34 protein-coding genes are annotated in these 40,642 nt (G+C 48.1%); 29 read left to right on the top strand and 5 right to left on the bottom strand.

All coding sequences use genetic code 11. The features are described 5' to 3' along the window. Positions 1-212 (top strand): hypothetical protein (locus tag GPL15_RS24015; protein WP_215701215.1); only part of this gene is annotated, 212 nt, incomplete at its 5' end. 283 nt (positions 213-495) lie between these two features. Here the strand turns inward: GPL15_RS24015 and GPL15_RS24010 are convergent. Continuing rightward, the gene (locus GPL15_RS24010) at positions 496-1,983 is read right to left on the bottom strand and encodes a hypothetical protein (protein WP_215701214.1); all 1,488 of its coding nucleotides are present in this window, start codon (positions 1,981-1,983) and stop codon (positions 496-498) included. 413 nt (positions 1,984-2,396) lie between these two features. Between GPL15_RS24010 and GPL15_RS24005 the strand changes: the two genes are divergently transcribed. The 7 genes from GPL15_RS24005 (at position 2,397) to GPL15_RS23975 (ending at position 8,690) form a co-directional block, all read left to right on the top strand. After that, positions 2,397-3,200, top strand: a complete 804-nt coding sequence (locus tag GPL15_RS24005; protein WP_215701213.1) for an electron transfer flavoprotein subunit beta/FixA family protein — start codon at positions 2,397-2,399, stop codon at positions 3,198-3,200. Further along, entirely contained in the window at positions 3,197-4,399 is a 1,203-nt protein-coding gene (locus GPL15_RS24000) for an electron transfer flavoprotein subunit alpha (RefSeq protein WP_215701212.1), read from the top strand. Before GPL15_RS24005 ends, GPL15_RS24000 begins: the two co-directional genes overlap by 4 nt. 4 nt (positions 4,400-4,403) lie before the next feature. Then, positions 4,404-5,822 carry an FAD-binding oxidoreductase gene (locus GPL15_RS23995; protein ID WP_215701211.1) on the top strand — a complete coding sequence of 473 codons (1,419 nt, stop codon included), beginning with the start codon at positions 4,404-4,406 and terminating at the stop codon, positions 5,820-5,822. A gap of 21 nt (positions 5,823-5,843) precedes the next feature. Continuing rightward, positions 5,844-6,107, top strand: a complete 264-nt coding sequence (locus GPL15_RS23990) for a hypothetical protein (RefSeq protein WP_215701210.1) — start codon at positions 5,844-5,846, stop codon at positions 6,105-6,107. 85 nt (positions 6,108-6,192) lie between these two features. Beyond that, positions 6,193-7,062 (top strand): transporter substrate-binding domain-containing protein, encoded by an 870-nt coding sequence (locus GPL15_RS23985; RefSeq protein ID WP_215701209.1) that lies wholly within the window; start codon positions 6,193-6,195, stop codon positions 7,060-7,062. A 75-nt stretch (positions 7,063-7,137) separates the two neighbouring features. Next, positions 7,138-7,947 (top strand): amino acid ABC transporter permease, encoded by an 810-nt coding sequence (locus GPL15_RS23980; protein ID WP_346345033.1) that lies wholly within the window; start codon positions 7,138-7,140, stop codon positions 7,945-7,947. Beyond that, entirely contained in the window at positions 7,947-8,690 is a 744-nt protein-coding gene (locus GPL15_RS23975; RefSeq protein ID WP_215701225.1) for an amino acid ABC transporter ATP-binding protein, read from the top strand. The genes GPL15_RS23980 and GPL15_RS23975 overlap by 1 nt, the downstream gene beginning before the upstream one ends. On the opposite strand, the gene GPL15_RS23970 is transcribed toward GPL15_RS23975, so the two are convergent. Beyond that, a complete protein-coding gene (locus GPL15_RS23970) occupies positions 8,691-9,929 on the bottom strand; it encodes an ATP-binding protein (RefSeq protein WP_215701208.1) in 1,239 nt (412 codons plus the stop codon). Continuing rightward, a complete protein-coding gene (locus GPL15_RS23965) occupies positions 9,922-10,599 on the bottom strand; it encodes a response regulator transcription factor (RefSeq protein WP_215701207.1) in 678 nt (225 codons plus the stop codon). The genes GPL15_RS23970 and GPL15_RS23965 overlap by 8 nt, the downstream gene beginning before the upstream one ends. A 158-nt stretch (positions 10,600-10,757) precedes the next feature. Between GPL15_RS23965 and GPL15_RS23960 the strand changes: the two genes are divergently transcribed. The 4 genes from GPL15_RS23960 to GPL15_RS23945 all read left to right on the top strand — a co-directional run bounded on the left by GPL15_RS23960 (position 10,758) and on the right by GPL15_RS23945 (position 15,102). Then, complete coding sequence (locus GPL15_RS23960) at positions 10,758-11,477, top strand: polyphosphate polymerase domain-containing protein (RefSeq protein WP_215701206.1); 720 nt, start codon at positions 10,758-10,760, stop codon at positions 11,475-11,477. After that, a complete protein-coding gene (locus tag GPL15_RS23955) occupies positions 11,470-12,144 on the top strand; it encodes a DUF4956 domain-containing protein (protein WP_215701205.1) in 675 nt (224 codons plus the stop codon). The genes GPL15_RS23960 and GPL15_RS23955 overlap by 8 nt, the downstream gene beginning before the upstream one ends. After that, positions 12,141-13,784, top strand: coding sequence for a carbohydrate-binding domain-containing protein (locus GPL15_RS23950; RefSeq protein ID WP_215701204.1), 1,644 nt, complete (start codon positions 12,141-12,143; stop codon positions 13,782-13,784). Before GPL15_RS23955 ends, GPL15_RS23950 begins: the two co-directional genes overlap by 4 nt. Before the next feature lie 373 nt (positions 13,785-14,157). After that, positions 14,158-15,102, top strand: a complete 945-nt coding sequence (locus GPL15_RS23945; RefSeq protein ID WP_215701203.1) for an Rpn family recombination-promoting nuclease/putative transposase — start codon at positions 14,158-14,160, stop codon at positions 15,100-15,102. Between the two features lie 96 nt (positions 15,103-15,198). On the opposite strand, the gene GPL15_RS23940 is transcribed toward GPL15_RS23945, so the two are convergent. Beyond that, positions 15,199-16,599 carry an MATE family efflux transporter gene (locus GPL15_RS23940; protein ID WP_215701202.1) on the bottom strand — a complete coding sequence of 467 codons (1,401 nt, stop codon included), beginning with the start codon at positions 16,597-16,599 and terminating at the stop codon, positions 15,199-15,201. Positions 16,600-16,850: 251 nt separating this feature from the next. Here GPL15_RS23940 and GPL15_RS23935 point away from each other — a divergent pair, with 251 nt between their 5' ends. After that, positions 16,851-17,357, top strand: a complete 507-nt coding sequence (locus tag GPL15_RS23935) for a DMP19 family protein (RefSeq protein WP_215701201.1) — start codon at positions 16,851-16,853, stop codon at positions 17,355-17,357. A 22-nt stretch (positions 17,358-17,379) separates the two neighbouring features. Then, positions 17,380-17,898 (top strand): GNAT family N-acetyltransferase, encoded by a 519-nt coding sequence (locus GPL15_RS23930; RefSeq protein ID WP_215701200.1) that lies wholly within the window; start codon positions 17,380-17,382, stop codon positions 17,896-17,898. 105 nt (positions 17,899-18,003) lie between these two features. Here GPL15_RS23930 and GPL15_RS23925 read toward each other — a convergent pair whose 3' ends face one another. Then, positions 18,004-18,441 (bottom strand): hypothetical protein, encoded by a 438-nt coding sequence (locus GPL15_RS23925; protein ID WP_215701199.1) that lies wholly within the window; start codon positions 18,439-18,441, stop codon positions 18,004-18,006. 368 nt (positions 18,442-18,809) lie between these two features. Between GPL15_RS23925 and GPL15_RS23920 the strand changes: the two genes are divergently transcribed. The 15 genes from GPL15_RS23920 to GPL15_RS23850 all read left to right on the top strand — a co-directional run bounded on the left by GPL15_RS23920 (position 18,810) and on the right by GPL15_RS23850 (position 40,479). Continuing rightward, positions 18,810-19,577 carry a hypothetical protein gene (locus GPL15_RS23920; RefSeq protein ID WP_215701198.1) on the top strand — a complete coding sequence of 256 codons (768 nt, stop codon included), beginning with the start codon at positions 18,810-18,812 and terminating at the stop codon, positions 19,575-19,577. Positions 19,578-19,701: 124 nt separating this feature from the next. Further along, positions 19,702-19,833, top strand: a complete 132-nt coding sequence (locus tag GPL15_RS23915) for a DUF1963 domain-containing protein (protein WP_215701197.1) — start codon at positions 19,702-19,704, stop codon at positions 19,831-19,833. Between the two features lie 47 nt (positions 19,834-19,880). Continuing rightward, a complete protein-coding gene (locus tag GPL15_RS23910) occupies positions 19,881-20,366 on the top strand; it encodes a hypothetical protein (RefSeq protein WP_215701196.1) in 486 nt (161 codons plus the stop codon). 5 nt (positions 20,367-20,371) lie between these two features. Further along, positions 20,372-20,689, top strand: coding sequence for a hypothetical protein (locus GPL15_RS23905; protein ID WP_215701195.1), 318 nt, complete (start codon positions 20,372-20,374; stop codon positions 20,687-20,689). Positions 20,690-21,039: 350 nt separating this feature from the next. Next, complete coding sequence (locus GPL15_RS23900; RefSeq protein WP_215701194.1) at positions 21,040-21,450, top strand: DUF6678 family protein; 411 nt, start codon at positions 21,040-21,042, stop codon at positions 21,448-21,450. Positions 21,451-22,020: 570 nt separating this feature from the next. Further along, positions 22,021-25,461: a helicase-exonuclease AddAB subunit AddB gene (gene addB, locus GPL15_RS23895; RefSeq protein WP_215701193.1), complete on the top strand. Its 3,441-nt coding sequence runs from the start codon at positions 22,021-22,023 to the stop codon at positions 25,459-25,461. Next, on the top strand, positions 25,452-29,126 hold the full coding sequence (gene addA / locus GPL15_RS23890) for a helicase-exonuclease AddAB subunit AddA (protein ID WP_215701192.1): 3,675 nt from the start codon (positions 25,452-25,454) through the stop codon (positions 29,124-29,126). The genes addB and addA overlap by 10 nt, the downstream gene beginning before the upstream one ends. Continuing rightward, positions 29,113-30,045, top strand: coding sequence for a ketopantoate reductase family protein (locus tag GPL15_RS23885; RefSeq protein WP_215701191.1), 933 nt, complete (start codon positions 29,113-29,115; stop codon positions 30,043-30,045). The genes addA and GPL15_RS23885 overlap by 14 nt, the downstream gene beginning before the upstream one ends. 400 nt (positions 30,046-30,445) lie before the next feature. Beyond that, entirely contained in the window at positions 30,446-30,964 is a 519-nt protein-coding gene (locus GPL15_RS23880; RefSeq protein ID WP_215701190.1) for an NAD(P)H-dependent oxidoreductase subunit E, read from the top strand. 3 nt (positions 30,965-30,967) lie between these two features. Further along, positions 30,968-34,048 carry an NADH-quinone oxidoreductase subunit NuoF gene (nuoF, locus tag GPL15_RS23875; protein ID WP_215701189.1) on the top strand — a complete coding sequence of 1,027 codons (3,081 nt, stop codon included), beginning with the start codon at positions 30,968-30,970 and terminating at the stop codon, positions 34,046-34,048. 14 nt (positions 34,049-34,062) lie between these two features. Then, a complete protein-coding gene (locus GPL15_RS23870) occupies positions 34,063-35,847 on the top strand; it encodes an NADH-dependent [FeFe] hydrogenase, group A6 (RefSeq protein ID WP_215701188.1) in 1,785 nt (594 codons plus the stop codon). A 368-nt stretch (positions 35,848-36,215) separates the two neighbouring features. Beyond that, entirely contained in the window at positions 36,216-37,277 is a 1,062-nt protein-coding gene (gene selD / locus GPL15_RS23865) for a selenide, water dikinase SelD (protein WP_215701187.1), read from the top strand. Further along, positions 37,274-38,410, top strand: coding sequence for an aminotransferase class V-fold PLP-dependent enzyme (locus tag GPL15_RS23860; RefSeq protein WP_215701186.1), 1,137 nt, complete (start codon positions 37,274-37,276; stop codon positions 38,408-38,410). The genes selD and GPL15_RS23860 overlap by 4 nt, the downstream gene beginning before the upstream one ends. A gap of 12 nt (positions 38,411-38,422) precedes the next feature. Then, positions 38,423-39,328 (top strand): selenium metabolism-associated LysR family transcriptional regulator, encoded by a 906-nt coding sequence (locus tag GPL15_RS23855; RefSeq protein ID WP_215701185.1) that lies wholly within the window; start codon positions 38,423-38,425, stop codon positions 39,326-39,328. 578 nt (positions 39,329-39,906) lie between these two features. Beyond that, a complete protein-coding gene (locus tag GPL15_RS23850; protein WP_215701184.1) occupies positions 39,907-40,479 on the top strand; it encodes a histidine phosphatase family protein in 573 nt (190 codons plus the stop codon). The last annotated feature ends 163 nt before the right edge of the window (positions 40,480-40,642 follow it).

The following is a 40,642-nucleotide window of genomic DNA, read 5'->3' as shown; positions in this document are numbered from 1 at the left end:
AAATGGTGTGGGGATTTACATTAAAGGGTGAAGCCATTTTCGAAAATGCCTTCGCCCTTTATGTTAAATTTGCTTTTAATAACTTTAGCCAGAGAAAACCAGCAGGAAATCGGGAGGAGGGGGCGGACAGACGGCCGGATTTTTGGAAGGGGCCAGGCCGAGGGGCATCCGTCGGGGATGAAAGCCATCTGGAAACCGTTAGCGAAACTTAGGCTCCAGGGATGAAAAAAGACGGGCAGAAACTGAAAACCAAATCAGTTTCTGAGATGCCCACTGAACGGTAAAGTCCATAAAGAGTTTACCGTGAATGGGCATCGCACCGTCTTTTTTTATCCCTGGAGTCTTAGTTTCTCTTACGGTTGGAAGCTGGTTTTCATCCCCGACGGATGCCCCTCGGCCTGGCCCCTTCCAAAAATCCGGCCGTCTGTCCGCCCCCTTCTCCCGCTTTTCTGCGTAACTTTCACTAATTAAATCCCAATTCATCCAAAAAAATCTTTACAGGACATACCCCAAAACCCCGAACAAAACCGTTGCAACCGCAATGTATATGGCCACCATCCCTGCCCCATATTTTAAAACAAGGGGCTGGGAATCAATCCATTCATTTCCGATCAGCATTGGGGACCAGGCGCCGGCGCTCATGGTCAGCATGCCCAGCATGGCTGATATCGTGATGGCGCATCCCAGTACGGATGGATTGATTCCGGCATCCATATAGTTAACTACAAAGGGGGCTATGATCGTAATGATAACGACGCCAGTGGACAGATTGGACATCAGGTTGGTGATGATGGAAGTCAGGGCCACGGCAAAGAGCATGAAAATAAACCAATGCATCTGGCCGAATAATGGATTTAGAAGCGCATTGATTCCGGCTTTGATCCCACAGGCGTCGGAAGTAATGGCTCCGCCGATTACGACGAAGGCGCCGGTACAGAGAACTGCGCCCCACATCACGCCCTTTGACAGAGATTCACCGATGTTGAATACCGGTTTCCCATCCAATTTGATCCAGGCCAGGAAAGTCAATATCAGGGCGAACCAGCCGTATAAGGTGATGGTTCCCATCCAGACGCCCAAAGCGCTTTCCTTTGGCACAAAACTGCTGACAATGCTGAAGCCGATACCGATCAGGAACGCAAACAACAGAATGAGCTGCTGTTTGTTAAAATGAAGGGTTGAAGTGTCAATGCCCATTTCATCAGGATCCAGGTCTGCAAGACGGGACATGTCGGCCCGGAAAATATAACGGATGGACAGGCCTTCCGCAACGGCAACAGCGCTTCCCACAATCAGCCCGCAGATGATATAGGTTGCAGTATCCAGTTCAATCCCATACACTGCCATGGTGGAATTAAAACTGGCAACCATGGCTAACTGCAGACCGGCGATGGGAAGGGAACAGTAGCCCAGCCATGCGGCCATGAATGTGCCGATAATCATTAAGATTGGAAGTTTTTCACGTTTTTGGTATCCTGTAACCTTAAATACATTGTCCAGCACTTCCCACGCTAAAAAGAAAGAAGCGTAACTGAGAAAGATTGAAGCGATAAAGAATGCCCAAAGAAATACGCAGCAGAATAAAACAGGATGGCCTTTCAGGCATTTCCGGGTGATAAACCATCCGGCAATCACTTTTCCGGCTCCGCTTTGACGGATTGCGAAACAGAGGGCCATCAGTAAAATCATTTGAAAAACAGTGGTATTTCCCAGCATGGAAGTGATAAAATCCGCAGTTTTAATATAGCCGGTAAATACCAGGGCCGGAATAGCCAAAAGCGGAGGCCATGTCATTTCAAACCAGGATAAAAACCAGATGACACCGATAAAAATACCAATTACCTGAACACCCAGTCTTGTCACGGTGGCAAAAGGAGGGATTACATATCCGAACCCGAACATGAAAAATAGTCCCACCAATAATTTCATCAGATAAACGGCTTGTGAATCCTGCTTCTTGGCAGGCATGTTAGCAGCAGCCATATCGTTCGCCTCTTTTCTTTTAAATGATCTTGAATATTTTGGGATTTACATTGTCTTTTCTGGTTTAATTGTAGCGTACCGGATTCTGCCAAACAATTCCAATAAAGATAATATATTTCGATTTTGGAAATTTACTTCTGTGGCAGGCGAATCTGTACCCATCTTTGGAAGCGTCTCCATTTCATGGTCTGGAACATGGCCTGGAATATACCTTGGAATATAGCTTGTAACGTGGCTTGTAACATTGTCTGAATCGAAAACTGCCAGTATCTCCTGCTGTAGCACCGCCGTAACGATTCCGTTTAAATTGTGTATAAACAGTTGATAAAATCCGCACAATATGTTAAAATTCAGCAAGACAATACTTTAAACTGTTAAAGTTTAAACAAATACTGTAAGAGAGGGCTTTAAGCATGAGAATTGTAGTTTGTATTAAACAGGTACCGGCCTCCAATAAAGTTAAAGTGGACCCGGATACGGGAGTGATCATCAGAAATGGGGCGCAGTCCAAAACCAACCCCTATGACTTATATGCGGTAGAAACCGCATTGAGGATAAAAGAACAGGTGGGAGGGACTGTTACAGCCATATCCATGGGGCCGTCCCAGGCAGAAGAGATGATGCGGGATGTATTTAACATGGGTGTGGACGAAGGAGTGCTGGTATCGGACCGGGCTTTTGCGGGAAGTGATGTTTTGGCAACTTCTTATACGCTGTCGGAGGCGGTTAAAGAGATCGGCGGCTGTGATTTGATTATCTGCGGAAAGCAGACCACGGACGGGGATACCGCGCAGATCGGGCCCGCTCTGGCGGAACATCTGTCCATCCCCCATATTTCCTGGGTGTCCGGTATTCTGGATGTGAATGATAAAAGCATCAGCGTGAGCAGGGAATCCGAAGAGATCGTGCAGTCCGCCAGAATGGAATTTCCATGCCTGATTACGGTGGAGAGCGGGATATTTGTTCCCAGACTTCCTTCCTATAAGAGAAAGAAAGCGGCGGCGGGAAAAACGGTGAGAATGCTTACTCTGCGGGATTTTGCGGATCAGAACAAAGAAAATTATGGGTTAAGCGGTTCCCCCACCAATGTGGAAAAGATCTTTACGCCGGAGGCTGAGATCCGCCAGGTTTATCTGGAAGGCCAGACGGAGGAGAAGATGAAGCAGTTGGTGGAAATCCTTCAAAAGAAAAAATTGGTGGAGGGCAGAAGAGCATGAAACAGTTAACCATAGATGCCGGCCTGTGCAATGGCTGCGGTGTGTGCAAGGAAGCCTGTGCATTTCAGGCGGTTGAGATTACAAAAGACAGGGCAGAAATCAATGCGGCCTGCAGGATGTGCGGCGCCTGCGTGAAGGCCTGTCCCCAGAATGCGGTACACATTGAAGAAACACCGGATCAAAAGGTGGATAAATCCCAGTGGAAGGATATTTATGTATTTATGGAACAGGCCAACGGGAAGATTCATCCATGTGTCTATGAACTGATTGGCGAGGCGCTTAAACTGGCAGATCCGGTTGGATTCGGCGTATGCGTGATCGCGGCAGGCGGGAACGGCACCGCGGAAAATGCGGAAAAACTGCTGAAATACGGCGTGAAAAAAGTTTTTGTCTACGAAGCGGAAGAATTGGCTGATTTCCGGGTGGATACCTATACCAATGTGATGGAAGATGTGATAAGCAGCCATAAGCCGTCGGTGGTGCTGATCGGAGCCACCAGCGTGGGACGTTCTCTGGCGCCTCGGATTTCAGCTCGTTTCCACACCGGCCTGACGGCAGACTGTACCTGTTTGAAAATGCGGGAAAATACGGACCTGGTACAGATCCGCCCGGCATTTGGCGGCAACATTATGGCCCAAATCCTGATTCAGAACCACCGTCCCCAGTTTGCTACAGTCAGATATAAAGTGATGGACCGGGCCCAAAAGGTGGAAAACCCTGACGGCCAGCTGGTTATGTGCAGTGTGACGGAAGAAATGTTAAAGTCGGGCATTGAAATTCTGGAAACCAGGATTCCCCAGCAGAAAGAAGGAATTGAGGACGCGGAAGTGCTGGTGGCTGCCGGCAGAGGCGTTAAGAGCCAGAACGGCATGAAACTGGTAAAAGAACTGGCGAATCAGCTGGGCGGCAGAGTGGCCTATACAAGGCCTATGGTGGAAGCCGGATACGGTTTGGCAGCGGAACAGATCGGCCTTTCCGGGCGGACGGTGAAACCGAAACTGATCATCACCTGCGGCGTGTCGGGCGCCATTCAGTTTACCAGCGCCATGAACCAGGCGGAATGCATTGTGGCCATTAACCAGGACCCGGATGCGCCAATTTTTAAAACAGCCCATTATTGTATTGTGGATGACTTGAATCAGGCAGTACCTGCTCTGATCGAACAGTTAAAATTAATAGCAGAAAATGAGGAGGTATAACAGGATGCCTTATCCATATACTAAGATCAATGAAGAACATATCGAATATTTAAAGTCTGTGACCGATCCGTCCAGAGTTTATGAAAAGGAGCGGATTCAGGAAGAGTATTATCACGATGAGATGCCGGAATACGGCATTTTTCCGCCGGATGTGCTGGTGGAAGCCGTTTCCCGGGAAGAGGTGTCCGCAGTCATGCGGTTCGCTTATGAAAATAATATCCCGGTTACGGCCCGTGGGGCAGGGACAGGATTGGCAGGAGGCGCTACGGCCAAATACGGCGGAATCCTGCTCTCTCTGATGAAGATGAATAAAATAGTGAAAATCGATATGGAGAACCTTTCCATCACGGTTCAGCCGGGAGCGCTTTTATCAGAAGTGGCTGCGGCTGCAGCGGAAAATGGCTTGTTTTATCCGCCTGATCCCGGCGAGAGGACCGCTTCTATCGGAGGAACGGTAATCACCAACGCGGGCGGAATGAGGGCCGTGCGGTATGGAGTCACAAGGGATTATGTGCGGTCCATAGAGGCGGTGCTGCCTGACGGTGAAATCGTCAATTTCAGCAGCAACGTGGTGAAAAATACCACAGGCTTTGATATCAAGGACCTGATTATCGGTTCCGAAGGAATTTTATGTGTGCTGACGGAAGTCACCCTGAAACTGATTCCAGCCCCCAAATGTACCCGGACCCTGGTAATTCCCTTTGATACCATTGAGACCTGTGTGGAAACCGTACCTAAGATTCTTCAGTCCCATCTGGTTCCTACGGCCATTGAGCTCATGGAGGCCGACCTTTTGGAGATTGTGGAAAGAACGCTGGGGAAACATTTTCCCGACAACAGCGGCAATGCGTATTTGATTGTGATGTTTGACGCCAATTCCCAGGAAGAGATCGAACGCGACTGTGATGACGCGGCCGAGATCTGCATGGCGTCAGGAGCGCTGGACGTGCTGTTCTGCGACACGGAAGAGCGGATCGGCTCGGTTTGGAGCGTAAGAGGGGCCGTATTAGAGGGGATGAAGGCGGATACCACTTCAGAAGAAGAATGTGATGTTGTGGTTCCGAGAAATAAAATCGCCGAATTTGTGAAGGCTGCCAAAGTAATCGCTTCCAGACACCGGGTACGGATTATCACCGTAGGCCATGCGGGGGACGGCAATATCCATACGGAAATTCTCCGCGACCAGCTTACAGAAGAGGAGTGGAACACGGCTACAAAAGAGATATTGAGAGAACTCTATGCAAAGAGCAAAGAACTGGGCGGACAGATGTCCGGCGAACACGGAATCGGAAACGGCCGTCTGGAGTATCTGGAAGATTTTGTGGGAACCAGGATGTATAATCTGTACCGTTCCATTAAACTGGCATTTGATGAGAAGAACATATTAAATCCGGGCAAAATGATAAAATTTGACAATATGTGACGGGCAAAGGGAGAGAGAACGATGGTCAACAACTGGATGGTTTACAGCGAGGAAAATACAATCGCCCACAAACGGGTGGAGGCGGAGAACCAGAAAATCAATCTGCTGATTACCGCAGACGATGATTCGGCTTTTTACCTTGCCATTGAGGCGGGTATGGATTCCATCTCCGTAAATCTGAAAAGCAGGGATATGGAAAGCGCCTGTAAAGAGGCCGATGTCTTTGCAAAGTCATATTTTGGCGATAAAGCACGTTTGTTTGAAGAAATTGCCGATCGAATCTAGGTTTTCCCTTGACAACCGGGAAACGAATCCATTATAATGTTTCTATTTATTACATTAGACAAGTGTTGGAATGACGGAGGAGATTATGAAAAAGAATTTGAAGAAAGCGATGGCGGCATTTTTCGCTGTTTCCATGGCGGTGTCGTTGGCCGCATGCGGCGGAAAAAGCGAAAAAAAGGATGAGACAGCGGCAGCTAATGATGGCGCGAAAACCCTAAAAGTGGCTATGGAATGCGGATACGCCCCTTATAACTGGACGCAGCCGGATGATTCCAACGGTGCGGTTCCGATCTCGGGAAGCCCGGATTTTGCATATGGCTATGACGTTATGATGGCTAAGAAGATCGCTGACGAACTGGGCTATGAACTGGAAATTGTCAAGTTAGACTGGGATGCCCTTGTACCGGCCGTACAGTCGGGAACAGTGGACTGTGTAATTGCGGGCCAGTCCATCACGTCGGAACGTATGGAATCCGTGGATTTTACAGAACCTTATTATTATGCGTCCATCATCACTCTTGTGAAGAATGACAGCGCCTATGCGGATGCCAAGAGTGTGGCGGATTTAAAAGGCGCGGTCTGCACTTCCCAGCAGAATACCATTTGGTATAATGTTTGCCTTCCTCAGATTCCGGATGCCAAGGTTCTTCCGGCCCAGGAATCGGCTCCGGCTATGCTGGTAGCGCTGAATTCCGGCAAATGTGATCTGGTCGTGACCGATATGCCTACCGGAATGGCCGCATGCGTGGCATATCCCGATTTCAAGCTTCTGGATTTTTCTGAAACGGAAGGGGCATTTGAGGTTTCCGAAGAAGAGATCAATATCGGCATCTCTTTGAAGAAAGGCAATACGGAATTAAAAGATGCGATTAACGGCGTTTTAGGAAAGATGACAGCAGACGATTATACCAAGATGATGGATGATGCGATTGCGGTTCAGCCTCTTTCCCAATAGGACAGGCGTTAACACAGTACAGGCACGGGAAGGCGGATGCAGCCCCGTGCCATTTTAAAAGTGAGGAGTAAAATTATGTCTTCTTTGCCTTCAGATTTTTTTGGAAGAATTGTGTATATTCTCCAGCGGAACAGCGCCTCTTTTTTGAGAGGGGCGGGAGTTACTATGGTCATCGCCCTTGTGGGCACGCTGATCGGATGCATTATCGGGTTTGCAGTAGGAATTGTCCAGACAATTCCGGTGGAAAAGCATGATAATGTGGTGAAAAAGGTGTTTTTATGGATTGTAAAAGCCCTTCTAAATATCTATGTGGAAGTGTTCAGAGGAACCCCTATGATGGCTCAGGCCATGTTCATTTACTTTGGTTCCGCTGCGGTATTCAATATTAACATGTCCATGTGGTTTGCGGCATTCTTCATTGTTTCCATCAATACGGGGGCGTATATGGCGGAGACGGTCCGCGGCGGAATCCTGTCCATCGATCCGGGGCAGACAGAGGGAGCCAAGGCCATTGGAATGAACCATTTCCAGACCATGACCAGCGTGATCCTTCCTCAGGCACTGCGCAATATCATGCCTCAGATCGGCAATAACCTGATCATCAATATTAAGGATACCTGCGTACTGTCCATCATCGGGACGGTAGAATTGTTCTATGCGACCAAGAGCGTTGCAGGAGCCCTGTATACTTATTTTGAAGCCTTTGCCATCGCAATGGTGATCTATTTCATCCTGACCTTTACCTGTTCCAGAATCCTGCGTTTCTGGGAGAAAAAGATGGACGGGCCGGACAATTATGACCTGGCCACGACGGATACACTGGCCCATACCAGCGGCATGTACCGTTATCCGGACGACAAGAACAAGAAAAAGGAGGAAGCATGATGGCGGACAACTGCGTATTACAGATCAGGCATTTGAGCAAAACATTCGGCACCAATGTCGTGCTTAGGGATATTGATTTCACGGTCAGTCCGGGGGATGTCACCTGTATCATCGGAGCTTCCGGTTCGGGTAAGTCCACCCTGCTGCGCTGTATCAACTTGTTGGAAACCCCTACCACAGGGGAAATCCTGTATCATGATACGGATATTACGGATTCCAAAGTGAACCCCTCCGGTTTCCGTGCCAAAGTGGGAATGGTATTTCAGAGCTTTAACCTGTTTAACAATATGACAGTTTTGGAAAACTGTATGGTTGGGCAGATCAAAGTATTGAAAAAGTCAAAAGAAGACGCCCAGAGGAATGCCATGATGTATCTGGAAAAGGTGGGCATGGCGCCCTATATCAATGCAAAACCGCGTCAGCTTTCCGGCGGACAGAAACAGCGTGTGGCAATCGCCAGAGCTTTAGCCATGGAGCCGGAGGTTCTGCTGTTTGACGAGCCCACGTCGGCTTTGGATCCGCAGATGGTGGGAGAAGTTTTAGAGGTTATGAGAACCCTGGCGGATGAAGGGCTTACGATGATTATCGTGACCCATGAGATGGCATTCGCCCGCGATGTGTCGAACCATGTGGTGTTTATGGCGGGCGGTGTGATTGTGGAAGAAGGAGAACCCCAGGAATTGTTCAGCAATCCCAAAAACCATCAGACCAAGGAGTTTTTAAGCCGCTTTATGCGGGGATAATCAGAAGGTCACAACAAAAGTAGTCCCGTGAGCCGGATCGCTGCTGGCCGCTATCTTTCCGTGGTGGCTTTCGGCAATTGATTTGGCGATGGAAAGCCCCAGGCCGTATCCGCCGGCTTTCCGCACCCTGGACTTATCGGCCCGGTAGAAGCGTTCAAACAGATGGCCGATATCTTCCGGGGAAATGGGATCGCCGCTGTTATTAACAGAGAGCAGGATTTTATCCTGTTCTTTTTTTAATGTCAAATTGACGGTTCCGCCTTTTCCGGCGTATTTACAGCCGTTGTCCAGGAGAATTGTCAGCAGTTGTTTGATCTGGCTTTCATTGCCGGTCAGATGGATTCCGGGGGCAATATGGCTGGTTAACGTCAGATTCTGTTCAAATGCCAGGGATTCAAAGAGAAGGACGCGTTCCCATGCCAGATTGCTGAAATCCAGATCCGCCATGATAGTCTGGGTGGCCTGGGCATCGGATTTGGCCAGGAACAGGAGGTCTTCCACCAGTTGTTTCATCCGGTTTGCCTCTTCCTGGGTGTTGTCAAGCCATTTTTCCTGGCTTTGAACGGTGTCCGTTTTATGGGCCGCCAGAATCTTTAAGTTGGCTAAGATCACGGTCAGGGGCGTCCTCAGCTCATGGGAAGCGTCAGCCACGAACCGGCTTTGCTGCTCCCAGGCCCGCTCCACCGGCGTAAGGGCCCATTTGGAAAGAAAGAGGCTGAGGATAAAAAAGGCGGCGCTTCCGGCGGTGAAAATGGCCAGGTAATTGAAAAGCAGCATTCTCATATTGGATTTAAAGAGGGTCAGGTCGGCAAAGACGATATTCATTCCCTCCGGCGTGTCCTGTTTCAGGTAAAGAAGGCCATAATCGTTGATTCTGCCTTCCGGAGAGGGGAGGGAAAGCGCCGCATCCACCAGCGCCTGAAGCTGATACTTTTCAAATTTTACATTCTGGGTTTCTGTGCTGACGATTTGCTGTTCCTTGTCCAGAGTTACCAATAATATGGGCATCAGGTTCCTGAGCTGACGCTGATCCGGCTTAGGCTCCGGCAGGCGTCTGATCTCAAATTTGTGATCCTGGGGCCGGTTATTGAACTGGATCACCTGTTTCATGATCATCCGCAGTTCCCTGTTCGAGCGCTGGTAGTTGGTATAATAGAGAGTTCCCAGCACCACGGTTAAAATGCTGGCTACAAAGATCATGTTGATCAGGATAAATTTTCTGCGAAGTTTTTTAATCATGGTCTGCCTCCAGGCGGTAGCCTACTTTCCGTACAACGCCGATACTCACGGTTGACCCCAGGAAAAAGAACTTTTTGCGCAGAAATGAGATATAGGCCTCCACATTATTGTCTTCTGCGTCGGAATCGCTTCCCCATACTTTTGAAATCAACTGTTCTTTGGAAATAATGGATTTGGGATTGCTCATGAGGATTTTAAGGATTTCAAACTCCTTAAAGCTCAAATGGATGGATTTAGGGCCGCACCACAAATCATTGGAAGAGAACTTGAGCAGCAGATCCCCAAAGGCCAGTTCCTCGATTACCACATCTCCCTGACGTCTGGAAAGCGCGCGGATCCGCGCCAGAAGCTCTTCCGGCACAAATGGTTTGGTCATATAGTCATCGGCTCCCCTGTCAAGCCCTGCAATCTTATCCCTCACGTCATCCCTGGCGGTCAGCATGATCACCGGGGTTTTTATTTTATTTCTTCTCAGCTCCTGAACGATCTGAAAACCGTCCTTTCCGGGCAGCATGACATCTAAAACAATGACGTCATATCCGCCTGAAAGGGCCAGGGAAAGGCCGTCGTCTCCGTCATTGGAGATATCAGCCTGATATTTCTGTTCTGCCATGATCTGTCCCAGCGCCTCTGCCAGACGGATTTCATCTTCTACAATCAATATGTTCATGGCTCAGCCCTCCTGACTTTGTTTAGTTGTTTAAGTCCTATTATATATGGAAAAGTATAGTTCCTCAAACTGAAATTAAGCTGAAAAGCTGTTTTAAGGTAAATTTCAGGTAAAACCGGTAAGATACCCCCATCATCAAACAAAAAGGAGGTAATCCAATGGCACAGGAAGTATTTAAACGCTATGAAAAAAAATATATACTGACCCGGTCCCAGTTCCAACGGCTGATGGCTTATTTCAGCGGGCGGATGACCATGGACCACTATGGAAAACATAAAATCTGCAATATTTATTATGATACTCTGGATTATGAGTTAATCAGAACTTCTCTGGAAAAACCGGAATATAAGGAAAAGGTGCGTTTAAGAAGTTACGGCATCCCATCAGGCGGAGATACGGTATTTTTAGAACTGAAAAAGAAGTTTGGCGGCGTGGTGTATAAAAGAAGGGCGGCTATGAATTTAAACGAGGCGGAGGATTATTTGAAAGAACATTGTAAACCGCGGCAGGACAGCCAGATCCTTCGTGAGCTGGACTATACAATCCGCAGATATCATCTGATACCGGCGGTATATCTGTCGTATGACAGAACCGCTTATTATGGAAATGAGAATTCTGAACTGCGGGTGACTTTTGACACTGATATTACAGGAAGATCCTACGCTCTTGATTTAGAGAGGGGAAGTTTTGGTGTAAATGTGCTGGATCAGGACCTGGTTTTAATGGAGGTGAAAATTCCGGAGGCCATGCCGGTATGGATGGGCGCCTTATTTTCCGAGCTGGGCATTTTCCCGGTGTCATTTTCCAAATACGGGACTTACTATAAAAATTATATTTTGAAACATAGAAATGAAACAGGAGGGAGTGTCTGTGCTTAACAGTATTTTATTAACAACCCAAACAAATCTTTCGCTGATGGAATTTTTACTCTGTACAGGAGTGTCGATTCTATCGGGACTGGTGCTGGCTGCAGTCCATACCTATAAAAACCACTGTTCCAGAAATTTTATGATGACGCTGGTAATCCTTCCGGCCATCATTCAGACAGTGATCATGCTGGTTAACGGGAATTTGGGAACCGGGGTCGCGGTCATGGGGGCGTTCAGCCTGATCAGGTTCCGCTCTCTTCCGGGCAATTCCAGGGAAATACAGAGCGTATTTCTGGCAATGGCCATCGGTCTGGCCACAGGAATGGGATATCTTGGGCTGGCGGCGGTTTTGCTGATGATTGCTGGGGGAATGACGGTTCTTTTAATTTTAATTCCTGGCGGCAATACGGATTTCAGCAGGCGTGAACTGAAGATAACCATTCCTGAAAACCTGGATTATTACGGCGTATTTGACGATGTATTTGAAAAGTACCTGAAAAAATCAGAGCTTTTAAAGGTGAAAACCGTTAACATGGGAAGCCTTTTTGAATTACAGTATCAAATTGATCTGAAACATGAGAATCAGGAAAAGGCTTTTATTGACGATCTGCGGTGCCGCAATGGAAATCTTCCTATCATATGCGGCAGGTTCGCAGCGGAAAGGGAGGAATTATGATGCGGTATTTGAGAGAGAATAAAAAATATAAGATGGTGATGCGGTGGATGGGAAAGCTGTTTTTAACCGTTATTCTGGTATCCACAACAACAGGGTGCCAGCCGGGGAAAGCGGCGGGCGGTTCGGTACAGGAAATGGAACTTTTGAATGAGGAATCCAAAACGGAACCAGTAACAGAATCCAAAGCGGAATCAGAAAAGGAAGCTTCTGCAAATGGGGAAACGGAAAAATCTGCCGGGGATCAGACCGATATCATCTGCAGTCAGAAAACGGTGACCATTGAAGGCGGAGGCGCAACGGAGGAAGCGGGAATTATCACCATTTCAAAGGGAGGGACTTACCGGCTTTCTGGAACCCTGACGGACGGCAGAATTGTGGTGGACGCGTCCAAAGATGATGTGGTCATACTGGAACTTAACGGATTTGAAATCAGCAGCAGCGGGCTGTCCGCCGTCTTGGGGATAAAGAGCGGAGAAATAAGGCTGAAATTAGTGGACGGAACTGTGAATAAAGTTGCAGACAGCGCAGAATATGTGCTGGAGGAGGGGGAAGATGAGCCGGATGCGGCAATTTTTACCAAAAGCGATTTGTTTATAGAAGGCAGCGGCAGGCTGGAAGTGACGGGAAATTACAGTGATGGGATCAGAAGTAAGGACAGCCTTTACCTATTATCCGGTGAAATCGACATTTCGGCCAAAGAAGATGGGATAAAGGGCAAAGATTCTTTGGTGGTGGATGGAGGCAGTGTCACAGTTCAAGCCGGCGATGATGGAATTAAGTCCAAGGGTTCAGTGGTTATCAACGATGGAATTATCCAGGTGGCGGAAAGCTATGAGGGAATTGAAGCCCTAACGATTGACATTAATGGCGGAAGTGTGGATATAAAATCTACGGATGACGGGCTTAACGCAGTGGAGGATACGGATAGCAAAACTTCGGGAAATATAATTATGGGAGATATAACTTCTGGAGGTATAACTACGGGAGATATAACTTCGGGCAATAAAACTATGGGCGGCGGAAGGAAAAATGGCAGTTTCGAGGTTTCGGAGAATGCGTATATCAGAATTGCAGGCGGTATTGTCACGATAGATGCATCGGCTGACGGAATTGATTCCAACGGTCATTTTTATGTGGATGGCGGAGAACTCTACATCAGTGGGCCGTCCGGCAATGGAGACGGGGCGCTGGATTATAATGGGGAGGGAATTATCACCGGCGGCGTGGTGATGGCGGCCGGAAGTTCGGGAATGGTGCAGGGATTTTCGGAGAGTTCTGAGCAGCACAGCATTATCGTCTATTTCGAAAATACTCAGGCAGCGGGAACGGAAATCAGGGTTGAACATGGTTCCGGCTCGGCAATCGTCTCATATAAGCCGGTTAAAGAGTATTCCAGTGTTGTGATAAGCGCTCCTGAATTGAAGGCGGATGGAACCTATAAGATTATGGTTGGAGAGGATACTAAGGAAGTTACCATTACCGGAATGATTACCACGGTGGGAACCAGGGCAGCGGGAAATATGCCGGGCGGGCCCGGGGGCCAGGGCGGACGCGGAATGGGTGGAAGACCGGGAATGAACCAGGGAGAAAATGGGATGGGGTTCCCGGGGACGGAAGGTGGACCGGAACGTAAACAGTAAGGACAATTTAGGGGGGAATAATTCTGGGAAAAACAGTTCACGAGTGTTTAGGCCAATAATATCATATTCGTAACAGTTTAAATGGCTCATCTTCTTGAATGAAAAAAACGGTTCAGAAGCATCGGATGGCCATCCGAAGTGAAAATTGATAAGGAAAGCTCCTTACAAACGAGTTTGTCTCTGCTTTCTTTATCAATTTTCCCCATCTGAACTGCTACTCACATTCTGGTTTTCTATGCGGTCTCTCTTGTAATAAAAGCAAATTTATGTTAAAGTAAAAGGACTTATCTCAGAAGTTTCTGCTTCTGAATTAATCTGGCAAATCTGCCAGCGATCCCATTTTAATAAATTAGCGCATGAGGAGAAATTGTGTATGGAAGAGAGCAAGAACAAAGAATTTTTAACTGGAAATTTAGTGGATAGGAATGAAAAGGAAAAGTTCATTCGTGAGCTGGCAGAAAGTGAGTGTAAGCTCAATATCCGATTGATCAATGACTTTGCATTTAAAAAGACATTTCATAATAAGAAGGCGTTGACCGGGCTGTTAAGCGCGCTTTTGGATATGCCTGCCGGAAAGATAGAAGAGCTGGAATTTCCGGATACATTTTTAGACGGTGAATATGAGGACGGGCGGGAAGGAATACTGGATGTAAGGGTTCATTTGAACAACCAGCGCAGGATTAATATCGAAATACAAGTGTTGGAATACCCGTATTGGGAGGAACGTTCCCTGTTTTATCTGAGTAAGATGTTCGTAGATGGTTTTTCAAAAGGAGAGAATTATTCCAAACTGGAGGAAAGCATACAGATCAGCATTTTAGGATTTGACCTGCCTCATGCAGACCATTATTATTCCGTGATCAGGCTGATGGACGAGAAAACCCATACCATATATAGTGACAAACTGAGTCTGCGCATGTTATACTTAAAGCAGTTAGACAATGTCTCCGAAGAAGAATTGGGAGAAGAAGTTTACAAATGGGCAAAGCTGATATCGGCAAAAGATTGGAAGGTGTTGATAAAAATGGCTGAGAATAATGAGTATATGAGAGCTGCGGTGGAAGAGATGGAGAAGATCAATTCGGATAAAGAACTGCGGTACAGATATTTGAAAAAAGAGATGGAATTATCGGATGAGACAACGATTAGGGAGTACTATCTTAGTAAGGGATGGGAAAAAGGAAAAGCGTCGGGCGAACAGTTTATGCTGGGGCTGATTAAAGCAATGATGAAGGACGGTATGGGCCAGGAAGAGATCGAACGTCTGGAAACGGATGATTCATTTAAAGATGAGATGGTGAAAAAATATATTCAGTGAATTTTGTAACCGGTTTATATTTGTTATCTGAAAGGTTCACGGTATAAAAGGAATAGGAACCGCCGCGGATTATGGCCCTGGCGGTTCCTATTCTTATTAATGTCTCAAAAATGATCTGCGAAACCTCAGTTTCCTGGTTTTCAAGCGGCTGAAAAAGTTAAAGTAGATCACAAACAAAATTGTTGTAGTAATCCATGTGAGCGGATAACTGAATACGATCATCTTAATGGTTCTGTGGAATGGAACAGCGGCTACGATCCACAGGATTCTCAGGACACAGACGCCTAAGCAGGTGATCAGCATGGGCAGCCAGCAGTCCCCGACGCCTCTTAAAGCGCCGGAATAGATCTCAATGGCCACATAAGTGATAAAGGTAGGAACCAGGAAATGCAGAATGTCCATACCGATGGAAATAACCGCCGCATCCGAGGTGAACAGGCGGAAAAACGCGTGCCCGATCAGGTACAGGCCGGCAGACAGGAAAACAGAAGCAGCCATGCTCATGGCCATGCATACCCGTATCCCCTTTCGAACCCTGTCGTGCTTGCCGGCTCCAAAATTCTGCCCTGTAAACGTGGTGACGGAGATGCCGAATGCGCTGATAATCATCCAGAACACGCTGTCAATTTTACTGTATGCGGTCCAGGCGGCTATGGTATCCGTACCCAGGGAATTGACGCTTGCCTGGATCACGATGTTGGAAAAACTGTACATAACCGACTGGAGCCCGGCAGGAAGACCGATGCGGATTACCCGTTTCAGCATTCTCCTGTCTAAACGGACCTGGCTGGGGATCAGCCGGTACACATCGGCAGTGCGCATTAAAACGACAATTACCAGGACGGCGCTGACCGCCTGGGACAAAATGGTAGCCAGCGCGGCTCCTGCAACCCCCATATTCAGAATGGCTACAAACAGGATATCCAGTACGATATTGGTAAAACATCCGGCAATTAAAAAATACAGGGGCCGTTTGGAATCACCGACGGCTCTCAGAATGCCCGACCCCATATTATAGATCAGGTTGGGGATGATTCCGGACAGATAGATACGGATATACAGGGAGGCATAGGATAAAATATCGTCCGGAGTATCCATGATTTTCAAAATGGATGGGGCCAGGCCAATGCCGCCAGCCATCATGACCACACCTCCGGCAATGCAGAAGGCGATGGAAGTATGTACCGCATATCCAACCTTATCGGCCCGCTTGGCTCCGTAATACTGGGAGATAATGACCGTGGCGCCTGAAGAAAGGCCTACGAAAAATCCAACCAGAAGCTGGATTAAAGTCCCTGTGGTGCCGCCCACGGCAGCCAGCGCTTCTTTTCCCACGAACTGTCCGACGATGATAGCGTCTACCGTATTATAAAGCTGCTGAAAGAACGTACCGAATAAAATGGGAAAGAAAAACAGAAGAAGCTGTTTCCAGATCACTCCTTCCGTTATTTGATTGTGCTCCATTGCACCGGATGCCTGCATTTCTGACTTTTTCATATTCCTGCTTTGACCTCACATTTAATAGAATCGTTATGTATCGCCTTTTGATACAGGTAAATTGTATATCATTATAGCGGGTGCAAAGAAAAAAGGCAATAGATGTTGGGAGAGTTTTGAAGTTTTAATGTCCGGTTTTGTAACAGTTCAGACAGGTCTGAACTGTTACCCGGTTTTATTCCGATTGAAACGGGCCGGAAGCTGTGATAAACTACAGGCATACATTAATTTGCGTAAGGAGAGAAAGACAGATGACGGTTCAGGATACGGAGATTATCATTGATGATGAAAAGATCGATTCCGGAGATGTTCAGGATATTATCGGGCCATTGTGGTGGCAGGTCAGCATTTACGATGGGGAAGAGGTTTATGAAGCGGACTTGAAGCCGTTTGCCATGGAACAGAGATATGTATTTGCATTGCAGTGGTATCTGGCGGAAGTCTATAATGGCGGGCATGACCAGTTTTACAGCAATTCTACAGGAATCGTATGGGAAGATGCAATGAATGGGGCCAAGGCAGCAGGGCTTGACGGCCTGCATGAAATTATAAAGAAATCTGCGGAGAGAATGGGCGGTTATCCGGATAAGGAGAGAGAAAACCGCTGGAAGCAGATGGAAGAACTGGAGCCGGATTTTGAAGATCTGGACGACGAGCTTTATCACATGGAAGGAATCGACGAGGCGGTTGCCGAATATGTAAAAAATCACAGGAAAGCTTTTTATTTCAAAGGGATTGTAGGCATTCCCACCTATTAAAAGGGCAGCAGGAGGTATGGATATGTTATTCAGAAATGCACAGGAGAAGGATATTTCGCGGATGATGGAGATGGTGAACCAGTCCAAAGCTTCTATGAAGGCCAGGGGAATTGACCAGTGGCAGCAGGGATACCCCAATGAAACGGTGCTGAGAGAGGATCTGGAAAAAGGGATCAGCTATGTGCTGGAAGACCAAGGGCAGGTTGTGGGAATGATTACCGTGGCTTCAGGGGATGAGGAGGCTTACCGGAAAATTGATGGGAGCTGGCTGAACCAGGAACCTTACGTTTCCTATCACCGGGTATGCGTGGAAGAGGACAGGAAAGGACAGGGGCTGGCCGGAATACTGTTTGAAGAGGGAGAAAAGCTCTGCAGAGAATGGGGATTTAAAAATATCCGCAATGACACTCACCCGGACAACCATTCCATGCAGAGAGCGGTGGAAAAGTTTGGATTTAAACGGTGTGGGATTATCTATATTGTGGGTACAGAAGAAGACGGAAGTCCCAGGGCAGCTTATCAGAAGGTCTTAAATGATTAGGAAATGAATAAAAGACAGACGCGTGCGAAAAACGTATCTGTCTTTTTCATTTTCCCGCTGAACCAATCCGCTGCAAGAGACAATACTCAGATGCAGTGATTGGAATCACTTCGTTTTTGCCTTATTGAGGGCGGTTTCGATGGCATTTAACAGTGCCGTGGAGGTGTATCTTGTTTCGCTGGAATAAGAGAGGTTTTCCAGTGACTGTGTGTTGCAGATCTGCTCAGCCAGATCGGTAAGGGTGGGCTGCATGAGAGGATACATGGTCGTAACGGAATCGCTTAACGGTCTCATCGTGATGGTGTTTATATGATCAGCATCCACGGTTACCTCTACATTGACCTCCTGATTCCCTAATGTCAGCGAAGCCGTATAAACGCCTGGTATGTAAGAAGCCTGGCCGGAAGATGCGGTCTCGGTATCTTTTTTCGGATGGAACATGATCAGAAAAAGAGAAATAAGCAGAATTCCAAGGCCGATGAAAATGGCAGTATATATAATTTCCTTCATACGTAAGACTACAATTTTGGTTTTGGAGCTCATAATGGGGAACCTCCGTATGTGTTTGTTATAATCTATTTAATATGTGGCCGTTTTATGCAAAAATTAAAAAGGATGTTGTAAAATTGATTTTTAATTGCAGAAAATCACCCATAAAAATGGGACGCGGCGGCGGGAGGGCCGGACTTTAGGAACCAGTCTGACCTGGTCACGGGCCCCGCACCCCAGTGGGGGAGAAGCGGGAGCCGGATGGACGGAATTGACGAATTATGGTAGAATGGAAACAATACTGTACCCGGCTGCTGATCAAGATAGATCATTTGAAAATGGGGCTAATTCCCAGTGGCCGCACCACAAATTGTACAGAGCGGGAAATGGATTTGTCAGAAAGGGTATTTTGGAGGACGTCTATGAGTTATGATTTAATGGTATTTAATCATTTAAAGGTTCCCTATGAATTGGGGCCCCTGCGTCAGTGGTTTCGCACCCATATGGAATATGATGTGCTGCCGGATACGCCGCCGGCCATCTTCCGTGCATTTTTAGAAAATTTACAAAAGGTTTTTCCATCCATGAATCACTGTGCCGAAGAACGATGGGAATATGCCTGTGAATATGAGGTGCACGAAGATTTTGTCTATCTGTGTTTTGGATATTCGGTTGCCGAAGAAGCCCATGATATTGTAAAACGTCAGTCAAAGATAGAAAACCTGGCTTTTTGGGATGTCAGCCAGACCTTTGACCGTGCATTTCCCATTACGCTCCCTGCGGATCAATGGCCGATGGTGCTGGAAGCCAAGTGGATCAAATACGGAAAGCATTTTGTATACAGCTATGAGCAGATCCGAAAGGTTCTTGTGCAAATGAAAACAATAGAACGAAGCAGTGTCTGTCTGACGGACCGCTATGGAAATTATATCCAGGCCGGTGGATTTAACGATGCTTTTATCGTTGAAGTGCGTAAATATATAGATGCTGTAACATATCAGCATATGCGTGCAGATCTGAAACAGGAAAGTCTGGCTGCAGATGCATTTGTATCAATCAATGATTTCCGTGTCAGAGTTCCTGAATCACAAATTCTTACGAAAAAGCAAGTCTGTTCTCTCTTCCAGGAGTTTACAGACGGGAATCCGCCGGAGGACTGGAACTTTTTTTGGAAAAGAATTGAGATTTAGCAGACGATAAATTGATACAGTGGGCAGAACGTTTGGGGGATTTTCCAGAAGAGGCTTCGGATATGGAGTTTGAATGGGAAGAATATGATCAATGCCGTGAGGAATGCGGCTATTCAACTGATGAATGGGAACCATTGAAAGCGACGATATGGAATATATGTTCGGAGACTGCGGACATATCTATTTCTGGATACGGAAACAGGATCTGAAAGATCAGATGTTTGATAATATATGGCTGATTTTGCAGTGCAGTTAGAGCGCTTAGCAGATAGAAAAGATCAGAATTTGAGGGAGGAAAAAATAATGGCAGAAGAAAAGGGAAAATTCGAAGAATTCCTATCGGCAGTTGCGCCGGAACACCGGGCATTTGTGGAGAAACTAAATAATAAACTCATTGAACTGGGCTGTAATCTTGTTACCAAGGAAGCGAAGAGCGGATATACTGCGTCATATCAATTTGAAAAGAAAACAGTAATGAACTGGGTGTTTCGAAAGGCGGGTATTCTGGCACGGATTTACGGTGACAATGCGGGCAGCTATGAGGAGATAATCGCTTCTCTGCCCGTTGATATGCAAAAGAAAATGACGGCTTCCCGCGACTGCAAGAGACTTATAGACCCTAATGCCTGCAGTGATACCTGTGTGAAAGGTTTTGTTTATTCCCTCAATGGCAATATACATAAAAAATGCCGTAATGACGGAATGTTCTTCCTGCTGACAACTGAAACAGCAGAGCACATAGCTGATTTGGTCTGTGCCGAGGTTACAGTACGTAAGGCGGCTTCATAGCGGCAGTGCAGTCAAGCCGCATTACTTCCGGGATTACGGTAAGCCAGGCAGAATTATTATTTGAACGCGCAAGCGTCTATCCGCAGTCACAGGAGGCAGTGCGCAGACAGCTCACAAGAATCCTTGATTTATTGATTGAACACGGTGCTGATTATACAGCCTGGGCAAACAGAGGCCATTATCCTGAACCATATCCGGGCCCCAGCAATAAGAGCATGTATATCGATGATTTTGTACCGGCAGATGGGACGGACATCGACGGGAATAAGGAACTGAGAGCATTTATGCAGGAGTATTTCAAAAACAGAAAGTTACATGTTTGATTGGAACAACGATGCATTTTCATCATATAAAAGAGGAGGGATTTTATGAAACGCTTCGTATTACTTGCATTTATAAAAACACTTGTCATTACTGTAGGAAGTAGTTTGATCTATATTCTATATGGTCTAATATCCAACAATCCTTTTAAAATAACCTTAGAATTTGAAATAATATTTTTCTTGGCAATATTCTTTACCAGCTTAATCGAGTATGTATGGGTGAATCGAAAGAAATAACGTTATATCTTGATCTATAGCTGTAATATTTTAGACTGATGAATTGAAACGCGGTTTCCTATGTTTGGTGCTTCGTAGTATTAGACAGATGGAAGATTGTAAATGGTGATGGTATGCAGCATAATCTCAGAGAAAAAGTATCACGAATTATAAAAGAGCGAAAATTGTGTAGTTTTATGAATAATACAAAATGGAATGAACTGATATCCGCAATAACAGAAGAAATGCCGTTTCCTCCCCCATTTGATATTAAATATCTGACCGGGAAAGATTGTTTTTCAAACGAACTTCTTAATGGAGATGTCTATCATTTGGGCGACTGGAAGGGAGAAAATTTTCCGCCTGAAGAATACTACTTCAATATCGAATGGATTAAAGTACGTCCCCGCCATTTAAAGCATCGCGTAAAGCTGATCAAACCAGAAATCATTGACGAAAGCAGACTATTTGAGACAATCTTGAATCGATATCATATTCACTATGAAGAAAGAAACGGATCATATTATATTTACGGATACCATTAACTTCCCGTTTATTGGAAAGGCAACAAAAACAGTTTGGATAAGCTAAGGGTCAGGATGAACGTATAAAAGAATTGCCGCGTACAGATTCTTTTCGATTACTAGCTGTGTTCCTTTGGTTCTATTAACTATATGCAATTTTATAGTAAGCAGGTGGCTTTCAATAGGATCAAATTTTTATTTACCCCTTATTCAGCCAGTACCCAGCCGAGAATCCTGGAAACGGGGGCGGGCCTGCGCGTTCGGGGGCCGTCTGGAAACCGTTAGTGGTTCTTGGCCTGCAAGGGCGGACAGAGGCGGGCAGAAACTGAAAACCGAATCAGTTTCTGAGGTGCCCGCTGAGAGGTGAAGTCCACACAGAGTTCACCTCGAATGGGCACCGCACCGCCTATGTCCGCTCTTGGAGACCTAGAACCACTTACGGTTGGAAGCCGGTTTCCGAACGCGCAGGCCCGCCCCCGTTTCCAGGATTCATGGCGTTACCTCCACAATTAACAAAAAAAATGGCCCCCCCATCAAGTTTATGGTATACTGAAAAGCAAAGTCATGCCATTACGGCGGATAGGAGGTAATATGTCCTTACAGTTTATTCTAGGCGGTTCGGGCAGCGGGAAAACAAGGGTTTTGTATGAATGGCTGATCAGAGAATCCATTTCGAATCCCGGACAGCAGTATATTGCGGTGGTTCCGGAACAGTTTACCATGCAGACCCAGAAAGAGATTGTGACCCTGCATCCCAATCACGGAACAATGAACATAGATATCGTAAGCTTTCAAAGGCTTGCGTACAGAATATTTGAAGAACTGGCAATTGAAAATCCCATGGTTTTAGACGATATGGGGAAATCCATGGTTCTTAGAAAAGTTGCGTCGGAAAAGAGAAACAGCCTGGGGTATTTTAAGGGGAACCTGAATAAACCCGGGTTCATCAACTGTTTGAAATCCATGATTTCAGAGCTGCTTCAATATGGTATTACAGATGAAATGCTGAAAGAAATGGTTCCTCAGGCCGGGAGCGACGTGCTGAGCCATAAATTAAAGGACCTCACGGTTTTGTACCAGGGGTTTCAAGAGGGCAAGGAGAATTGCTTTATAACGGCAGAGGAGATTTTATCCGTGTTGTGCGATCATTTGGCTGATTCGGAAATCATCAAAAACAGTGTGGTCACTTTGGACGGATATACGGGATTCACTCCGGTTCAGTACCGGCTCCTGGAACTCATGATCCGTTACTGCAAAAAGGTGGTTGTGTCGGTCACAGTGGATCCGTCGGATCATCCTTATCAAAGGACGGATTACCAGGATCTGTTTTATATGAGCAAATTGATTGTATCCAAGTTAAACCAGATAGCAGAGGAAAATTTTATATACCGGGAACCGGACATCCGTTTGGACCGCCATCCCTATGTCCGGTTCGGGGACAGGGCGGAGCTGGACTTTTTGGAACAGAATATCTTCCGGTACGGCGCCGCTCCATATGACGGGGAATGGAAGGACGGGGAGAATTCTCCTCTTTCCCTGTACCAGGCGGCATCCCCTCAGGATGAGGTGGCCTTTGTGGCTGCCGGAATCCATAAGATGGTGCAGGAAAATGGCCTGCGTTACAGGGATATTGCGGTGATCACAGGAGATCTTGTCGGTTACCGGCCCCAGATCATCCAGCAGTTTGTTAAAAATGAAATCCCCTATTTTATGGATGATAAGAAGAGCATATTGGAAAATCCCATGGTGGAACTGATCAGAGCCGCTTTGGAAGTGCTGCAGAAAGATTTCGCCTATGAGAGCGTGTTCCGCTATATTAAGACCGGGCTGGTTTGGGATGACATGGAACAGGCGGACCGGATGGAAAATTATGTGATTGCCCTTGGAATCAGGGGATTTAAGAGGTGGAACAGCATTTGGGAATGGGAATATAAAGGCAGCCATGATTTGAATCTGCTGGAATTAAACTATTGTAAGAACCAGATTCTGGAACCTCTCTGCCATTTGAGGGAGGCTTTCCGGGAAGAGGGGATTACGGTCAGGGGAATGGCCGCGGCCCTGGTGTCATTTCTGGAAGAATGCCAGGTGGAAAAGAAAATGCAGGAGTTCCAGACGTATTTTGAAAGCCGGGGACAACTGGTGCTGGCGAAGGAGTACAGCCAGGTCTATCAACTGGTTATGGATCTGTTTGACCGTCTGGTTGGGCTCTTAGGCGGGGAAAAAGTCAGCAGGAAAGAGTTTGGCGAGATTTTGGACGCGGGGTTTGAAGAGATCAAAGTCGGTGTGATCCCGGCTACGGTTGACCGTGTTGTGGTGGGGGATCTGACAAGAACCCGACTCGACCACATCAAGGTGCTGTTTTTTGTAGGGGTCAACGACGGAATTGTGCCGTCGAAAAAGACGGCGGGAAATCTTTTAACCGATAAAGAGAGGGAATTTTTAGGCTCACATAACATAGAACTGGCCCCCACCTCTACGGAGGATGGGTTTATGCAGCGTTTTTATCTCTATCTGATGCTGACAAAGCCGTCCCAAAAGCTGATTTTGTCCTATACGGCACTCAATTCCCAGGGAAAGAGCCAGAGGCCGTCCCACATCATCAATGAGATCAAAGCCCTGTTTCCGAAACTGGAGGTCAGGGAGTGTGAGGCGGAGGATGGAATGATCCATTCCATTCAGGAAGGGAAAAGGCAGTTGACCCAGGGGCTGCGCAGATTCCGGGAAAAGCCGGATGATCCCCGTTTTATGGAGCTTTACCGCTGGTTTTTCAATTCGCCTGAGTATAAGGAACAGCTCAGGCCGCTTGTTGAGGCGGCCAGTTTTGTGTACCGGGAGAGAGGGATCGGAAAGGCTGCGGCCCAGGCCCTCTATGGAACTGTGCTGAATGGCAGCGTGACCCGGCTGGAACAGTATGCAGCCTGCGCCTATGCCCATTTTCTGAAATACGGGCTGGAACTGACAGAACGGCAGGAATATAAACTGGAGGCCGTAGATTTGGGAAATCTGTTCCATAATTCCATTGACCGATGTTTTAAAACGATACAAGAACAGCAGAAGAGTTTTCGGGATATGGGAGAAGAAGAGAGAAAACAACTGGTTAAAACCTGTGTGGAAGAGGTGACCGGAGAATACGGAAATACCATACTGCAGAGTTCGGCCAGAAATGCCTATCTGGCGGCCAGAGTGGAGAAAATTACGGACAGGACGATCTGGGCCCTTGCGGAGCAGTTGAAAAAAGGCGATTTTGAACCGGCAGGCTTTGAGGTGTCCTTTTCATCTCTCGATAATTTGGCGGCTATGAAGATCCCGCTCTCAATTGATGAATCCCTTCATTTGAAGGGAAGGATCGACCGTCTGGACACCTGTGCGGACGAGGGACATGTCTATGTGAAAATCATCGATTACAAATCAGGGAGCACCAGTTTCGATCTGCTTTCCCTGTATTACGGGCTTCAGCTTCAGTTAGTGGTCTATATGGATGCGGTGGTGGAACTGGAAGAGAGAAAACATCCGGATAAAGAAGTGGTTCCTGCCGGAATCTTTTATTATAATATCAAAGATCCTATGGTGGAAAAAGAAGCCGGGACTGATCTGACGGAAGAAACCATTGAACAGCAGATTTTAAAACAATTGAGAATGAACGGTTTAGTCAACAGTGAGCTGGAAGTGATCAAACACCTGGATCATGAAATTGAAAAGGAATCCGATGTGATTCCTGTGGCAATGAAAGACGGGGTGATCCAGGAAGCCAGATCATCCGTCGCTAACCGTGAGCGGTTTGAAGCTTTAAAAGGATATGTCAGGGAGAGGGTGAAAAAGGCCGGAAGGGAAATTCTGGACGGGCAGATTCCGGTCAATCCGTATCAGCAGGGTACGAAAACGGCCTGCGATTACTGTCCCTATCACTCTGTCTGCGGATTTGACAAGAAGACGGATGGATACCAGTACCGGAAATTCCGGTCCATGAAGCCGGAAGAAATATGGGGCGAGATAGAAGAGACGCCGGGAAAGGAGAAACCGCCATGTCAGTAAACTGGACCAGAGAACAGCAGCAGGTTATTGATAGCAGAAACAGGAACCTCCTGGTGTCGGCCGCTGCGGGAAGCGGCAAAACCGCAGTTTTAGTGGAGCGGATCATTCAGATGATTACGGATAAAGAGAATCCGGTGGACATTGACCGGCTGCTGGTCATGACATTTACCAGCGCGGCGGCTGCGGAGATGCGAGAGAGGATTGGAGCGGCCATTGAAGAGAAACTGGCTAAGAATCCCCATGACCGCCATCTCCAGCGCCAGGCCACCCTGGTTCATTTCGCCCAGATCACCACCATTGACAGCTTTTGCCTGCAGGTGATCCGGGAACATTTTAATAAACTGGATATTGATCCGGCCTTCAGGATCGGGGATGAGGGAGAACTGATGCTGATCAGGGCCGATGTGATGAAGGAAATGCTGGAGGATTACTACGAGAGCGGAGACGAAGGGTTCGAGCGCTTTGTGGACACTTATGCGGTGGGAAAAGCCGACGGCGGCATAGAGGACTATATCATGCAGGTCTACACCTTTTCCCAAAGCAATCCATGGCCCGGACAGTGGCTGAAGGAATGCAGGGACGAGCTTTCAGGCAGCGATATGGAACAACTGATGGAAATGCCCTGGATGCAGTTTTTGATGAGCGACGCCATAGCCCAGCTCAGGGAATTTATGAGCCAGCTTGAAGAAGCCCTGGAAATTTCCATGGGGGATGAGATTTTATCCGCTTACGAGCCCATGTTAAAAAATGATGTGGCAATGATGAAACGGCTGGCGGATTCTGCGGATTATGGGCAGCTCAACGAAGCGTTAAAAGGCGTGGCGTGGGACCGGATGGCCACAATCCGGAAAAAGGATGTGGACGGGGAAAAGAAGGAGTTTATTACCTCCACCAGAAACCGGGTTAAAAAAGCGGTGACAAAACTGCGGGATGATTACTGTTTTGATACGGTGGAAGATGTGATCGCCGACATCCAGGCAGCCGGTGATACGGTGCTGACCCTGTTAAAGCTGGCCCAGGATTTTTCGGACCGGTACCAAAAAGAGAAAAAAGAAAAGAATATAGTGGATTTTAACGATCTGGAACATTTTGCCCTGAACATCCTGATCGATATGCAGGAAGGCCAGGAGCGGCCGACGGCGGTGGCGGACGAACTGAGCAGCCAATATTATGAGATTCTGGTGGATGAATACCAGGACAGCAACTATGTCCAGGAAGCGCTGATCCGCAGCCTTTCGGGAGAGCGGTTCGGACGTCCCAATGTGTTCATGGTGGGGGATGTGAAGCAGAGCATTTATAAATTCCGTCTGGCCCGGCCGGAGCTGTTTATGGAGAAATACGAGACGTATACGGTGGAGGACAGCAAAAGCCAGAAGATCGAACTGCACCAGAATTTCCGAAGCAGGGAATCGGTTCTGACCAGCATCAATGACATTTTTTATAGGATTATGATTAAGGATTTGGGCAATATCCAGTATACGAAGGATACGGCCCTCCATCCGGGAGCTACGTTTGAGCCATGGGAGGGCAGGGCGGGGACGCCAACGGAACTGCTGCTCCTGGACAGGAAGGAGGAGACCGGGGAGTATACGGGGCAGGAAGCGGAAGCCCGGATGATCGCCGGTAAGCTGAGACAGCTGATGGACCCTGAAAACGGACTTTATGTGTGGGATAAGAAAAAGAAGGAATACCGCATTGTAAAGTACCGGGATGTGGTGATCCTGCTTCGGAGCACCAGCGGCTGGGTGGAGACATTTTTAGAGGTGCTGACAAGTGAAGGGATTCCCGCTTATGCGGAATCCAGAACCGGATATTTTTCCGCCATTGAGGTGGAAACGGTGTTGAGCCTTCTGGCGGTAATTGACAATCCGATCCAGGACATCCCTCTTGCGGCGGTGCTGAAATCCCCGGTTGTGGGCATGACGGATGAAGAACTGGTGGTGATGATGTACCTCTATAAGAGGAAGATCGAAAAGGGCCAGGACAGGGGAATCTATGGGGCTCTAAGGCATATGCTGGCTGTGGACACAGCGGGAAATCTGCCGGAAGAAGAGCGGTTTATCGCGGAAAAACTGCGCAGATTTGAAGACATGAGAAATGACCTGCGGCGAAAGAGCGCCTATATGCCGATTCACGAGCTTCTCTATGATATCTACAGCGTGACCGGTTATTATGATTATATATCGGCCATGCCTGCGGGAGAGGTGAGAAAGGCCAATCTGGATATGCTGGTGGAAAAGGCTGTTTCCTACGAAAAAACCAGCTATAAAGGCCTGTTTCAGTTCATCCGCTATATCGAAAAGATCAAACGGTATGACGCCGATTTCGGAGAGGCATCGGTGATCGGTGAACATGACGATACGGTGCGGATTATGAGCATCCACAAGAGCAAAGGCCTGGAATTTCCGGTGGTATTTTTGGCCGGGATGGGCAAGAACTTCAATAAACAGGATGTGAGGGGGAAGATTTTAATCGATCCCCGGCTTGGAATCGGAACGGATTATGTGGATTTGGAAAGAAGGGTGAAGTCCACAACCCTGAAAAAGAATGTGATGAAGCGGAGAATTGATCTGGAAAACCTGGGAGAAGAGCTGAGAATCCTGTATGTTGCCATGACCAGGGCAAAGGAAAAGCTGATCATGACGGCAACTGACCGGAATCTGGGCGGTAAGATGGAGAAATGGCGTCAGGTTCCATTTGTAAACGGGGCCGTTCCCTATACGGTGTTATCCACTGCCGGTTCTTATCTGGACTGGGTTTTGATGAGCATGTCCCGGCCGGTTCCCTCCATTGAGGTGGAGGAGGTGGAATTGGAGGAGCTGGTGGGAGCGGAAGTAAAACGCCAGGTCTCCAAGGAACTTTCCAGGGAGGAACTGATTCATTTTAACGGGGAAAAGGTCTATGATGAGGAGTATGCCGGGCGGCTGAAGGAAACCTTATCTTTTAAATATCCCCATGAGCCGGATATCCATCTCCATACCAAGATGTCCGTATCGGAACTGAAAAAACAGGGACAGATGGAGGACGAGGAAGAAACGGAGCTGTTACCCGTTATCCCGGCATTTTTAAAGGAGGAAGAGGCCCAAAAGACCGGGGGAGCGACCAGGGGAACCGCTTACCACCGGATTCTGGAGCTTTTGGACTTCGCGGCAATATCGGACCGGAAATCGCTGGAAGAGGCGGCTGCGGTCCTGAAAAAATCCAGGAAAATGACGGAAAGCAGCATTGCTCTGGTGGATACCGGGCGGCTGTGGCGGTTTTTTGATTCGCCTTTAGGCAGGCGGATGAGGGAAGCTGCGGCAGCAGGAAGGCTTCATAAGGAGCAGCAGTTTGTGATCGGGATACCGGCCGGACAGATGGAAGTCTGTGATTCGGACGAACTGGTGCTGATCCAGGGTATTATAGATGCCTATCTGGAAGAAGAGGACGGCCTGGTTTTAGTGGATTATAAAACGGACCGGGTGCAGGCGGGACAGGAACAGGTTCTGGCGGACAGGTACCGGGAACAGCTGGACTATTATCAGAGGGCGTTGGAACAGATGACAGGGAAATGCGTCCGGGAAAAGATCATTTATTCCCTGACACTTCATAAAGAGATCAATCTCAAACATTGGGCGGCCGCAGAAGGCGGCGGAAAGGAAGGAGAAAGGCATGAGAACAATTAAAACGGCGGCATTAATCGGGCTTGGGGCGATCGGAAGCTACCTGGCAGGAAACTTATCAAAGGTGATGGGAGACGATCTGAGGATTATCGCGGGAGGAAGCAGGAAAGAACGGATTGAGCGGGACGGGATTGTCATCAATGGAGAACCTTACCATTTCCATGTGGTTTCGCCGGAAGAGGAGACGGGATATGCGGATCTGGCCATTGTCATCACCAAATTTACGGGCATCAGGGAAGCCTTGAAAGATATGAAAAACCAGATCGGCCCGGATACGGTGATCATGGCTCCGCTCAACGGGGTGGAGAGCGAAGAAGCGGCTGCAGAGGAATATGGATGGGACCGGGTGATCTATTCCCTGGCAAGAGTCAGCGTTGTGATGAAGGGCAATCAGGTGAGCTACAACCCTAAAGTTGCCCATATGGAGTTTGGAGAGAAGACCAACCAGACCATTTCGGAGAGAGTCCAGGCTGTGAAGGATTTATTTGAAAGCGCCGGAATTGAATCCTGGATTCCGGAAGATATGGAACGGGCCATCTGGATGAAATACATGTGCAATGTGAGTGAAAACCAGACGGCAGCAGTTCTGGGCATTCCGTTTGGCGCCTGGAGCGGTGTCAGCGACCACGCGACCGCGGTCCGGGAGATGGTGATGCGGGAAGTTGTGGCTGTGGCGCAGAAAAAGGGCATCGATCTGTCGGAAGAGGATATCCGGAAGCAGAAAGAAGTGCTGAAGAAGATGCCGTATCAGAACAAACCCTCCACCCTTCAGGACATTGAATCAGGCAGAAAAACAGAAGTGGATATGTTTGCGGGTACCATGGTGCGGCTCGGAAAAGAGCTGGGAGTGCCCACGCCGCTGAATTCCTTTTTATATCACGCGATCCATGTTTTGGAAGAAAAGAATGAGGGAATTATATAAACGTAACAGTTCGGACGGCGGGAAAATTGATAAAGAAAGCTGCTTACAAGCGAGCTTGACGCTGCTTTCTTTATCAATTTTCCCGCCGTCTGGAATGTTTCGTATAAAATATACTAAAAATTTTTCATCTTGACAGATGTGTTGTGACATGTTACCATGAAAATGTAAATGTACAAAAATTTTTAGTATATCTAAAAAATATTTGTGAAATCTTTTACAGAGTTTTGATAACTGAATTTTATGTGGAGGAATCGCAAAATGACGCTAAACTGCTATGTTCGGGGGCGAAAACGGCGACAATTTCATAAAGATTATTTTTTGAGAGCAGTCCATTTGGGCTGCTCTCTTTTTAACTTTGTATAATTTTTCACAAATAACAAGCTTAAAAGGAGGTAATGGTATGAAGGAAGAGACGAAAACTGTGTGCTGCTGTGGATGTGACAACAGCCAGGAAGGGCTTTTAAAGCTGATTGGTGAACGGGCCGCCGAGTATCGGGGGAAAGAAGGCAGTTTGATCCAGGTGCTTCATATGGCCCAGGGGATTTACGGATATCTGCCGTTGGAGGTGCAGCAGGTTGTGGCGGAGGCGCTGGATGTGCCGCTGTCAGAGGTTTCCGGGGTGGTTACTTTTTATTCTTTCTTTTCAACCCAGCCCAGAGGGGAGCACACCATACGGGTATGCCTTGGCACCGCCTGCTATGTAAGAGGCGGAAAAAAGATTGTGGAGCGTTTGAAAAAGCTGTTGGATGTGGAGATCGGGGATACGACAAAAGACAGGAAATTTACCTTTGAAGTGGCCCGCTGCATCGGCGCCTGCGGCCTGGCGCCGGCCATGTCCATTGACGACCAGGTGTTTAAACAGGTAAATCCTGATAAGCTGGAACAGATTTTAGCAAGATATTATGACGGGGAGGAATAAAACATGGATTTATTGAGGGTCAAAGAGGAATACATAGAAAGACAAAAACAGTATCAATATCAGGTTTTAGTATGCGGCGGAGCCGGGTGCATCTCGTCACACTGCGGGGAAGTACAGGATGCGCTGAAAGAAGCGCTAAAGGAACACGCTCTTGAAAAGCAGGTTCAGGTGCTGGTTACAGGATGTATGGGAACCTGCGCGGCCGGGCCTGTGCTCTTAGTGGAGCCGGACGGAATTTTCTATACGGCCATGAATCCGGATAAGGTGGCAGATATGGTGGAGCGCCATTTGGTAAATCAGGAGATTTGTGAAGAATACACATTTTATGATGAAGAATTGAAGAAATATATTCCGAAACTGGACGATATCAGCTTCTTTAAGGAGCAGGTGAGAATTGCGCTGAGGAACTGCGGGCGGATGGAATATGCGTCCATGAAGGCTTATATTGCCAGAGACGGCTACGGGGCCGCGGCCAAGGCGCTTACGTCCATGAGCCGGGCCGATGTGGTGGAAACCATTAAGGCTTCCGGACTGAGAGGGCGCGGAGGAGCCGGGTTCCCCACAGGAGTAAAGTGGGAAGCAGGTATGAAAGCTGTTTCAGAAGATGGAAGAAAATATATTGTTTGTAATGCGGATGAAGGCGATCCGGGAGCATTTATGGACAGAAGCATTCTGGAAGGCGATCCTCACAGCATCATCGAAGGAATGATGATAGGGGGATATGCCATTGGAGCGGATAAAGGTTATGTCTATGTGCGCGCAGAATATCCTCTGGCCGTAGAGCGTCTGTCCAATGCCATCGATCAGGCCAGAAAGGCGGGAATCCTGGGTTCGGATATCTTCGGAAGCGGTGTGGATTTCGATCTGGAAATCAGAATCGGAGCGGGCGCCTTTGTCTGCGGAGAGGAGACTTCCCTGCTGGCGTCCATAGAGGGAAAGAGAGGGGAGCCGAGACAGAAGCCGCCGTTCCCATTTGAAAAAGGCCTGTTTGAATCTCCTACCATTATCAATAATGTGGAGACGCTGGCCAATATTGCCCCTATCGTGCTGAACGGAGCAGATTGGTACCGTCAGTTTGGAACGGAAAAAAGCGCGGGAACCAAGGTATTTGCACTGGCCGGAGACATTGCCAATGCGGGAATCATCGAAGTGCCTATGGGAATCCTGCTTGGAGATATTATCTATAAAATCGGAGGCGGGATTTCGGGAGGAAAACGGTTTAAGGCCATCCAGTCAGGCGGCCCCTCAGGAGGCTGTCTGACAAAAGCCCATTTAAATACCCCGGTCGATTATGAATCCCTGTCAAAGCTGGGCGCGATCATGGGATCAGGCGGCCTGGTGGTTATGAACGAAGACACCTGTATGGTGGATACGGCCCGTTATTTTATGGACTTCATCCGGGATGAATCCTGCGGAAAATGCCTCCCGTGCCGCAATGGCACAAAGCGGATGCTGGAAATCCTGGAACGGATTACGGAAGGCAGGGGAAAAGAAGGGGATTTGGAACTTTTGGAAGAACTGGCGGAGACCATCAAGCAGACTGCCATGTGCGGCCTGGGCCAGACAGCCCCCAACCCGGTATTATCCACATTAAAATATTTCAGAAATGAATATGAATCCCACATTTACGCCAAACACTGTGACGCAGGCGTCTGCGCTGAACTGCAGACCGCCCCGTGCCGCAACGCATGTCCGGCCAATGTCCATGTACCCGGATATCTGACCTTGTTATCTCTGGGAAGAATCGAGGACGCATACCAGTTAATCCGACAGGAAAATCCGTTCCCATCGGTCTGCGGCCGCGTCTGCACCCATCCCTGTGAGAGCCATTGCCGCCGCAGCCAGGTGGATGAGGCTGTTTCCATCTGTTCTCTCAAGCGGTTCATCGGGGACTACGCGCTGCGGGACGATTACAATGTGCCCATGGTAGAGCCCCAGCCGTCTACCGGAAAGCGGGTATCCATCATCGGGGCTGGGCCGTCCGGTCTGTCCTGCGCTTATTATCTGGCGAACCTGGGCCATGAAGTCCATGTATATGAGGCGGAATCCGTGGCAGGCGGAGTCCTCTATTGGGGAATTCCGGAATACCGGCTTCCAAAAGAAGTGCTGGCAAAGGAAGTCCATGCCATTGAGAAGAGCGGAGTGAAGATCCATTTGAAAACAAAGATCGGGGAAAATATCACATTTGACCAGATGAAAGCTCAGTCCGACGCCGTATATATCGCTATCGGAACCCAAGTGTCCCGGTTACTGGATATTCCGGGAGAGGATTTGGAAGGCGTGGAAAGCGGACTTCAGTTCTTAAAACGGGTAGGGCTTAATTATGACAGAACCGTTGCAAAACGGATCGTAGTGGTGGGCGGAGGCAGCACAGCCATGGATGTGGCCCGTACGGCAGTCCGTTTAGGCGCAGAAGAAGTGACCGTAGTCTACCGCCGCACAGAAAATGAGATGCCGGCCGGTGCAGAAGAGGTTGTGGAAGCGAGAGAAGAGGGAGTTAAGATCATCACTCTGGCCTCCCCAAGAGAATTCCTTGGAAAAGACGGCCATGTTACAGGTATCCATCTGGTGCGCAGGGAACTGGCGGACTACGGAAATGACGGGCGCAGAAGAAGCGTACATATTGAAGGTTCTGACTTCACCATTGAATGCGACTGCATCATCAAAGCCATCAACCAGGATGTGGATCACCAGTTCTACCACACAACCCAGGTGGGAATGGATCAAAGGGGCAATCTGGAGATCAATAAATTCACCGGCCAGACGTCCCAGGAAGGCATATTTGCAGGCGGCGACACCAGCCCGTGGGGTGCGAATGTGGTGATCCAGGCCATTGCGGACGGAAAACTGGCAGCGGTCAATATCGATAAATATCTGGGCGGCAGCGGTGAACTGAACAAGGGACAGATGTTTGTGATTCCGGACGCGCCGGATGCGGAAGTGACCGAACCCCACAAACGTTTCCCGGTAAGAACCCTGGCTCCGGAAGACCGGATCGACAACTTTAAAGAAGTTGCCTGCGGTTTCCATAAATTAGACGCCATGGCGGAATCGTTAAGATGTCTGCACTGTGATAGAAGATAGGAAGGAGAGGTAGTGTGATGAATATAACGATCAATGGAAAGAGGATGGAAGTCCGGGAAGGCCTGACCATCATGGAAGCGGCGAAAGAAGCCGGAATCAAAATCCCAAGCCTTTGCCAGTACAAAGATATCCATAAATACGGTTCCTGCCGTATCTGCGTGGTGGAAGTGGAGGGCATGAAGAACCTCCAGGCCTCCTGTATGGCCAAAGTCCGGGACGGAATGATGATTAAAACCAATTCCCCCAAGGTCAGGGCTGCCCGCAAGGTGCTGTATGAACTGCTGTTATCCAACCACCCCAAAGACTGCTTGAACTGCCAGAGAAACCAAAACTGTGAGCTCCAGCAGCTGGGATATGAGCTGGGAGTTACGGAAAGCCGCTTAGAGGGGGAAATGGCAAAGGCCAAAATCGATATTTCACCTTCCATCACCAGGGATACCAGCAAATGTATCCTCTGCCGCCGCTGTGTTACGGTCTGCAACCAGATCCAGCATGTGGGGGCGATCCAGGCCCAGAACAGAGGTTTTGAAACCGTGATAAGCCCTGCCATGGGGCTGCCGCTGAATTCCACGGCCTGTGCCATGTGCGGCCAGTGTACCGTAGTCTGCCCCACAGGCGCCCTTCAGGAAACGGACGGCCTGACGCCGGTATGGAGAGCCATTGCAGATCCTGATAAACGGGTTGTGGTTCAGGTAGCTCCTGCAGTCCGGGCCGCGTTGGGTGAGGAATTCGGCATGGAATGCGGCACGCCTGTCACCGGAAAAATGGCATCGGCCCTTCACGAACTGGGCTTCGACGACGTATTTGATACCCTGTTTTCCGCCGACTTGACGATTATTGAAGAGGGAACCGAGCTTTTGGGACGTTTAAATGATGTCCTGAAAGAGGGCAAAGAAGCCGCCCTTCCGATGATCACAAGCTGTTCGCCGGGCTGGATTAAGCATATTGAGCACCGGTTCCCCGATGAGCTGGATCACCTTTCAAGCTGCAAGAGCCCTCATACCATGATGGGCGCGGTGGTGAAATCCTTCTATGCTGAAAAGATCGGAAAAGATCCAAAAGATATGTTCGTGGTTTCCATAATGCCGTGCACGGCCAAAAAGTATGAGATTCAAAGGCCGGAGATGCAGGTGGACGGACACCCGGACGTGGATGCGGTCCTCACCACCAGAGAGCTGGCCAGAATGATTAAATCCGCTGGAATTGATTTTGTAAACCTTCCGGAAGGCGAATTTGACGCCCCGCTGGGATTGTCCACAGGCGCGGCAGATATCTTCGGCGTGACCGGAGGCGTTATGGAAGCCGCTTTGAGAACGGTTTACGAATTGGTGACCGGCCGGGAACTTCCCTTTGAAGGGCTCCATGTGACGCCGATTGTGGGCATGGAACAAATTAAGACAGCGTCTCTGCTCATTGAAAATGTCCTTCCCCAATTCTCCCATTTGGAAGGGGTGACGGTGAATATCGCGGTCACCAGCGGTTTGGAAGGCGCTTCGATCCTGATGAAGGAAGTGGCGGAAGGAATATCGCCCTATCATTTCATCGAAGTGATGGGATGCCCCGGCGGATGCGTCAATGGAGGCGGACAGCCGAGAACCTATGTGGAGGGATACCGTGAGAAGAGGGCGAAAGCGCTTTACAGCGAAGATGAGAGGAAGACTTACCGCAAGTCCCATGAAAATCCGGACCTCCAGAAACTTTATGAGGAATATCTGGGAGAGGCCAACGGACATCTGGCCCATAAACTTCTTCACACCCATTATACGAAACGCGGGGTTTATAATGAGCTGATGGAATAGTTTTGTATACGGAATAGTTTTGTATATGGAATAGTTTTATATATGGAATAGTTTTGTATATGAAATAGCTTTATATATGAAGTTGTTTTATCTTTATAGCGGTTAGCTTTTGCTGTGCCGGTTTCTCCGGGAGTTATGTGGAGAAACCGGCACAGTCTTGTTTTTTAGCCCTTGCCATGGTTTCTCTGTGGGCTTTTTGAAACGCTGTGAGATACTTACAGCGGTGCAGACGGTTCCTCTTTTCTGCCGGAATAAGGGATAGGCCCCCGGATATCCGTTTAAGCACAGTAATGATTGACAGCATGTCTCTTTGTGATACAATATCATATATAGAAAATATCTATAAATGGGGAAAAGAGGGGTTAATCATGATACCAGACAATGAAGTGAAATTAACAAAAATGTCGCACACCGCAGGCTGCGCGGCCAAAATCGGACCGGGAACTCTCGCAGGAATCCTGGAAAGTCTTCCAAAATTCCAGGATCCCAATCTGCTGGTGGGCATTGAGACTTCGGATGACGGAGCTGTTTATAAAGTTTCCGACGAATTAGCGCTGATACAGACATTGGATTTCTTTACTCCGGTGGTGGACGATCCGTATGTTTTCGGACAGGTGGCGGCGGCCAATGCGCTGAGCGATATCTATGCTATGGGCGGTGAACCCAAAATCGCTCTCAATATTGTGGCATGGCCAAACTGCGTCAATCCTAAATTTCTTGGAGAGATTTTAAGAGGGGGCGCAGACAAGGTGCTGGAAGCAGGAGCTGTCCTGGCCGGAGGCCACTCCATTCAGGATGACGAACCAAAATACGGGCTCAGTGTCACCGGTTTTGTACACCCGGACAAGATGTTTAAAAACTGCGGGGCAGTTCCCGGGGACGTGCTGATCCTGACAAAACCCCTGGGAACCGGCATTGTCAATACTGCCGTAAAAGCGGAGATGGCATCGGAAACGGCCAAAGAAGAGGTGATCCGGACCATGACCTCTCTGAATAAAAAGGCAAAACAGGTGATCGAGGGCTATGAGATTCACAGTTGTACTGATGTCACCGGCTTTGGGCTGGCAGGGCACAGCGTGGAGATGGCGGAAGGAAGCGGCGTCACCATAGAGATTGATTTGGACAGGCTTCCGGTTCAGTCGGAAGCGGCCGAATACGCGAAAATGGGGCTGATCCCGGCCGGAGCCTACAGAAACCGTTCATTTACAGAAGAAAAGATCGACATGGGCGTTGCAGAGGAACATATGCTGGATATATTTTTCGATCCCCAGACCTCCGGCGGCCTGCTCATCAGCGCGGATCCTGAAACGGCCGGACAGATTATGAAAGATCTGGAACAGGCCGGTATGGAAACTCCATTTGCGGTGATTGGCCGTGTGGTGCCTGCCGCAGAGAAGAGAATCCGGTTAGTGCGGGAGATGAAACTATGATTTATCTGGATAATGCGGCAACTACATTTCATAAGCCGGAATGTGTGGTAAATGCGGTGGTTCAGGCCATGCGGCATATGGGAAATGCAGGGCGCGGGGCCCACGATGAAGCGCTTTTTGCCTCCCGGCTGATTTTTGATGCCAGACAGAAGGCCGCTGTATTTTTTGATGTTGGCGATCCCTCCCGGGTGGCATTTACAATGAATTCTACAGAAAGCTTAAACATAGCCATTCAGGGCTTATTCTGTCCCGGAGATCACGTGATCACCACGCAGATGGAACACAATTCTGTGCTGCGGCCTTTGTATTTAATGGAAGAAAGAGGAGTGCGCCTCAGCATTCTTCCGGCGGACGGTTTGGGAAAGATTGATCTCAAGGAACTGGAAAGCCAAATCAGGCCAGAAACAAAAGCCGTTGTCTGCACTCACGCCTCCAATCTGACCGGAAATATGGTGGATTTAAAAAAGATCGGAGAGGTCTGTGCCGGATACGGTATTTTACTGGTGGTGGATGCATCACAGAGCGCAGGCGTTTATCCTGTCAAAATGAAAGAGATGGGGATCGATGTGCTCTGTTTTACGGGCCATAAAAGCCTGATGGGCCCTCAGGGCACAGGGGGAATCTGTGTCCGGGAAGGCGTCAGGATCCGGCCTTTGCTGGCGGGAGGAAGCGGAGTTCACAGCTATTCGAAAAAACATCCGGCCGAAATGCCTACTGCTTTAGAGGCCGGTACGCTGAACGGCCATGGAATTGCCGGCCTGTCTGCTGCATTTGATTATATAGAAGAAATGGGAATGGATAAGCTGAGGGAACAGGAACTGGGGCTTATGTGGAGATTTTATCATGGAGTCCGGAACATACCCAATGTGAAGATCTATGGGGATTTTGATGCGACAGAGCGGTGCCCCATTGTGGCTTTGAATATCGGGGATTATGATTCCGGTCAGGTGGCGGATGAGCTGTATACAGAATACGGCATCTGCACCAGGGCGGGAGCCCATTGCGCCCCTTTGATGCACCAGGCCCTGGGTACAGCTGACCAGGGAGCCGTCCGATTCAGTTTCTCCCACCAGAACACAAAAGAGGAAGTGGATGCGGCCATACAGGCGGTAAAAGAACTGTCGGAGGAGTGAGGGGGCTGAAGAATGAACCTGAAACAATTAGAAGCCTTTGTGTGTGTAACAGAGGTGAAGAGCTTTTCAAAAGCGGCAAAAAAACTTTATCTCACCCAGCCGACCATCAGCGCCCATATCAATTCTTTGGAAAAGGAGCTGGGGAGGAAGCTGTTTATCCGCACCACAAAGGATGTATTTCTGTCGGCGGATGGACAGCGTTTATATGAAAAAGCCCGCCAGATGCTTCAACTGGAAAAAAGCATATGGAGGGATTTTGAAGAAAAAGAGAACCCGGAAAAACGCAAAATGATTGTGGGCGCCTCTACGGTGCCCGGCCAATATATCCTGCCTCAGGCCCTGTCCCTGTTCTGTCAAAATTATCCGGAAAATGAGCTGCAGCTTTTGGAGGCGGACAGCGAAGCCGTGATAAGAATGATTTTAGACGGTGAAATCGAAGTGGGCTTTACAGGAACCAAAATTGAAAATGCTTCCTGTGTATACGAGCCTTTCTATTCCGACCGCTTAGTTCTGATCACACCGAATCAGGAAGAATACAGACAGTTTAAAGGAGACGGTTATCCGTTGGAACAGCTCTACCAGGAAAAAATGATCGTCCGTGAAGACGGCTCCGGCACCAGAAAGGAAACGGAACAGTTTTTAAAGGACGAGGGAATCGATACGGAAAAGCTTCATGTGGTGGCAACCATCAGCAATCAGGAAACCATTAAAAAATCTGTGGGCAGCGGCATGGGAGTGTCCATTATCTCCAGCGCGGCGGTGGAAGACTACGTACAGCAGGGGCTTGTGCTGAAATTCCACCTGGGCGGGAAAGACGTATGCAGGAAACTCTATATGGTTTGGAACCGCAACCGGAAACCGGGCATGGCGGCCAGGACGTTTTTACAGTTTGTACGGGATTTATATGAATACATATAGGATAATCTTTATTTAACGAGTTGGCGTGGGTAACGCCAGTAAGAAGGGGAACCTGGAGCGGAGGACAAGGCCGGGCGGCCAAAGGGGAGGACCAAAGGCAGCGGGGATCTGATTCCGGCCGTTAAGTGGAACTAAGGCTTTCAGAATGGAAAAAGGCGGTGCGATGCCCATTCACGGTAAACTCCTGATGACTTTACCGTTCAGTGGGCATCTCAGAAACTGATTCGGAATTCAGTTTCTGACCGCCTTTTTCCATCCTGAAACCCTAAGTTCCACTAAACGGCCTCCACAGGATCCCCGTCGCCTTTGGTCCTCCCCTTTGGCCCCCCGGCCTTGTCCTCCGCCCCAGGTTCCCCTTCTTACAGGCTGGGTACTGGGCACGCTGAAATAAAAAAGATTGGGGGGAGAAAGAGCAAAGAAGCGTTTGAGTGGTATTTGGTGTAGGTTTTGATAAATATGACATGGCGATTTGATATAAAGGGTGAGGGCATTTACATTAAAGGGTGAAGGCATTTTCGAAAATGCCTTGAGGGTTGACATTTTCCTTATTAAATGTCTATTTTATGGAGGAATGGTATATGACTACAGTGTATTTTATAAGGCATGCGGAACCAAATTATGCAAACCATAGTGACCGGGAAAGGGAGCTTACAGAAAAAGGTCTGAAGGATAGAAAAAAAGTAACGGATTATCTGGATGATAAAAATATTGAAGTTGTTCTGTCAAGTCCTTATAAGAGATCGATAGATACTGTGAAAGATTTTGCCGACAAACATAGTCTGGTAATTGAATGTATTAGCGATTTTAGGGAGCGCAGGGTAGATAGTGTGTGGATTGAAGATTTTGATGCCTTTTGTAAAGCGCAATGGAGCGATTTTGGTTATAGATTATCGGATGGGGAAACCTTAGGTGAAGTTCAAATGAGAAATATTAATGCATTAAAGGTCGTTTTAAACAAGTATAAGGATAAAAATGTAGTTATCGGCAGCCACGGAACCGCGTTAAGCACGATTATCAACTATTTTGACAACTCCTTCGGATACAATGAATTTCAAAAAATCAAATTGATTATGCCTTGGATCGTAAAACTTACTTTTAACGGAGAGAGCCTGAAATACATTGAAAAGATAGATGTACTTAATAGACTATGACAGGTCAGAGATAAGGTTTAAAGATAGGTATACACCAATGAAAAGGAAGTAACGCCATGAAGACGGGGAATCCGGGGCAGGGAGCCGTGGATGAGAGGAATTGGGGGGCGGATTCCGACCCTAAGAAATACTAAGGCCTTCAAGGACGAAAAAAGACAGTGCG

Origin of the sequence: Clostridium sp. MCC353 (genome assembly GCF_018785315.1) — a bacterium.
Taxonomy (GTDB): domain Bacteria; phylum Bacillota; class Clostridia; order Lachnospirales; family Lachnospiraceae; genus CHH4-2.
Note: the sequence above shows the minus strand (reverse complement) of the source record. Positions and strands in the feature narration are given on the sequence as shown.

Bases quoted from the DNA above. Each gene is read 5' to 3' on its own strand.
- addB (WP_215701193.1), top strand. From the start codon at position 22,021: ATGTCCTTACAGTTTATTCTAGGCGGTTCGGGCAGCGGGAAAACAAGG.
- GPL15_RS23860 (WP_215701186.1), top strand. From the start codon at position 37,274: ATGATTTATCTGGATAATGCGGCAACTACATTTCATAAGCCGGAATGT.
- GPL15_RS23940 (WP_215701202.1), bottom strand. From the start codon at position 16,599: ATGAAAAAGTCAGAAATGCAGGCATCCGGTGCAATGGAGCACAATCAA.
- addA (WP_215701192.1), top strand. From the start codon at position 25,452: ATGTCAGTAAACTGGACCAGAGAACAGCAGCAGGTTATTGATAGCAGA.
- GPL15_RS23910 (WP_215701196.1), top strand. From the start codon at position 19,881: ATGGCAGAAGAAAAGGGAAAATTCGAAGAATTCCTATCGGCAGTTGCG.
- GPL15_RS23975 (WP_215701225.1), top strand. From the start codon at position 7,947: ATGGCGGACAACTGCGTATTACAGATCAGGCATTTGAGCAAAACATTC.
- GPL15_RS23995 (WP_215701211.1), top strand. From the start codon at position 4,404: ATGCCTTATCCATATACTAAGATCAATGAAGAACATATCGAATATTTA.
- GPL15_RS23970 (WP_215701208.1), bottom strand. From the start codon at position 9,929: ATGATTAAAAAACTTCGCAGAAAATTTATCCTGATCAACATGATCTTT.
- GPL15_RS23935 (WP_215701201.1), top strand. From the start codon at position 16,851: ATGACGGTTCAGGATACGGAGATTATCATTGATGATGAAAAGATCGAT.
- GPL15_RS23925 (WP_215701199.1), bottom strand. From the start codon at position 18,441: ATGAGCTCCAAAACCAAAATTGTAGTCTTACGTATGAAGGAAATTATA.
- GPL15_RS23900 (WP_215701194.1), top strand. From the start codon at position 21,040: ATGCAGCATAATCTCAGAGAAAAAGTATCACGAATTATAAAAGAGCGA.
- GPL15_RS23980 (WP_346345033.1), top strand. From the start codon at position 7,138: ATGTCTTCTTTGCCTTCAGATTTTTTTGGAAGAATTGTGTATATTCTC.
- GPL15_RS23915 (WP_215701197.1), top strand. From the start codon at position 19,702: ATGGGAACCATTGAAAGCGACGATATGGAATATATGTTCGGAGACTGC.
- GPL15_RS23950 (WP_215701204.1), top strand. From the start codon at position 12,141: ATGATGCGGTATTTGAGAGAGAATAAAAAATATAAGATGGTGATGCGG.
- GPL15_RS24010 (WP_215701214.1), bottom strand. From the start codon at position 1,983: ATGGCTGCTGCTAACATGCCTGCCAAGAAGCAGGATTCACAAGCCGTT.
- GPL15_RS23855 (WP_215701185.1), top strand. From the start codon at position 38,423: ATGAACCTGAAACAATTAGAAGCCTTTGTGTGTGTAACAGAGGTGAAG.
- GPL15_RS23945 (WP_215701203.1), top strand. From the start codon at position 14,158: ATGGAAGAGAGCAAGAACAAAGAATTTTTAACTGGAAATTTAGTGGAT.
- GPL15_RS23850 (WP_215701184.1), top strand. From the start codon at position 39,907: ATGACTACAGTGTATTTTATAAGGCATGCGGAACCAAATTATGCAAAC.
- GPL15_RS23985 (WP_215701209.1), top strand. From the start codon at position 6,193: ATGAAAAAGAATTTGAAGAAAGCGATGGCGGCATTTTTCGCTGTTTCC.
- GPL15_RS23930 (WP_215701200.1), top strand. From the start codon at position 17,380: ATGTTATTCAGAAATGCACAGGAGAAGGATATTTCGCGGATGATGGAG.
- GPL15_RS24000 (WP_215701212.1), top strand. From the start codon at position 3,197: ATGAAACAGTTAACCATAGATGCCGGCCTGTGCAATGGCTGCGGTGTG.
- GPL15_RS23880 (WP_215701190.1), top strand. From the start codon at position 30,446: ATGAAGGAAGAGACGAAAACTGTGTGCTGCTGTGGATGTGACAACAGC.
- nuoF (WP_215701189.1), top strand. From the start codon at position 30,968: ATGGATTTATTGAGGGTCAAAGAGGAATACATAGAAAGACAAAAACAG.
- GPL15_RS23960 (WP_215701206.1), top strand. From the start codon at position 10,758: ATGGCACAGGAAGTATTTAAACGCTATGAAAAAAAATATATACTGACC.
- GPL15_RS24005 (WP_215701213.1), top strand. From the start codon at position 2,397: ATGAGAATTGTAGTTTGTATTAAACAGGTACCGGCCTCCAATAAAGTT.
- GPL15_RS23990 (WP_215701210.1), top strand. From the start codon at position 5,844: ATGGTCAACAACTGGATGGTTTACAGCGAGGAAAATACAATCGCCCAC.
- GPL15_RS23965 (WP_215701207.1), bottom strand. From the start codon at position 10,599: ATGAACATATTGATTGTAGAAGATGAAATCCGTCTGGCAGAGGCGCTG.
- GPL15_RS23885 (WP_215701191.1), top strand. From the start codon at position 29,113: ATGAGAACAATTAAAACGGCGGCATTAATCGGGCTTGGGGCGATCGGA.
- GPL15_RS23920 (WP_215701198.1), top strand. From the start codon at position 18,810: ATGAGTTATGATTTAATGGTATTTAATCATTTAAAGGTTCCCTATGAA.
- selD (WP_215701187.1), top strand. From the start codon at position 36,216: ATGATACCAGACAATGAAGTGAAATTAACAAAAATGTCGCACACCGCA.